Here is a 57,671-nt window from a genome sequence, read left to right on the forward strand (position 1 = left end):
CAAGGGCTATAAGCCCATAATACCAGCCAGCGCCTAAAGACGCTGGCTTTCACTTTGTTCAAGCCTTATTGCTTTTGACTCGTCACAAGCCTCTCAAAGAGGCATTCGCATTACTTACCGTTATCCCTAAAGGGATTTTCATATTCTTTCACGCTTAATTTATCCAAAGCGATATCATGCTTCTCTTGTTCCTGAATATATTTCTTAATTGTGGCTTCATTAAGTCCTACCGTACTTACATAATAACCTTCTGCCCAAAAATGTCTGTTCCCAAATTTATATTTTAAATTGGCGTGTTTATCAAACATCATTAATGCACTTTTACCTTTTAAATATCCCATAAAACTAGCTACACTCATTCGTGGTGGAATACTTACTAACATATGGACATGATCTGGCATTAAGTGGCCTTCTATTATTTCAACGCCTTTATATTGGCATAGTCTATGAAAAATCTCTCCCAGACTACTCCTATATTGATTATAGATTATTTTTCGTCTATACTTAGGTGTAAATACAATGTGGTACTTACACATCCATTTTGTATGTGATAAACTGTGAGCTTTTTGCGCCATAGTCTTAACTCCTTTCGTTTTACAATTGGCTTGAACACCTATATTGTAACTCGTTTGGAGTTTTTTTGTTATGACGGTATAACCTTCGATGCGCACCCGCATAGCGGGTGGTTTATCTGTTTCGCATCTTCGGAGCGAAACGGACTTAAAGTCACATAACAAAAATCCGAGAAGCTGATTCTCGGATTTCTTTTTTATTTAACAGCGGTGAGGAGATAATCACCAGTGTTAACACGAGCTTCTTTAGTTGTTAAGACATCATCAAAGTCAGCTGTATTGGTTACAATGACTGGTGTGATAACTGGTAATTTAGCCTCTCGGATAGTTGCTAGGTCAAATTCTATAAGTTTTTGTCCTGCTTCTACAACTTGACCTGCTTCCACATAGGTCTTGAAGCCTTTACCAGCAAGAGAAACAGTATCCATACCAATATGAATGAGAAGCTCTGCACCATTTTCAGTTGTCAAACCAATCGCATGACCAGTAGGGAAGACTAAATTAACAGTTGCCTTAGCTGGTGCGACCACTACCCCATCAGTAGGGTCAATAGCGATACCTTTACCCATAGCTCCTGAGGCAAAGACTTGGTCAGGAACTTGGTCAAGTGGGACAACATTCCCGATAAGTGGGCTCGCAATAATTTCTTGTTGAATTTCTTTAGGAGCAGGTGCAGCTTCTTCAGCTTTTTCCTCAACCTTAGCTGCTCCACCACCGTATAGATTTGGTACTCGCACAAAGAGTTGGATGAGGAAGGCAAGAACACCACCCACAATGGCAATAATAATGGCAAAGATAACTTTAGAAAGGTTACCATCCGGTCCAATAAGGCTTGGGAAGACAAAAACACCCAGACCACCTATTGAATACGTCTTAATATCTAGGGCCATCATGGCAGCCCCCATAAGTCCTGAAACACCACATGAAATGTAGAATGGTGTTTTCATTGGAAGAGTCACCCCATAGATAGCAGGTTCTGTTACACCAAAAATAGATGAAACAAAGGCTGGCATAGAAATGATACGGACTTTTTCTTCTTTTGTCTTAAGCATGATAGCCCCCAATACACCTGTTTGCGTGAAACATGGAAGGATAGCTGCTGAAAGAATCGTAGAACTTCCGTTTGTTGCCACATCTAAGATAGCAAGGGGAACAAGCGCCCAGTGCATTCCGAACATAACCAAGACTTGCCATAGGATACCAAGTACAAGACCAAAGACAATCGGACTAAAGTTCATAATCGCTTGGAAAAGACTTGTCAATCCATCAGAGAAAGTGTTGGCAATTGGTCCCACCACCAAGAATGTTAATGGTACTGTAATGAGCAATGTAAAGAAAGGTACTACGAAGACTTTAATGACATCTGGAGTAATCTTAGTAAAGAATTTTTGAATGTATGAAGCCACCCAGATTGCCAAGATAGAAGGCATTACAGTTGAGAGGTAGCCCCCTGCAGGAAGCGCAAATGGAATAACTCCTAGAACATGACCTTGACCAGCTTTCTGAAGAGCAGTCACCAGCGTAGCAATATCAGGATAAACAAGTGCTCCTGCAATCGCAATAGCTGTAAACTCATTAACCTTGAAACGACGAGCAGAAGTCAAGGCAATCAAGATTGGCAAGAACTGGAAGAAACCATCCCCCGCCGCATTAAGGATGACATACATAGGGCTTGTTGCAGCTGACAGGCCACATGCTGCCATGACAGCGACTATTCCTTTGATAATCCCGGCTGCAGCCAAAGGCCCAAGGAAAGGTTGGAAAATACTTGATACCAAAGATACAAAGCGGTCAAAGAGATTTCCCTTTGGTGCATCCCCCTCATCAAGATCAAGACTTCCACCTGCTGGAAGACCACCAACTTGGAGAACCTCCGCATAAACATCAGGCACATGGTTACCGATAACCACCTGATATTGTCCACCTGCCTTAACAACAGTAACAACTCCGTCACGGTTCTTAAGGTAGTCATCATCTGCTTTAGATTCATCTTTCAAATCAAAGCGCAAACGTGTCACACAGTGTTTCAAGCTATTGACATTTTCCTTGCCACCAACGTGTTTGAGAATGTCCTCAGCTAATTCAGTATATTTAGCCATAAGGGCTCCTTTCTTGTCTAGGATTCTAGTTTTCTTTGAGGCTTTTTCAACGAAAAAAACCTAAATAAATACCAAGAACCAATTGGGATAAGCATACACTACTCCCATTAGTTTTTCGTATTTATCTAGGTTTTGCCTGCTGACCAGTAACAATCCTTTTGCTATGGTTCTATCTTATCAGAGTCCAAACATTTTTGCAAGCCCTTACATAATTGTTTTTTGTTTTTGAAGGTAAAATCTTGACCAAGAGTATAAGTCATGATAAACTATTGTTAGTTTATAAACTAACAGAAAGAGAGTTACACGATGAAAACAAGAGCAATTATTGAATTTAAAGATACATACGCTAGCATGGAATGCCACAAGCTTGGTTACCAAACCAAGGAAACTGCCTTGGCTATTATTTCCCCTACTGGACATATTCTATCGAGTACACCGCTTTTCAGAAAGGCATATGGTTCGAACACTGCTCACATCGACCAGCTTCCTTTCAATATAGATAATCTCAGTATCACAGCAAGAGGTCTCAGTAAAAAAGCCAAAGCCAACTTGGAAGATTGGATTGCCCATACTATCATTCTTCCAATGGACTATGATAAGTACTTTACTAAGCATCAAGAACTTTTGCACCTCTTAGCAGAGTCATCAATCGTCGAGTCTGTCCAAGCTTTAACTTATAAGACAGTTAAGATTCATTTTTCTCAAGCCCTCAATGATGAGCATATTCGCCAACTTCAAGGTTTCATTCTTGCTCAGGCAGGAATCTATAGCTATATTGGGACATCTACAATTTCAGACCGAAATGCCTACCAGGCTCTTGAATGGGCCAAACTTGATGTTAATGGTCGCTCACACAACGATCATAAGCCTGCTATTTTCCATCGTAGCAAGGGCCTCTTAGGTGGTTTCTTTCACCACGGAAACCAAGAAAGTATTGCATAACTAATAACTGGGACACCTTGTGTCCTTTTTTGCAATAAAAAACTCACCATAAAGGTGAGCTAAATTGATTTATTTGCTGTGTTTCCAGTTACTATAGATACTAAATACGACAATCCAGATAGCTGCTCCAATAGCTCCGACAACTGTTGACTTTTGCAAGAAGAGACAAACAAAGACGAAGATAAAGAAAAGGATAGTCAATGGATTAAGAATCTTGTAGGTTGGCATAAGGAATCCATCTGCCATAAACTCTTGAGATTTACGGTACTTGAGATGAGCAAGCATAGTCAAGATATAGATGGCAATGTAGACACCTGATGATGATGCAGTAATCAAAGCAAAGGCATCAGATACACCAGGCAAGACATTGATGAAGGCTGAAACACATACCACAATGGCTGAAACAATGATGGCACGTGAAGGAATACCATTACGTGACAAAGTATCTAGCTTCAAAGCTTTCATGACTTTACTATTTGGTGTTTCCTTAGCAATTTGGAAGAGGTGACGACCTGTTGAGTAAAGTGTTGAATTCAATGATGACGCCGCTGCTGTCAAGACAACAAAGTTAATGAAGGCTGCTGCCCACTTGATACCAGCCATTTGGAAGACCGTTACGAACGGTGATTCATTAACTGGAAGTTTTTGCCATGGGAAGATAGCCATGAGGGCAATGAGGGCACCCACATAGAAGATGACAATACGAATCGGAATCTCCTTAATTGCCTTTGGTAAGACCTTACGTGGATTTGCTGTCTCCGATGTTGTAATCCCTACAAATTCGATTGCTTGGTAAGCAAAGAAGACCATTTGGAAGGTCATAACAAAGCTTACCCAACCTTTAGGAAACATCTGGAAGCCGTGTGTAATATTGGCAAGGCTAGCATGTCCAGCAGGCGTTTTAAAGTTGGTTGCTACCATGAAGATACCTGTTGCGATAAGAGCAAGAATGGTGATAATCTTGATCATCCCAAACCAAAACTCAACTTCTCCGAAAATCTTAACCGCAATCAGGTTAACCGAGCTCAGGATAATCAAGAAGACAATCTGAATCTGCCAGGCAGGCCAACTTGGGAACCAATATTGGACATAAGTTGATACGGCCGTAATTTCTGCCATCCCGAGGAATATCAGTGATACCCAGTAAGACCAACCCGAGAAGAATCCCCAGCCCTTACCAAGGTATTTGGTAATAAAGTTGATAAAGGTGTGTTGGTCAGGATCCATATAGAGCATCTCACCGATCGCTCGCATCATAAGATACATGAAGATACCAGTTAGTATATATACTAAGATGATTGAAGGTCCTGTTAGGGAAAGGGAACGCCCCGCCCCAAGGAAGAGACCTGTACCGATTGTACCAGCGATGGCAATCAGCTGGACATGACGGTTTTGAAGACCACGCACCATCCCATTCTCAGTCTGGTTGTCGTCGTCTTTATGATGTTGCTTTTGCGACATTTTTTTCACTCCAATTCTATTAATCAAGACTCATTGAGTCCTGCAATTTTTAACATAACTTATATTGTACCATTTTTGAAACAATTTGTCAATATTATACAGAATATTCAGAATTTTATACTTCAAAACAAGGGCTTGGAAAACTTCCAAACCCTTGTTACTAGTTATTATGATTCAGGATCATCAAGGCTACGACCATGCAAGCCTTTTTCACGTTGTATTTGACGTAGTTTCTCAGGTGTCACATCGTTACCTTCTTCGTCAACCACTTTAATTCCTTCGATGTGGTGACGAACTGAGCGACGATAACCCTCAATGTATTCCTCACGAAGTTTTGCTTGTTCTACCGCTTCTTCTGGCGTCAAACCTTCTGTTTTTTTCTTTTTAGCAAGCTCATTGATACGAGCAATTTTTTTAGGATCCATTCCCTTTTACCTCTATTTTGTATTCAATTGATTAAAGGCTGCAACAGCTTTGGCTTTAGCCACAAGACCCGAAAGAAGGGCCAAACGGTTATTTTTAACAGCCTCATCTTCTGCCATAACCATGGTATTGTCAAAGAAGGCATCGATGACTGGGCTAAGAGCAAAGAGCTGAGCCAATTTGTCACTAGCTGAACCAGTCAATTCAAGCTCTTCAATCGCTTTAGAAAGGGCTTTTTCTTGGTCATTTTCAAAGAGACTGGCATCGACTGCTACTGAAGCATCTGCTTTTTCTGCCAAGTTGAAGGCACGTGAGAGTGATTCAACAGCCGCCTTGTAACCATCAGCCTTAGCAGCTTCTGAGAGGGCGTCAGCTGCTTCAAGCATATCTGCCACGACAAAGTTTGAACCAGCAAGAACGGCTTCCTTGATATCTTTAGATGTGCGTCCCATCATCTTATCCACACGCGCTTTGATGAAGTTGATGACTTCTGCTTGATTGTCATAAGAAAGACTATCAAATGAAAGGGCGTAAAGGCTGTCGATCAACTCATCCATAGGGATGTGCCAACCAAAAGCATCCAAGATACGAACAATCCCTTGTGTTGCACGACGAAGCGCATAAGGGTCATTTGAACCTGATGGAATCAAGCCAACTGAGAAGAATGAAAGGAGGGTATCCAATTTATCTGCAAGCGCAAGGATAGCACCAACCTTAGTCTCTGGAAGGGCACCATCTGCTGAATCAGGAAGGTAGTGCTCACGGATAGCTGTCGCAACCGCAGCATCCTCACCAGCAAGGAGGGCGTATTTTTCACCCATGATTCCTTGCAATTCATCGAACTCTCCGACTATACCAGTCAAGAGGTCAAATTTATAGATTTCAGCTGCACGCGCTACGGCTGCCGTTTCTTCGGCAGTCAAACCAGCTTGCTCAGCCAAGGAAGCGGCAATGACACCAGCACGGGCCATGTGTTCTGAGAGAGAACCGATTTTTTCATGGAAAGTCACGTTAGCCAATTTAGCAACGAGGTCTTCAATCTTAAGTTTTTGGTCTTCACGCCAGAAGAATTCACCATCTTCAAGACGGGCCACCAATACTTTTTCATTTCCTCGGATAACATTTTCCAAGTGCTCAGCGTTACCATTACGGACTGAGATGAAGTTTGGTTTAAGCTTACCGTCAAGGTCACGTACAACAAAGTAACGTTGGTGCGTTTCCATTGATGTCACCAAGACTTCTTCTGGAACGTCCAAATACTTGGTATCGAAACTTCCCATAAATGCAGTTGGGTATTCGACCAAGTTCAAGACTTCATTCAAAAGTCCTTCCTCGATTTGGACTTGAACACCTTGTTCTGCTTCGATAGCTTTGATTTGCTCACGAATCATGTTTTCACGTTCTTTGCTATCCGCAATCACGTAAACAGTACGAAGGTCTTCCTCATAAGAATCCGCATTGGTAATTTCCACTTCATGTCCAAGGAAACGATGTCCACGACTCACACGACCTGACTTGATATCCAAGAAGTCAAGGTCAAGCGCTTCGTCGCCCAAAAGAACTGTCAAGGTGTGAACTGGGCGAATGTATTCAAATGTGTTGTTAGCCCAGTGCATGCTGACAGGGAAAGTCAATGAAGCAAGCACTTCTGGAACGCCAACCAAAACTTCTTTAGCAGGTTTTCCAGCTTCGTGTTTAGTAACATAAACGTACTCTTCACCTTTGACTTCACGGAATTCGATATCGTCAACAGTCAAGCCTTTCCCACGGACAAATCCTTGCGCAGCTTTTGAGAAGTTACCTTCTGCATCCAAAGCGATTTTCTTAGAAGGGCCTTTAAAATCTTCGGTCAAATCGGATTGTTGATCAGCCAAACCAATCACACGGACTGCCAAACGGCGTGGTGTTGAGAAGGTTTGAATGCTTTCGTATGAGAGACGGTTATCATCCAAGAAGGCTGCCATTTTCTCCCCGAGTTGTTTTTCACTTGGTGTGACAACGTAGGCTGGCAACTCTTCAAGTCCAAGTTCTACTAATAAGTTTTTTGTCATGTTTCTTCCTTTACAAAATTCTTTTTTGATAGGCGCCTTAGGTACTGGGGACGTTGCTAACTAACTTTGTGAGGCTGTATGGAAATCTGGTGTCTCCTTGACATAGATTTCCAACAGTCTCATCAAAGTGGATTTAGCTAACTGATTTTTGAACCTAACGTTTCAAAAATCCCCATATACCAGTACAGCGGCGCCTATCCCTTTAGCAAGTCTTCGACTTGCCTCTGGGTAGCCATGTGGGCTCACTTTGTTTGCCCATTTTCCATTCTTGTAACGCTTATTATTCTTCCTCTTCTGCTAGAAGTTTTACGCGTGTGGCTTCGTCGAGAAGTGGGTAACCAAGTTTTTTACGTTCTGCGACGAAGGTTTTGGCTACAACACGGGCCAAGTTACGGATGCGGGCAATGTAGCCAGCGCGTTCTGTAACGGATACCGCTCCACGAGCATCAAGCAAGTTGAAGGTATGTGAACATTTCAAAACATAGTCATAAGCTGGGTGAACCAGACCCAATTCCAAGGCACGTCCTGCTTCTTTTTCAAATTTTTCGAAGTTTTCAAGAAGCATATCTTGATCAGAAACTTCAAAGCTGTATTTTGAGTGTTCGTATTCTGGTTGAAGGAAAATTTCTCCGTATTTAACCCCTGGAGCCCACTCAATATCATAAACAGAATCTACTTCTTGGATATAAGAAGCCAAACGCTCTAACCCATAAGTGACCTCAGCGGTAACAGGACCAGTTGCCAAACCACCAACTTGTTGGAAATAAGTGAACTGTGTGATTTCCATACCGTCAAGCCAAACTTCCCAACCAAGACCAGCTGAACCAGTTGATGGGTTTTCCCAGTTATCTTCAACGAAACGAATATCGTGTTCCAAAGGATTGATGCCCAATTTTTCCAATGACTCAAGGTAGAGCTCTTGGATGTTTGATGGAGAAGGTTTCATAACCACTTGGAATTGGTGGTGTTGGTAAAGGCGGTTTGGGTTTTCCCCGTAACGACCATCTGCTGGACGACGAGATGGCTCTACATAAGCCGCATTCCATGGCTCAGGACCAATGGCACGAAGGAAGGTGTAAGGACTCATGGTTCCCGCACCTTTTTCGTTATCATAAGCCTGCATGAGCATACAACCCTGGTCATTCCAGTATTGTTGCAAAGTCAAAATAATTTCTTGAAATGTTAATTTCTTAGACATTGAATACTCCTTGATTAAAAATGATTTCTTGCGACACGAGTCTGCCTCGTCGATTATACGAGGCAGGACGAGTTAGTACTGCGTCTAGCTCAGGCACCCTAGTGCTGAGCGTGGGGCAGTCCGACTGTAAGGAGGTCTCTGCCACTGACGCAGTGGAAGGTTAGTTTTTTAGACATTATTTACTCCTTTAATTTATATTATCTTTTTAGGTTTATTTATCAAGCAACCAAGAAAAAGCTGGATCCTGAAAAATATGACGTTTGGGAATAGTTTGTAAATTCTGATCGCATTCATCTATTGTACCTAATTTCAAAGCACAGACTTCTGGTATATTTTCTTGAACAGTGAAAATTTGACTATGACAGTTCTGGCAGTAATAACGCTGTTTTCCTGGAGAAGAACTATACGTAACAAGCTTTTCTTTTCCATGCAATACTAGATTTTTACTGCTAACTTTAGCATTAACTGTATAGGCAGACGCAGTTGCTTTCCGACAGAATGAACAGTGGCAGAAAACTAATTCAGATAATTCCTCATCTAGAGTGTAAGTCACTGCTTTACATAAACAAGATCCTTTAAGCATTGTACTCCTTTCTACTTAGGCATTAGATAAATTCAAAAAGAACCGAATTTCAACACCCAAGCCTTGCGACTAGGGGCGTCAGAAACGCGGTTCCACCCTAATTTATTACTTCATTTTATCTGTTTGTCTTCAGCCATTTGCTGAGAGAAAGCGCCACTTGCCTACTTTGCTCTACTTGGCTTCCACTGTCCCAAGCTCGCTAGAAAAACGCCATAAGCCCTTCTTTCTTGTCAGTATTATAGCAGAAATAGAGAAACTTGTAAAATAAAATTCTAATCCTTCTTACTAATCCCCATTTCCTGACGAACATGCGCATGGGAGTCTTCATGGAGAATATCATTATCAAGAATTGAGGCTTCTCGAAGTTCTTCGGCCTTTTTCTTGTCCCGATGGGTCAAGTCTTGATTGGGATCATAAGCTTTCTCAACGATAGACAAAAGATGATTTCGAATTTCCTTTTCCTTACGAATCTTAGCTTTTTTGCGGTAGCTAGCAACAACTAGCACTACCAACATCAGCATTCCCAGATAACCGATAATAGGATACATAACCGCTACCAGTTGACGGAAGCCCATGAAGGAAATAGCAAAACCAGCAAGGGCAAATGCGGCCACAAAGAACTTGAAGCGTTTCTCACTACCTGCTGAGAAGCGTTTCCCAAGGGCATAGTAGAGACTAAAGACGGTATTAAAAATCAAACCAAAGATCACCAAGGCGTAAAGTGTCGCAAAGATAGGATTCACTTCCTTAGCAATAGCCAACATAGGAACATCCGAGCTAGCAATTTTATCACTGTTAGCAAAGAGGATCAATGTTGTGACAAAGAAAATCACACCAACCATAAATCCTCCCCAGGCTCCACTCTTTTCGGCTTCATTGATTTTGAGAATAGAGCCACCCATGACAAAGGCCATGGCTATGGCTGACATGACACAAACGGCAAAATAATTAACCACAGACAGCCAAACACTTGGAAAGGGAGATTGAATGGTTTGCGACACCTTATCCATCTCGGCAAAATCCCAGTGACGCCCTAAAACATTGGTCACGAATATCATGGCAATCATAACCAAAATCATAGGGGTAAAAATTCCAATAACACCAATGATTTTTTTGAAATCTAGGAAACTCACAAAGATAGTCAGAACTGTACACAGGAAGGCACCTACCCAAATCGGAAAGCCGAACTGTTGGTTTAGGTTAGCCCCTGCCCCCGCTGTCATAACAAAGCCAAACAGGAAACAAGTGATAATCAAAGCGATATCCAAAATACGGTAGATAACAGGGTGACTGATTTCTGCCAGGACTACTGAGTGATCGTCTGAGCGGTAATAACTTCCCAGAGCAATCATGAGTCGCCCAAAGCCAACATGCAAAACTCCTAGAACTATGACACCTATCAGTCCCCAGGCTCCAAAACTAACAAAATACTGTAAGAGGTCCTGTCCTGAAGATACCCCTGCACCAATCATTACACCGACATAGGCCAGGGCAATGCTCCAAATACGTTTTGACATATTACCTCCTGTAAAATACAAAGTATTTTTATTTTACACTACTCTAACACCTTTGTAAAAATCAATAAAAAACAGCACTTTCATAAGAAAGTGCTACTCATACTCTTATTTTTCCCAACCTTTTCGTCCATCAACAAAGGTTGCTTGTAATTCCAAGGAGTCATCTAATACAATAAAATCAGCTGGTAAACCTGCTTTTAGGCTTCCGCAAGTATTTTCAAGCCCAACCGATTTAGCTGGAACACTAGTGGCCATTTGTAAGGCTTGAGCAACTGTCACAAGTCCCCAATCAACCACATGTTTGACTCCGTCTTTAAGTTGTAAGATAGATCCAGCTAGATTACCACCTTCTTTGAGGCGGGCGGTACCATTTTCAACAATAACAGGAAGTTCGCCTAACATATAGTCGCCGTCCGGACAGCCTCCCGCTGACATACAGTCTGTAATTAGGGCAACTCCTTGAGGTGTCTTTTGCTTGATAAGAACTTTACAAGCTGCAGGGACCACGTGATGACCATCTGCAATCAGCTCACCAATAGTTTCTGGACTATCGAAGGCTGCCCCAACCATACCTGGCTCACGGTGGGTAAAGCCACGCATCCCGTTGTAGACGTGAACCCAAACGGACGCCCCAGCTTCCACTGCTGCCATGGCTTCTTCATATGTGGCATTGGAATGACCTAGAGCGATGGTCACACCTTGCTTGGTTGCTTCTTGGATAAATTCAGCCACTCCCTCACGTTCAGGAGCAAGGGCCAATTTAATCAGTTTTCCTTGAGCCGCCTCCTGCCATTCCTTCAATTGTTCCACACTTGGATTGCCCATATACTTAGGATTTTGAGCTCCCTTGTAGGTTTCAGTGAAATAAGGTCCTTCAAAGAAGAGCCCTTGAATTTTGGCGCCAGTCTCCTTTCCAACCGTATTAGCTGTTGTTTGGCAAATAGCCTTCAACTCTTCAAATGGCGCTGTTAAAGCTGTCGGTAAGAAGGAGGTTACACCTGCTGAAAGCAAGGCTTGACTCATGCCTAGAAGACTTTCCTCAGAATTATCCATGACATCATAACCCGAAAATCCATGAATGTGAGTATCTACAAGACCTGGAGAAATCTGATAATCACTGTAATCTAGCACCTCTGCACCTTCTGGTACATTTTCCGTCCAGTCACCAAAACGGCTATCCTCAACCGCTAGGTAGCCACCTTCCTTGATTTTATGTTCAAAATAAAAACGCTTGGCTGAAATATAATAGGTCATAGGACCACCTCTCATCATTTTTCTATGTTTTTAATACGCTTTCATTATAACAAAAAAGCCGAGAAATTTTCTCGACTTTCTCTATTAAATCACACCTTCTGTAACCTTTTCAACAAGGTTAATCGCATGGTCTGCGATACGTGTGTAATGTGAGAGGTAATCAACATAGTTGATACCTGCTTGCGCAGTACACTCACCATTGTTAAGACGTTTGGTATGTATTTTACGCAATTGTTTTTCAAGTTTTTCCAACTCTTCATGGCGAAGGATGACTTGACCTGCAAGTACCTTATCGTCATCTACAACAACACGAATACTATCAAGGGCGATACGGTGAGTACGGTTGTAAACATCCGCAAGCTCAGCCTTGGCAGTATCAGAAAATTCAATTCCCTTATTATGAATGTGTTGTGAAAGGTTTGCACTTGCAACTGCAAGGTCACCAATACGCTCCAAGTCACGAACAGAGTCAAGCACACTTGCCAACACTTCATTTTCAGAAACGCTTAGAGATTCGTTAGAGATGTCAATCAAATAAGTTGTCAACTCTTCATCAATACTATTAACTGCTGTTTCATACTTCTCAACCTTATCGAAGTATTTTTCATCTCCCTTAGCAAAGAAAGCATAGGAAGCTTCCAAAGACTGGATGGCGTACGATGCCAAGTGCACCAATTCTTTCTTAGCATTACCAAGGGCGATAGCTGGTGCTTGTGTGATAAGCAAACGGTCCAAGTAGAGTGCTTCGTACTTGTTAATCTCATCTTCACCAGGAATAATCTTAGTCACAAGGTAAGCCAAGAGTCCGATGAATGGGAATTGAACAATAGTATTTGCGATGTTAAAAGTACCGTGAGCAAAGGCGATAGTCATCTCAGGTGTCAAACCAAGCACAGACTTAAACCATTGAATCAAGGCTGTGAATGGTACCAAGAGAATCAAACACAAGACCGTCCCAATGACGTTGAACAGGACGTGAGCCCCTGCCACACGTTTGGCTGCAATGTTTGAACCAAGAGCAGCTAGAACCGCTGTGATAGTCGTCCCGATATTATCCCCAAAAAGGATTGGAAGGGCACCTTGCAGATCAAGCAAACCACCCGAGTAGAGACTCTGAAGAATACCGATGGTCGCTGCTGACGACTGAATCAACATGGTCAAGCCAGCACCGATGATAACCCCCATGACTGGGCGATCACCCAAGGTTGCCAGGTAATCCTTAAAGGCTGTAACTGACTTCAAAGGCTCAACCGCATCTCCCATAAGGTTAAGGGCAAAGAAAATCCCCCCTACACCAAACAAGATACGACCTAGGTTATTGAGCTTCTTATTGCTTGTAAAGAAGAGAAGCGCAGCTCCCAGGAAAATCACTGGAAGGGCATAGTCACCAAGCTTGAAACCAATCATGAAGGAAGTTACGGTTGTCCCGATGTTTGCCCCCATGACAATACCAATAGCCTGACGAAGACTTAAAAGCCCTGCCGAAACCAGACCGACGACAATAACGGTAACCCCTGAACTCGACTGAATCAAGGCCGTCATGACAATACCAATCAAAACCCCTAAAAACGGGTTACTGGTATACTTATCGATGTAAAAACGCAACTTATCTCCGGCTGCTTGTTGAAGACCATCTCCCATGTACTTGATACTAAAAAGGAAAAGCCCCAAACCACCGAGGAAAGAAAACGCAATATCTTGCCAATTTACTGACACATTTTTGTCCTCATTATTTAAAATTTTTCGGTAAAACCGACCTTTCTATTGTATCGATTTATTAGGGAATAAACAAGGCTTTTCCACAAAATAATAGAAAGATCAGAAGAAAATCTGACCTTTCTAGATATCTCAATTAATCCACTTGAACATAACGGCGAACACCACTATAGCTGATGTAAGAAATCCAACTATGACCATCTTGATTAACCTTCATATCAAAGTTAATCTGATTACCTGCTTCTAAGTAAAATTCAACTGGAGCCGTATCACTAGGAGTATTCTTGACAGCCGTACGTTTGGTAAGCTTGTAGCTGCCAGATTCTGCAATACCACTATCAATTGGAAGTTGATTGTCAGTAACTGTCACGTCTTTAGGTAGCGTCATATTATCTGATTCTTTTAAGTAGACCTTTGTTCCTCCAGTACTGGTTACTTGAATGGTATCTTGTTCGTAGCTTGGACCAGAAATAGCTGCTTTTTTAGAGACAAAGCTAATATCTCCAACGATACCAGAGGTGTCCCCCCTATCTCTTGAGAGGGTGGCATCATACTTACCTGAGCCCTCTTGATAATTATCTTTCGGGTGCACATAATTGTGAACTGTCGCTTGGCCTTGTGCAGTTATATCTCCTACTAGGCTAGTATTGTTAAAGACCAGACGACTGCCATCACTAGACTTCCAAGTTCCGGCAATACTATCAAACCGACCACGCGCTACCGCACTCACATCCATATCCACAGTGGTCACTTGCGTATCCGTTTTAGCTTGAGCTTGACTGCTTGAAGTTTGACTATCACTTGAGCTCTTCGGAGCTTGAGATTGACTCGCTGAAGACTTAGGAGCCTGGGACTGGCTGCTTGAGGAAGCTGATGAACTCTTTGAAGATGATGATTGAGACTGACTGCTACTCGAACTTGGGGCAGAAGCCTTTTGACTACTTTGCGCGCTTGAAGATTCCGTCTTTGAACCCGAAGATTCCTTGACCTTAGCACTAGACTTGCTAGTCTTACCGCTATCTTTACTAGATGATTTAGCCTTACTTGATGAGGTCACCTGGCTGCTATTAGGCGTCTTATCTGCTGAACTGGATTCCTTATGGCTGGAACAGGCCGTCAGCAAAGCCATTGAGGAAAGGGTAACCATTGAAAGCACGATTGCTTGGGAAAATTTGTTTTTCATAATCATTTCCTCATTTCTAGTCTATCACATAAAGTAAAGATAGGACCTATGTCACAAGGAAACACAGGGTTCTCTCTACTTTTAAGGGAACAATCTTATCTACACTTTTATTATATCATTTTCTAATGTAAACGCTAACATATTAGCCTTGTAAATCCTAAAATAGAGATGAAAATATCTTGAATCCTTGTGATATAATAGAGACAAAAAATTGAAAGTTATACCATGACATTCTATCTTCTAGCACAAGTATTCTCAGCCATAGGTGCCCTATGTGTCGCTATATCCTCTTTTGCAAAATCAAAAAATAACATGCTCGTCTGGCAAATTACCGACTATATTTTTACTGCTATTGCCAACCTGCTTCTCGGAGGCTATACCGGTGCTTTAACCATTAGTATTTCCATCATACGTAATAGCCTGATGGTCAAAAAGAAGATGACCAAGACTATCTTGACCATCCTCATCATTATTCAAATCATCGTCGGAACCTATCTCAATCAACTTGGGATTGTTGGTTATTTACCTATCATCTCTTCAGTTTCCTATAGCCTAGCTATTGCTACCACACCAAACCTTCAATGGCTTCGCTGGGTCATTATTGAAAATATGTTACTTTGGCTAATTTACGATTTGACCATTCAGGCTTACCCAGCTGCCATCACTGATGTCACTATCACACTTACTACTCTCATTGCCATTATCAGAAATCGAAAAACCTTTAGCAAACAATAAAGCTAAAGGTCTTTTTCTTATAGAGCCCAAGTACGAATGGCGTGTGCCACACCTGCCTCGTCATTTGTCAAAGTCACATACTTACACAAAGCCTTAATGTCGTCACTCGCATTACCCATGGCAACGCTTTGACCGACGAATTGAAGCATTTCAAGGTCATTGGCAGCATCGCCTAGAGCCATGATTTGATCTGGGTTAATGTCAAGCTTTTCTGCTAAATGTTTAAGCCCGCTAGCCTTTGTTGCCCCTTGTGGCATGATTTCAAAGATATAGTCTTGACTACGAACTGTACTATAGCTCTGACTAAGTCCATCTTGCACGGCGTTTTGGAAGGCGTCCAAAGGTTCAGAATCAGCCATATACATGGCTTGGAAAATCACTTGACCTTCCGCAAAGATTTCTTCCAAACTCCTAGCTTTCGCTTCTGTGAAGACAGTGCCAGCATCATAAGCTACTAACTCAGGCACCTCATCGCCCACAACATAATAAGTCTTTTCTCCAGTCAAGGTTAGAGCCACCTCTGGAAAGTCTTCGCAAGCCTGCAAGAGTTCTTCCATTTCAGGGCGAGATAAACTTTCAGATTGCAGCAAGGTCCAATTTTTTGTCTCATAAGTTGAACAACCATTGTTCATGATAATATACTCTTCTTCACTCAATCCTAATTTCTCAAAATGTGGAAGAATGCCTGAACGTGGGCGTCCTGTACAAAGTACGATTTTAATGCCTGCCGCAGCTGCTTCTTGAATAGCCTTAATATTCTCTTCAGGAATCTCTTTTTGGCTATTTAAGAGCGTCCCGTCCATATCTATTGCAATGAGTTTCACTTGGTTCTGATTCATTTTACTCTCCTTCGACCCTAATAAGTATCATAAATAGTTAACTGATATTGTTCAATGATGCTGTTCAATTTATCCCCATAGGTTGTGTCCGTAGCGTAAACCCCTGTTAGGGCAGCTGTCGCATCCTTATAATTCTTAGTCTTGGAACGGTGTACCCCTACATAGTAGCTCCCCTCAAGGAAGTCTACGTAGTCCTGTAAAGAATTTTCCACAGAGCCATAAGAACGAAAAGCTGCATCAATATAGTAAGGATTGCCCTTACCATCATCCTCCCAGGTTGGTAGGGTCACACTTTGACCATTGTAGTCCCCCTTAATTCCAAAGAAGTTATAGGACGGCTTCTGACTCAAAGTAGATTGTCCAGAGTCAGATTCCAAGATGGCCTGAGCAATCATGACAGATGCATAAAGATCGTTTCTAGCCGCCAAATAGCGGGACGTCTCGCCAATCTCGGCAATAAAAGCAACCGTCGTCTCATCCGTAGATGTCATGTTTTTTTCCATGGTCAACCTTGGAAAATTTAAACTAGCTAGGAGTCCCAATAAGGCAAATAGCCCAATAAAAATCAGACTCCACTTCTGGAAAAATTTAGGAAAGAGCAAGAAAGACTTCTTTTTCTTTTTAGTTTTCTTAGGTCTAGCTTTCGACTTGCTTTTCTTTTTTCCTTTTGCCAATTGGTCACCCCCTCAATCATACTAACTCCTCTAAGTATATCAAAATTCACTAAAAAAGACCCAAACCAACCGGTTTAAGTCTTCATTATATTAAATGGCGTCTCCACCACGTTCACCAGTACGAATACGGATAGCACTCCAAATTGAAACAAAACCAGCTCCAGGTGTGATTGCAACTAGACCTGCTACCAAACCGGTTGAACCACCAACCAAGGATGGATGTCCTGTGACATGTTTTTCAATTGCCAACCATGAAAACATGCCTGCAGCAGCTGACACATGAGCGGTTACTAGCGTGTGAACTGCCAACCATTAGCAGCCAAGGCTGATCCTGCATAAAAGCCAAACCAACCAAACCATATGTGCAAAATATTTTATGTCAGATAATATAACACAAAACCACGAGACAAACAAGTGTATTTACGGAATTTTTTGATAATTCTTTCTTTTCTAACATCTTGTGTTGCCACAAAAAAGAGCCTTTAAACCCCATGAAAAAGGTTATAAAGCTCTTGCCTATTCATTTTTCGCTCTTTAGCAACGGTTTTTATAGCCTGATTAGGTTTCATTCCAGAGGCAATTAAAGCTTCTACAGCCTCTACCGGGGTAATATTTGATGTTAGATTTTCTTCCTTATCATTTTCAGAAGCTCCAGCCACAATCAGTAAACATTCACCCTTGAGAGGATTACTAGCAATATAATCTAAAACTTCTGAAATAGATCCTCGTTGGTACTCTTCATAAAGCTTGGTCAATTCTCGAACTAAAGTTACTTGACGGTTGCCATAGACCTCATGCATATTTTCAAGAGTATCCGCCACACGGTAAGGTGACTCGTAAAAAATCTGTGTCTCAGGATAAGACAGTTTTTCCTTGAAGAAATCAATCTGCTGTCCTTTTTTACGGGGTAGGAAGCCATAAAAAATATGAGGTTGGGGTGCTAAACCACTGGCAATCAAGGCTGTAATACCAGCCGATGCTCCCGGTAAGGCCACCACAGGAATATCCTCAGCAATGGCAGCTTTGACCAAATCATGCCCAGGATCCGAAATAGAAGGCATCCCCGCATCAGAAACCTGAGCCAAAGAAAGACCTGACTTCAAGCGCTCCAGTAAATCTGGAATTTTCTCATAAGCATTGTGCTCATGAAAAGAATACTGCTTGGTTTCAATCTCAAAATGCTTGAGCAAGAGACCCGTATTGCGCGTGTCCTCCGCACAAATAAGATCCACCTCTTTCAGGATTTGCACACTACGAAAAGTCATATCCTGCAAATTCCCAATAGGAGTGGGAACCAGATAGAGGGTACCGTAGCTAGATTGCCCCTTAAAACTCTTTTGAACCTGCATGTTTAGTCTCCGTACAACAATTCTGCACAGAAGCCACAAGCTTCATTATTATCACGACGTTGGCCATAAAAATCTGGACAAATATGGAATCCATCATCGTAAATAGCCTCGAGATTTACCTTACCATGAGACATTTTAGTCCCTGTCTCCTCTTGAACCACTTGACTTAAGTGCTCACGCAACTTGTCGTTTTCCAACTTGAGGGCCGTATTTTCATCAAGAATCCCTGAGAAGTTCGCCTTAATCGCTTCCACTTCTGCCAACATCGACATCAAATTTTGTGATAATTCCTCGAATTTATCATACAATTCACGCTTTTCCATTTAGCTGAACTTCCTCCACTCCATAAGTTAGGGGCGCACGCCCTTTTTCAAATACAACCTTAATGGTCCCTGCAATTACATCAATGGCAACGACCTGACCTGTACCATCCTTGGTTTCAATGTCATCACCCAAGTCAGGATAACTAGCCTTGCTATCTCGGTAAAAGTCATCACCCAAGTCAGGATAACTAGCCTTGCTATCTCGGTAAAAGTCATCTTCATAACTGAGACAACACATAAGTCGACCACAGACCCCATTCATCTTACCAGAATTCAAAGATAAACTCTGATTTTTAGCCATCTTAATCGATACTGGTGGGAATTCACCCAAAAAACTAGAACAACAAAGTGCCCGACCACAAGGTCCTAGGCCACCATAAATCTTTGATTCCTCACGACTTGAAATTTGGCGCAACTCAATACGTGTCTTAAAGTAAGAAGCCAAATCTTTGAGCAATTGACGAAAATCTACCCGTTTTTCAGCAACAAAACTGATTAGTACATAAGAGCAATTTAGCGGAAAGACAATATCAACGACCTTCATTTCTAGCTGATTTTGAGCAATTAAATCAGCTACTACTCCCATACTCTTTTCAGCCTTCAAAAGATTTTCATCATATCTAGCGAAATCTTTCTCCCCTGCCAATCCTTCAACCCGATTCAAATCCGCAGGCAAACTAACCTCAGGAAAATCAGCGTTTTCCATGACAACCTGAGCTAGGCGCTTATCTTTTTTCTCCAAAACGACTACAAAGTCATCTTTGGCATAATTTTTATCAGGAACAACATATTCTACTGCTCCAGTTTCCTCAAATTTTATTCCAATGACTTCTGTCATGATAATACCATATACTCCATCGCATTTTGAAAGCTGACATTAGCTAGCCACATTTTTCGTGCCTCATAAACTAAGCCTAACCATCGTCTTGCTTGTGGATTTTGTATATCCTTCCCCAATTGATAAGTTAAAAAAGCCCAGACCATCTCTTGTTCCGACTTTTCACTACACTGGACAGCCAGTTTTGCAACATCCAAATAAAGCAGGTCCTGATTAGATAGCAGGGACTGTGTGAAACGCTCTACTGTATTAATCAGATCAAGAATCCTATTATCCTTAGCTAAGTCTAAAGCCTGAACATCATCTTTAGCAAAATCCGCCAACACTTTGGCTTGTGTCAGCAACAAGCCTTCCTTCTGCAGCAATTCTTCCAGATAAGCCCGATTCTTAGGAAAATAAAAGAGTTGAGCTCGACTTTTAATCGTCGGTAACATCCGACTATCATCAGCTGTCAAAAGAAAAATATAAATCTGACTTTGAGGTTCTTCAATAAACTTTAATAGACTATTGGCAGCATTGACATGCATCTTATCTGCATCACGAATGATAAAAACCTGAGCCTGCCCTTCAAAACTCGATTGACTAAACTCTCTAGTCAACTGACGAATCGTGTCCGTCTTAATAATCTGTCCTTGTGGCTCTACTAATTTAACATCAGAAAAGTCCCCCTGAGCAATCAAACGACAAGGACGACAGTGACCACAAGGTAGACTATTCTCAGGAGTCACACAAAAACGACTCTGTGCTAGCCAAATAGCCATGTCGAGACTTCCAAAATCACCCGAAAACAAATAAGCATGACTCAAACGATTTTCCCTGATAATTTGTGAAAACTCTTCAAATAGTTTGCTTTGACTTTCAGCTAACTTCATCTTGCTCCTTATAAATAGCCTTTAATTACTTTCCAAGCGTCCTCTACAACATCTTCAAAAGCCTGTGAGGCATCGATTAGCTTGATACGTTCTGGTTCAGCCTGTGCTAAATCTAAATAACCTTGACGTACACGCTGATGCAAGTCAAGCTTCTCTAAATCCAACCGATTGACTTCACGTTCACCGCTGGCTGCAATGCGGGCCAAACCAGTCTCAGAATCCACATCAAACAATAAGGTCACATTAGGTTTATAACCATCAGTCGCATAGGCATTTAACCAGGCAATCTCATCCTGATTCAAGCCACGGCCAGTACCTTGATAAGCAACTGATGAATCAATAAAACGATCCATGATGACCATATTGCCTTTTTCAAGCTCTGGCAAAACCTTCTCAACCAGATGTTGACGACGAGCCGCAATATAGAGCAAGAGCTCTGTCTTAGCATCCATAGCCGTATTATTGACATCCAAAATAACCTCTCGGATTTGCTCTGCAATAGCTACTCCGCCTGGTTCACGTGTCGTCACAACCTGAGCTGGATAAACCTCTCTTAAACGTGGCAAAAGTGCCTCCAAAACTGTAGTCTTTCCAGCACCGTCTGGCCCTTCGATTGAGATTAATAACCCTTTTGACATGATACTTCCTTTTGATTTTTTTCATCTTCTATTTTATCAAATTTTAGCTTAGATGGAAGAAAAAAAGAGGTTTCCACCCCTCCTTTTTTCTATCTAAATACTTCTGACCATGCCGATTGCAGGTTTCGAACCTGTGACCTACGCGTTACGAGTGCGTTGCTCTACCAACTGAGCTAAATCGGCTGACACAGTCATTCTAACACTATGCCCTAAAAAGTCAAGTTCTGTACGAAATTTACAAAAAAGAACTTGGACTAGCCAAGCTCTTTCTTTTCTTACAATGATTTGTAAAGTTGACTTGCATTTTCAACAGTGAATCCGTATTCTTTAAAGATACGGTCACCAGGTGCTGAAGCACCCCAAGTATCAATAGTAAGTGTTTTACCTGCAAGACCAACATATTTACCCCAACCAAAGCTAGTTCCAGCTTCGATAGCCAAACGTTTTGTCACAGCTGCTGGAAGGACTTCTTCTTTATATGCAGCATCTTGTTCATCAAAGAGATTTTGTGATGGCATTGAAACAACACGAACATGCACACCTTCAGCTTCAAGAGCAGCCTGCGTATCAAGTGCCAATTTCACTTCAGAACCAGTTGCAATGATGATACCATCAAGATCACCGTTTGCTTCTGAGATGATGTAAGCTCCTTTATTGACACCAGTTTCAGCATTTTCAGCAGTACCATCAAGGACTGGCAAGTTTTGACGTGTCAAGACTAGCATTGTTGGACGTTCAGTCTCAGCCAAGGCACGTTTCCATGCAGCATTAGTTTCATTACCATCTGCAGGACGGATAACGTTAAGGTTAGGCATTGAACGCACACTTGCCAATTGTTCGATTGGTTCGTGAGTAGGTCCATCTTCACCAACTGCTACTGAGTCATGTGTCATAACATAAGTTACTGGCAAGTTTTGAAGAGCTGCCATACGTACTGCTGGAAGCAAATAGTTTGAGAAGACGAAGAAGGTACCACCATAAACACGAGTACCACCATGAAGAGCAATACCATTCATCGCTGCAGCCATAGCAAACTCACGCACACCAAACCAAATATTACGTCCAGCATAGTTGTCTGCTTGGAAATCAGACTCAGCCTTAACCATAGTATTGTTAGAAGCTGAAAGGTCTGCTGAACCACCCCAGAATGAAGGAACTTGTTCAGAAATCTGTTGGATAGCTTGTTGGCTTGATACACGGCTAGCAACTGCTGAACCCAATTCATGAGCATTCAAGTCAACGTGTACAGGTTCATTTGCAAAGGCAGCCTTGTATTCAGCAGCCAATTCTGGGTAAGCAGTTTCATATTCTGCAAATTTAGTTTGCCAAGCATTTTCAGCAGCTTCACCACGGAATTTAATACCAACTTCAAAACGACGAGCAACTTCATCTGGAACTGTAAATGCCGGTGCATCATAACCGTAAACACCTTTTGCGTGATCAATGCCATCTTGACCGATTGGAGCACCGTGGACAGCTGATGTTCCTTGTCCTTCAGCTCCATAACCAATGATTGTCTTAACTTCAATGATAGATGGTTTATCTGTCTCAGCCTTAGCTTCTTCGATGGCTTTAGCAATAGCTTCCAAATCATTACCATCTTTGACAAGAATGTGTTGCCAACCATAAGCTTCAAACTTAGCCTTAACATCTTCTGTGAAAGCCATTGAAGTTGGTCCATCAAGTGAGATATCATTTGAATCGTAAAGAAGCACCAACTTACCAAGTTTAAGGTGACCAGCAAGACTGGCAGCTTCTTGAGAAACACCTTCCATCAAACAACCATCGCCATGGAGGGCATAAGTATAATGGTCAACAATATCAAAACCAGGTTTGTTAAATTTAGCTGCCAAGTGTGCTTCAGCCATTGCCATACCTACAGCATTAGCAATCCCTTGACCAAGAGGACCTGATGTTGCTTCAACACCATCAGTATGGTTAACTTCAGGATGACCTGGAGTCTTAGAGCCCCATTGACGGAAATTCTTCAAGTCATCCATTGTTACATCATAGCCAGAAAGGTGCAATAGACTATAAAGCAAGGCAGAACCATGACCAGCAGAAAGAACAAAACGGTCACGGTTTGTCCAGTTACGGCTAGTCTTTGGATTAACATTCATCACATGGTTCCAAAGCACATAAGCCATTGGCGCTGCACCCATAGGAAGACCTGGGTGCCCAGAATTCGCGGCTTGAATTGCCTCGATCGAAAGCGAACGAATAGTGCTGACCGCCATTTGGTCAATTGCATCAAAAGTCATGATTCTAACTCTCCTTTTTTGGAAAAAAATGCGGAGCATACAGACTATTAGCGTCTGAGCTCTAGTTATACTATTTTAATTATAGCATATTATCTATCTCTTTGGGCAATCCAATTCTATTTGTGAAACCCTAAACCTATAAAATACAGGACCTAAAGCGTTCGTTTTTACAAACCAATAGCATTTGTCTTATCCCAAGCAATTATTAAATCTATTCATCAAAAAACAAAAAAGCCGAGGGAAACCCCGACTTTATGTAAAATTATTTAACGAAGTCAAGCAATGCCAAGAAGCTTTCAGCTTCAAGTGATGCACCACCTACAAGAGCTCCGTCAACGTCTGGACAAGCCATGTATTCAGCAACGTTTTCAGGTTTAACTGATCCACCGTATTGAACACGTACTTTGTCAGCAACTTCTTGACCAAAGTCAGCAGCTACAACGTCACGAACAACTTTACACATTTTTTGTGCGTCGTCTTGTGAAGCTGATTTACCAGTACCGATAGCCCAGATTGGTTCGTATGCGATTACTGTTGAAGCTACTTGTTCTGCAGTCAATCCAGCAAGAGCAGCTGAAACTTGAGCACCTACGAATTCTGCTGCTTTACCAGCTTCGTAAGTTTCAAGTGATTCACCACAACAGATGATTGGAAGCATACCGTTAGCAAAGATTGCTTTTGCTTTTTTGTTAATGTCTTCATCAGTTTCGTGGAAGTAGTCACGACGTTCTGAGTGACCGATAACAACGTAGTCAGTACCGATTTCTTTCAAAACTTGTGGGCTAGTTTCACCAGTGAAGGCACCAGCATTTTCAAAGTAAGTGTTTTGTGCAGCAACTTTAAGGTTTGAACCTTTAGCAGCGGCAAGTACAGCTGTCAAGTCAACTGCAGGAGCTGCGATACCAGCTTCAACAAGATCTGATGAAGGAAGTTTTGATGCTACAGCTTCAACGAATGCTTTTGCTTCTTCTGGATTTTTGTTCATTTTCCAGTTACCAGCGATAAATGGTTTACGTGACATTTCACATACCTCTTCTTTTATTTATTTACTCGTTTATTTTATCACAAATCCCTTACTATTACTAGGATTTTAGGAAAATTCCGAAAACTCGATCTGCTTTATGTCTATTTATCACTATCAAAACTTAGCTTAAGGACCTTAAACAGTTTAAAAGTATAGAATACAAACATTTTCAAACACCAAAAAGAGCCGAGTAAACTCGACTCTCTCAATTATTGTCTGACGAATAATTGTATTGGGAACTTAATATTAATTAAGCTTCGATTTCAGATACGATACCTGAACCAACAGTACGTCCACCTTCACGGATAGAGAATGTTGTACCTTGTTCAACGGCGATTGGGTGGATCAACTCAACGTCGATAGTCACGTTATCACCAGGCATAACCATTTCAGTACCTGCAGGAAGTTCGATTGAACCTGTTACGTCAGTTGTACGGAAGTAGAACTGTGGACGGTAGTTGTTGAAGAATGGAGTGTGACGTCCACCTTCTTCTTTAGAAAGGATGTAAACTTCACCTTTGAATTTAGTGTGTGGGTTGATTGAACCAGGTGCAGCCAATACTTGACCACGTTCGATTTCATCACGTTGGATACCACGAAGAAGGACACCGACGTTATCTCCGGCAATACCTTCGTCAAGTTGTTTACGGAACATTTCAACACCAGTAACAACTGCTTTTTGGATTTCTTCTTTAAGACCAACGATTTCAACTTCGTCATTGACACGAACAACACCACGGTCGATACGTCCTGAAGCAACAGTACCACGACCAGTGATTGAGAATACGTCTTCGACTGGAAGCAACAATGGTTTGTCAGTGTCACGTTCTGGTTCTGGAATGTATTCGTCAACAGTGTTCATCAAGTCCATGATGATGTCTTCGTATTTAGAATCACCTTCAAGAGCTTTAAGAGCTGAACCTTGGATAACTGGAATGTCATCACCTGGGAAATCGTATTCTGAAAGAAGGTCACGGATTTCCATTTCAACCAATTCAAGCAATTCTTCATCGTCAACCAAGTCAACTTTGTTCATGAAGACGATAAGGTGTTTAACACCAACCTGACGTGAAAGAAGGATGTGCTCACGAGTTTGTGGCATTGGTCCGTCAGTAGATGCTACTACAAGGATCGCACCGTCCATTTGAGCGGCACCAGTGATCATGTTTTTAACGTAGTCCGCGTGTCCTGGCGCGTCGATGTGAGCGTAGTGACGTTTTTCAGTTTCATACTCAACGTGTGCAGTGTTGATTGTGATACCGCGTTCACGTTCTTCTGGAGCAGCGTCGATTGAAGCGTAGTCTTTTGGTGTGTTAACTGCGCTAGGAAGACGACGAGCCAATACAGTTGTGATAGCAGCTGTCAAAGTAGTTTTACCGTGGTCAACGTGTCCGATTGTACCAATGTTAACGTGTGGTTTACTACGATCGTATTTTTCTTTTGCCATTTAGGAAAAGCCTCCAATAAAATATATTTTATAGATAGACAGTAGGCAATACAGTCTAACTTTACTCTACTATTCTATCAAAATGTCATAGAATTGCAAGTATTTTATATAGTTTTCAGTTTTTCTTTAGAGTAATTACAAATATTCCTTTCAATAATTCTATTTCTACTGCTCCTATTAGCTTTCACTATCTTCATACTACTGCCTAACACCATCTAACGAAAAAAGAAGCCGTATTACCGACTTCTTCTTAAAGGTACAATTTTTTCATCTTGATTTTCCAATTCTTGAGTCTGAGATAACTCATCCTCAATCGCTTGAACAATATTATCACGCTTTTCATTAGCAGCGATGTTCAAGACAAAGGCTATCCCAACTGAAGTCACTAAAAGAGAGTTACCTCCTTGCGAAAGGAAGGGGAAGGTAACCCCTGTTGATGGAATCAGCCCTGAGATTCCTCCGATGTTAACGAAGACCTGCATTAGCATTAAGGCACCTACACCCAATGCCATCATAGAGTTAAAAGGATTTCGTGCCTTGACTCCCACAATCATAATACGAAGAATGAGGAAAAAGAGGAGGGCCAGGATCAAGCCAGCTCCGATAAGACCTAACTCTTCAATTGCAATTGAAAACACAAAGTCTGTTGTAGCTTCTGGGAGATAACCAGTTTTTTCAATCGAATTTCCAAGTCCAAGACCGAACCAGCCCCCATTACTCATAGCATAGTAAGAATGAGATAGCTGGAGACCAGATCCAGTCAAATCCTTGAACGGATTAAAATATGCTGCGAAACGCTTGGCAACATAACCGAAGATAGGTACCTTAGCCATGGTTTGAACCCCAACCAAGGCAATTAAACCAAGGAAGGCTGATGAAATCCCTACAATGCCGGCAAATAAGGCCGTGAACCAACGGTAGCCAACACCAGAAATTGAAAACATAACTACCGTAGTCAATACAATGATAGCCGCATTACCCAAGTCAGGTTGGATAGCAACCAAACCAATCATTACAAGCAAATAAACACGCCAGTCATTAAGTTCCTTACCATTCCTAGGAATCCATCTATTCTTCGTCAAGGCTTGGTAGTCATAACGTTCTATAGCAGACTGTTTTTTTGAAAAAGTGTGTGCCAAAAACCAGACAACAATGATCTTAAGGTACTCAGCTGGTTGGAAAGACAAGGGACCAAGCACAATCCAACCATTGGCACCATTAATTTCCCTAGTAAAAAATTTGGCAATGACCAAAAGTAAAATCTCAAAGGCAATAACAACACCCAAAAGCTTATCTTTCCTGAGAAAGTTCAATTTCAGTCGGTAGATGAAAAAAATAGAGAACAAGGATACCAACCAAAAGGCTCCTTGGTTTATAACAGATGCGAAGGGATTGGCTCCCAAGGCTACTAAACGAGCACTTGTTGTTGAATACACTACTATTAAACCAACTATGGATAAGATTAAATAAGGTATTAAGATGGTGTAATCTAAAAGATGCTTCTTTTCAATTTTCATATCTTTAAAAAACTCATACTTTCTATTACGTTACTCTACATTTTCTCTTAAAATATAAAGCTAACAGCTTATATTATAACACTTTGATACCTTAAACTAAAGTAAAAGCTAAATTAACCGTTTTCAGGACTGGAAATTTGATTTTTTATCTTACCTTCAGATAGGTTTTACAATGAGCTTTCTTTGATAACTTTGCTACTTCTCATGTTTTCTTTTACGACAAATAAAAAACGGGACCAAAGTCTCGTTTTTTTTGTCTTATTTTGTACCGACACTGATACGATTAAGTGCTCGACGGAGAGCAACCTGAGCACGTTGAACTTCATCAATACGGTCAGATTTAGTTGCTTCTTCCAAGTCACGTTCGGCACGTTGCTTGGCACGTTCGGCACGAGAAACGTCAATGTCGCGTTCACGTTCTGCTGAATCGGCAACGATAGTAATAAAATCATCTTTAACTTCGATGATACCACCGTTTACGGCAATCCAATCGACGTGACTCTCGTCATCCACACGACGAACCTTGAGTTCATCCACTTCAAGTGGCGCAATCAAGTTAATATGGCCTGGCAAGATACCAATTTGACCATCTTTAGTAACCGCGTGGATAAAGCTGGCATGGTGGTCATATTTCAGACCATCCGGAGTTACCACTTGTACGGTCATTTGTGCCATATCTTCACCTCATTAGTAGCCCATAGCTTTAGCTTTAGCTACTACATCCTCAATTGGACCTACGCTACGGAAGGCATCTTCTGGAAGATTGTCATATTTACCTTCAAGGATTTCTTTAAAGCTACGAACGGTCTCAGCAACTGGAACATAAGAACCTGGTTGACCTGTAAACTGTTCAGCAACGTTAAAGTTTTGTGACAAGAAGAATTGGATACGACGAGCACGTCCAACCAATGTTTTTTCTTCGTCTGACAATTCATCCATACCAAGGATAGCGATAATATCTTGCAATTCACGGTAACGTTGAAGCACACGTTGAACTTCAGTCGCAACAGCATAGTGTTCTTCACCAACAATTTCAGGTGAAAGGGCACGTGAGCTTGATGCCAATGGGTCAACGGCTGGGTAAATACCCATTTGTGTCAACTTACGTTCAAGGTTGGTTGTTGAATCCAAGTGAGCAAATGCTGTAGCTGGCGCTGGGTCAGTATAGTCATCGGCTGGAACGTAGATGGCTTGGATTGATGTAACAGAACCTTTTTTAGTTGATGTGATACGTTCTTGCAATTGACCCATTTCAGTAGCAAGTGTAGGTTGGTAACCAACGGCTGATGGCATACGACCAAGAAGGGCAGAAACCTCAGAACCTGCTTGAGTGAAACGGAAGATGTTATCGATGAAGAGAAGCACGTCTTGACCTTCGACATCACGGAAGTATTCCGCAATTGTCAAACCAGTAAGAGCAACACGCATACGTGCTCCAGGTGGTTCGTTCATTTGACCGAAGACCATGGCTGTTTTCTCAATAACGCCAGATTCTTTCATTTCCCAGTAAAGGTCATTACCTTCACGTGTACGTTCACCAACACCTGTAAACACGGAAATACCACCGTGCTCTTGGGCAATGTTGTGAATCAACTCTTGAATAAGAACGGTTTTACCAACACCGGCACCACCGAAGAGTCCGACTTTACCACCTTTAAGGTAAGGGGCTAGCAAGTCGATAACTTTAATCCCTGTTTCAAGGATTTCAGTAGATGTTGACAATTCATCGAAAGTTGGTGCTTTTTTGTGAATTGGTTCACGCTCTGCATCGTCTGCAAAAGGTGCTTCCAAGTCAATGGTATCACCAAGAACGTTAAAGACACGTCCAAGGGTATCTTTACCAACAGGAACGCTGATTGGACGACCAGTGTCCAGAACTTCTAGTCCACGAGTCAATCCATCAGTAGATTCCATGGCAATGGTACGAACCACACCTTCTCCAAGTTCAAGAGCTACTTCGAGCACGATACGTTTAGACTTTTGTTCATCAGTATAAACGACCAATGCATTGTTAATCTCAGGAAGTTTATCACCAGCTGCAAACGCTACGTCTACAACAGGACCAACAACCTGAGCAATTTTGCCTGAGCTCATTGTTTTCTCCTTATGATAGTTTTCTGGATGACAATCATCCTTTTTTTCATGTGTGTCTAATTAAGACAAATCTCTAGCTATTCAAGTGCACTTGCACCACCAACGATTTCAGTAATTTCCTGAGTGATGGCAGCTTGACGCGCACGGTTATATTGGATTGTCAAATCGTTAATCACATTCTTAGCATTATCAGTGGCTGTCTGCATTGCAGTCATACCAGCTGCGTGTTCAGCTGTTTTGGCATCTACGATAGCACCGTAGATAAGACTCTCCGCATATTGTGGCAAGAGTTGATCCAAAATAGTGTCACGATCTGGTTCCAATTCAAACTTGGTCAACACATGACCTTCTGATTCATTGGGATCCAAATCAGCGATAGGAAGCATTTGTTCCACACGAACTTCACTAGACAAACTGTTGACATGGTGGTTGTAGCACACATAGAGTTCATCAAAGAGTTCATTTTGATACATTCCTACTGCTTTAGAAATGATTTTTCCGACTTGTTCAAAACTAGGTTGATCTTCAAGGCCACGAAGTTCAAAAGCAACATTCATGTTACGAGCCTTGAAGAAATCTGAACCTGTTCCACCAATAGAAATGATAGCATATTCATCTTCAGAATCATGGTCACGTTTAATCATGTCCAACACAGCTTTAAGAATTGTTGAGTTATAACCTCCAACAAGTCCTTTATCTGAAGTAATGACAATGTAACCCGTCTTACGAACTGGGCGTGCGTCCAACATTGGATTTGACGAACCATTAATCAATTCTGAATGTAGAAGATCTGTTGTGATCTGTCTAATTTTTGAGGCATAGATTTGGAAATCTTTAGCAGCTTGCTCAGAACGTGTCAATTTTGAGGCAGAAACCATTTGCATGGCTCCTGTAATTTGACTCGTTTTCTTTGTTGAAGCAATTTTTGCTTGGATTTCTCTTAGAGAGCCTGCCATATGCTGTCCTCCCTATTTCTATTTATATTCTGACTGATCTTTGAAAGCTTGGATAGCTTCATTAAGTACAGATTCCTCAGGAAGATCCTTAGTTGTACGAATAGTTTCAAAGATATCCTCATGGTGACTATCAAAGTAGTCATAGAGTGCATCTTCAAAATCCAAGATTTGATCAACCGGAACACTATCCAAGAAACCGTGTGTCAAAGCGTAAAGGATAACAACTTGTTTCTCAACCGGAAGTGGTTTATGAAGTGGTTGTTTCAAAACTTCGATTGTACGACGACCACGGTTCAATTTCGCTTGAGTCGCAGCATCCAAATCTGAACCAAATTGCGTAAAGGCTTCAAGTTCACGATATGAAGCCAAGTCAAGACGAAGTGTACCAGCAACCTTCTTCATCGCTTTAATTTGCGCTGATCCACCTACACGTGATACAGAAGAACCCGCATCAATGGCTGGACGAATACCTGAGTTAAACAAGTTTTCTTGCAAGAAGATTTGTCCATCTGTGATTGAAATAACGTTTGTTGCGATGTATGCTGAGATATCTCCGGCTTGCGTTTGGATGATTGGCAAGGCGGTAATAGAACCACCACCAAGATCATCTGAAACTTTAGCTGAACGTTCCAAAAGACGTGAGTGGAGATAGAAGACATCCCCTGGGTAGGCTTCACGACCTGGTGGACGACGGAGAAGCAATGAAAGTTCACGGTAGGCCACGGCTTGTTTAGACAAATCATCATAAACAATCAAAACGTGTTTTCCGTTATACATGAACTCTTCAGCCATTGCAACACCCGCATAAGGCGCAATGTAAAGCAATGGTGATGGTTGTGATGCAGAGGCAGTCACAACAATTGTGTAATCAAGAGCACCGTGTTTACGGAGAGTTTCTACTTGTGTACGAACTGTTGATTCTTTTTGACCAATAGCCACATAGATACAGATCATATCTTGACCTTTTTGGTTCAAGATAGCATCAATGGCTACTGAAGTTTTACCAGTTTGGCGGTCTCCGATGATCAATTCACGTTGACCACGTCCAATTGGAACCAAGGCATCAATAGCCTTAAGACCAGTTTGCAATGGCTCAGAAACTGATTTACGTTGCATAACACCTGGAGCAGGTGTTTCAACTGGACGGAAACCTGTTGTTTCGATGTCACCAAGACCATCAACTGGTTGCCCAAGTGGGTTTACTACACGACCAATAAGGGCTTCACCAACTGGAACTTCCATGATTTTTCCAGTACGTTTAACAATATCGCCTTCACGAATTGCTACGAAATCCCCCAAGATAATGATACCGACATCATTAGTTTCAAGGTTTTGGGCCATACCATAGGCACCATTTTCAAATTCGAGCAACTCACCACTCATAGCATTATCAAGACCACGAGCACGTGCGATACCGTCACCGATATAGGTAACGACACCAGTTTCAGTGACGTCAAAGTTTGGCTGGAAGTTTTCAATTTGCTTTTTAATTAAAGCGCTAATTTCTTGTGCGTTAATTGCCAAAAGTCACACCACTTTCTATTTCAAATTCGTTTTAAAGGTTTGCAATTGACTGCGAATTGACGTGTCAACAACCTTATTCTTTGCTTTGATGACGAATCCTCCAATGAGGTCCTCATCAATTTTTTCTACTAAACGACGTGTCTTAATCTCAAATTTTTGTGAAACTATCGCCAAAAGTCTAGTTTTTTGTTCTTCAGACAAGGGACTTGCTGATGTCACAGTGACATCGTAAGTGTTGTCTTCTTGATCAAAGAGCTCAAGGACCAATTTCAAGACATCATAAAGAATGTTAGCGCGGTCATTGAGTGAAATCACCTCAAGAAAATTGTTCATGTATACTGAACAAGACTCTTGAATCAAGCTCAGACTTTCTTTTTTAGCCTCACTTGTCACATTTTCTTGAGACAAGAAGGTTTTTAGATTTGTTTCAGCAAAAACTGTTAGGATTTGCCTTACTTCTTCTTGGATTGTTGACACGGCGTCTTGTTCAAAAGCGACTTCTACCAGACTTCTGGCATACTGCTCAACAAGAGCTTGTGTTTTCTTATCCATTAAGCATCTCCTAATTGATCAAGATAGCTATCAATCAAGTCAGATTGCGCTTTGGCATCAAGGTTTTGTTTCATGACTTTTTCTGCCAAAAGGACAGTCAAGTCAGCAACCTCACCTTTAACGCCAGCAAGTGCTTCCACACGGCTTTGAGCGATATCTTGATTTGCTTTCTCTTTCAAGCGTTTAGCTTCATCATGTGCTTCTGCAATGATTTTTGATTCTTGAGTTTTACCAGTTTCCTTGGCCCCATCAATAATTTGAGCTGCTTCTGTGCGAGCACCAGCTAACTCATCTTGACGTTTTTGTGCCAAGCTTTCTGCTTCTTGACGAGCATTTTCAGCACTATCAATATCTGTGGCAATTTTCTTTTCACGAGCAGCAAAGATTCCTGTAATTTGATCCCATGCGAATTTACGAATGAGGTAATACAAGAGAAAAACAGAGCCGAGCGTAATAATGATATTACCAAGTGTCGTACTATTAATCAGTAATGACATTTTATTTCTCCCTTTCTTAATTATTCTTCGTTGACTTTATCACCAATGTAGTTAGAACTTAGGATAATAAAGACATAGGCTTGAATGAACCCAATAAAAGCTGAAAAGGCAACCCAGACAAGGTTCAGAGCAAAGGATACAGGTGCTGCAAAAGCAGACCATGTCACCAATTGAAGAATCAAGCCAGTTAGTACCTCACCAGAATAAATGTTACCAAACAAACGTAAGGCCAATGAAGCAGGGTTAGTGAGTTGTTCCAAGATGTTCATTGGGAGCATAGCTGGGTATGGTGAAAGGTAGCCTTTGAGATAGCCTTTAAACCCTTTTTTACGAATCCCCTCAATATGACTAATGAGGGTAATAATCAAAGAAAGAGTGATAGTAACACCGAAATTCGATGTTGGAGAAGACCAAAAATTGTAATGCTCACTTTTTACAGATACAAGCAGACCTAAGTTGTTTGCTGTAAACACAAAGGTGAAAATTACAAACAAGAGCAAACTATAATTTTTTGTGAATTTTCCAAGATTTTGAGAAATGGTGTTATTCACAAATTCATAGATGAACTCGAGTACATTTTGTTTTCCCTTTGGTTTAATGGTCATCTTACGACTTGACCAAAAAACCACTCCAAAAACGATAATTACTGTCAAGAGAGACATGGCAAGGATCGTCAAGTCAAAATCAATCCCAAATAATGAGACGGTTGGATTACTTGTAGCTTCCACTGCTCATCCCTCCTTCATCTTTTTATTTGTCTATTAGACAATGTAGCTAAGGGCAAACAATACGAAGAAGGTACCTTCGATGAAGGCAACACCAGTAAACATCAATGTTTGAAGTTTGCTAAACATCTCAGGTTGGCGAGCTGCAGATTTAGCGATATTAGCAACGAGGATACCCTCACCAATAGATACACCCATAACGGCCAAACCGAGGGCTAAGATAGTTAAATTCATAGTAGAATTCTCCTTTTAATTATTTTTACCCTGCTATTTTAGTCCTATTTTCCACGAAAGTCAATGAATTGACGGTTTTTTGGACGTTTTCACTGACTTTGCCTAACGTTTTCATTTTATTTGCGTAAGCGTTTACTTTTAATGAAAAACTTTCTTCTTATTTCATAAAAACAAGCCTAACCTATTATGGTTAGACTTGTTTGGGAGATTTATGAAAAAAGAAAGATACACTGTCTGACTTAAAACCAGAACATGTGAGCGCTACCGAACGACGTTCAGTAATACTTATTAGGATAACTATAGTATAACTTGAGTTCCTTAAAGAAAGCTGAAGGGGAGCGTTTTTGCTCCACTTTCTCTTTAGAAAGTCCTACTGACTCCAAAAGTAGAAAATACTACTCCGACACTTTTTAATATTAGTATCTCTCCATATCAAATGTTTACTTTATCAATAATTACCATCGACGTGGCTACTCTCCTTGGATAAAACAAACACTAACATTATCAGATGTTAAACGACTTACCCAACCTTTATTTCATAGTCCAGGAATAATAATATCACCTCATAGAGACTTTGTATTTTTCATAAAATGACGTGTACAAAACGGTAACTCGTCCAATTTAACAACTTCTTTTGTCCTAAATCTTCTTCTATCATACAAAACACATGACCCGATGCTATCTTCCTTTCGTTATCAACGATAGAATCTAGAACCTCACTGTACCTAGTTTTATATTAATGTAAGATTACTAGACTTTAGCATTCTCTGACTATAGTCACTTTGAAATATAGATAGTTTGAAGCATCTGGATTTATTTTTGTTATAATAACTTATATAACTATTTTACTTGTAATCGAAAGGAAATAAAATGAGTCTTACAATTTTGAAAGAGGATGAGTTTACATCTTTCATAGAAAAATGTAAAGAACATTCGTTCATGCAAACAGTATCAATGTCTAATCTCCTAAGAAAAAGAGGATTCGAGACTAAATTTTTAGGTTGGAAAAGTAATAATGAAACTACTGTTGCTGCTATTGCTTTCATGAAGCATTTGACTGGAGGAGTCAGAATAGAAATTAATAGTGGTCCATTGTATACAAATGAATCCGATTTAAAGAGTTTTTATCATGAATTACAACTTTTTGCTAAGAAACAGGGAGCTCTAGAATTGGTTGTAAAGCCAGACGACATTTATCAGACATTTGAAATTGATGGAAAGCCTATTGAACCTGAGAAAACAGAATTAATTTCTACACTAACAGATCTTGGCTACAAATTTGATGGTTTACAGGTAGGCTATCCTGAAGGAGAACCAACTTGGCATTATTTGAAAAATCTTGAGGGCTTTGATGAAACATCTTTATTAAAATCATTTAACAAAAATAGCGTCAGAAACATCAAAACTGCTCTCGACTATAATGTTATTGTTCGCAAAATAAATAAAGAAGAAATTCCAGAATTCAAAAAGATTATAGAAGAAACCGGAAGAAGGCAAGGATTTGAAGATAAAAGTTTAGATTATTATACAGAACTATATGATGCATTTGGTGATAACGCTGATTTCTTGGTAGCAGAGTTAGATTTTGAAAAAAGCTTAGATCACATAAATAGTAAACTTACCTCACTGAACCCTAAGAGCAAACAGTATGATCAACAAGCTCAAAAATTGAATAAACAAAAACAGATCATTTCAGAGCTCAAACAACAAATTAATACAGAGAAGATACTTCTTGCCTGTGCTTTAATACTATATACGAAAGATCAGGCCACATATCTCTTTGGAGGTTCCTACACAGAATTTCAAAAATTCTCTGCTGCTTTCTTAATTCAGTATCATGCCATGAATTGCACTTTAAGAAGAAATATTATGAGTTATAATTTCCTTGGAATCACAGGTGTGTTTGACGGCTCTGATGGAGTTCTACGATTTAAACAAAACTTTAACGGTTATATTGTTCGTAAGATGGGAACCTTCCGCTATTACCCACAACCTTTAAAATACAAACTTATTCAAGGACTTAAAAAGCTTCTTAGACGTTCTTAGTTTAAAAAATACTGTTTACTATTCATTGCTTGAAATAAACGCAGGCTTTTGTTAGAGCCACTGAAAAAGTCATCATATGATGACTTTTTTGTTATATTTAAATCACGACACATCACCAGAATTTTTTTTGTGAAGCACCACAGTTGACAAAGAGCTTAAAAAACACGGCATTCCGCCGTGCTTCTTTGTTTATTTCACCAATTTCTTCATTTCTTCAATACGCACTACTGTCGCATCGTATTTAGCTTGGTAATCTTCTTGTTTGTCGCGTTCTTTTTGAACGACTTCTGGTTTGGCATTGGCTACGAAGCGTTCGTTGCTAAGTTTCTTACCAACCATGTCGAGTTCTTTTTGCCATTTGGCTAATTCTTTTTCAAGGCGAGCCAATTCTTCTTCGACATTAAGAAGATCAGCGAGTGGTAAGTAGATTTCTGCGCCTGTGATGATACTTGACATAACCAAGTCAGGAACTTCTACATCTGCTGCAATTTCCAAGTGTTCTGGGTTTGTGAAGCGTTTGATGTAGTTGACATTATCATTAAAGAAAGCATCGAGCTTGCTGTCGCTTGTCTTGATTAAGATAGTGATTGGTTTACTTGGCGCTACGTTCACTTCTGCACGTGAGTTACGGACTGAACGAATCACATCTTTAAGAGCTTCAACACCAGCTGCAGCTTCTTCATTTTCAAACTCTGGACGAACCACTGGGTATTCAGCAGTCACGATCGTTCCTTCAGAGATTTGGCCGTAGATTTCTTCAGTTACGAATGGCATGATTGGGTGAAGGAGACGCAAGATTTGATCCAAGGTGTAAAGAAGAACCGAACGAGTGATAACTTTTTCGTCTTCGTTATCGCTGTAAAGCACTTCCTTAGTCAACTCAACATACCAGTCCGCAAACTCATCCCAGATGAAGTTGTAGAGGATGTGACCAGCCACACCAAATTCGAACTTGTCAAAGTTCTCAGTAACTTTTCCAATGGTTTCATTGAGGTTGTGGAGAATCCAACGGTCTGTGACATTACCTGCTTGACCAGCAGCCACTTTAGCTACATTTTCACGTGCTACATCCAAGGTCAAACCTTCATTGTTCATGAGAATGTAACGAGAGATGTTCCAGATCTTGTTAATGAAGTTCCAAGAAGCATCCATTTTTTCGTAAGAGAAACGCACGTCTTGACCTGGTGCAGAACCGTTTGAAAGGAACCAACGGAGAGCATCAGCACCATATTTCTCGATAACATCCATTGGGTCAATCCCGTTACCGAGTGACTTAGACATCTTACGTCCTTGCTCGTCACGAATCAAACCGTGGATCAAGACGTTCTTAAATGGTTGGCGTCCTGTGAATTCCAATGATTGGAAGATCATACGAGACACCCAGAAGAAGATGATGTCGTAACCTGTAACCAAGGTTGAAGTTGGGAAGTAACGTTTGAAGTCTTCTGCTTCCACATCAGGCCAGCCCATAGTTGAGAATGGCCAGAGGGCAGAACTGAACCAAGTGTCCAAGACGTCTTCATCCTGTTTCCATCCGTCGCCTTCTGGTGCTTCTTCACCGACGTACATTTCACCCTCAGCATTGTACCAAGCAGGGATTTGGTGACCCCACCAGAGCTGACGAGAAATCACCCAGTCGTGGACATTTTCCATCCATTGAAGGAAGGTGTCGTTGAAACGAGGTGGGTAGAATTCTACCTTGTCGTCTGTGTCTTGGTTTGCGATAGCATTTTTCGCCAATTGGTCCATCTTAACAAACCATTGTGTAGACAAACGTGGCTCAACAGGCACACCTGTACGTTCTGAGTGACCAACTGAGTGAGTCATTTTTTCAATTTCGACAAGGGCACCGATTTCTTCCAATTTCTTAACAACAGCCTTACGTGCTTCAAAGCGGTCCATACCGTTGAATTCACCAGCCAATTCATTCATGGTACCATCATCGTTCATAACGTTGACTTGTGGTAAGTTATGACGTTGACCAACCAAGAAGTCATTAGGGTCGTGAGCAGGAGTGATTTTAACCACACCAGTACCGAATTCAGGGTCTGCGTGTTCGTCCCCAACGATTGGGATTGGCTTGTTCAAGATAGGCAAGATAACATTTTGACCAATCAAGTCTTTATAACGGTCATCGTTTGGGTTAACCGCTACGGCAGTATCCCCAAACATAGTTTCAGGACGTGTTGTTGCCACTTCAAGGGCACGTGAACCGTCTTCCAACATGTAGTTCATGTGGTAGAAGGCACCTTCCACATCCTTGTGAATAACCTCGATATCAGAAAGGGCTGTACGAGCTTTTGGATCCCAGTTGATGATAAATTCACCACGGTAGATCCAGCCTTTTCTGTAAAGCTCTACGAAAACCTTACGAACGGCTTTTGAAAGACCTTCATCAAGGGTGAAACGCTCACGAGAATAGTCTACAGAGAGCCCCATCTTACCCCATTGTTGCTTGATAGTTGAAGCATACTCATCTTTCCATTCCCAGACTTTATCAAGGAATTTTTCACGACCCAGGTCATAACGAGAGATGCCATCTTCAGCCAAACGCGCCTCTACTTTAGCTTGAGTCGCAATCCCTGCGTGGTCCATACCAGGAAGCCAAAGCGTATCAAAACCTTGCATACGTTTTTGACGGATGATAATATCTTGCAAAGTAGTATCCCAAGCGTGACCAAGGTGAAGTTTACCAGTTACGTTTGGTGGTGGAATAACGATTGAATAAGGCTTAGCCTTTTTATCGCCAGAAGGCTTGAAAACATCCTCATCAAGCCATTTTTGGTAACGACCAGCCTCAACCTCGGCTGGATTGTATTTAGGTGAAAGTTGTTTCATTTTTGTTTCTCCTTCGAATTAATATACTGTTCTATCACAGATTCAAAAAAATTTTCACTCCCAATTATCGAATAGTCTATAATTTCAAACGGTACTGTAAAATGTTTAACATGATCTGTATAGAAAGAACATGGCAATAAATTTTCAAAAGTGATTACCATAGAATTAAATTTCTTTTTATAATAATCATCATAGGACTTGTGATGCTCCTCAGGAACATACCAATTTTTGAATTTTTCGTTAAATTCAGGTTTAAAATAATTAATTAATTTTGCTTCAACTAGATTTATGTGACTAGATTCATCAGGAAAATCTAATATTTCTTCCGCAGATATTGTAGCAAACTTACCGGAATCCATAGTAGTAGCAACTTTAACTTCACTTGTTGATAACAGAAGTACTTTAATATCATATATGATTCTAGAGTCAATTATCTGCGATAAGATATTTTGAAGAGTAGAATGACTTTTCAATCTATCTTGAGCAAATCTATTAAAATCATTACCTTTTGCTTGCCCTATATATAGTATCTTAAAAGCTGGTATAAAATTTTTATTATTTAACATAATATTTGTTGCAGAATATTTTTCTGTTCCATTTATAGTTAAAAAAAGCGAATCTCTTGAAATTTCAAGTTTATTAATTTTAAGCAAGTTGCCCTTTTTATCCGTAAGTCGGAAAGTATTAGAATACTCAGTTCCATCTTCACTTATAACTGTATATTTTACTTTTGTCCTATCAAAAAAACAACTCCTAACTTTTTTAAAATACCATCTAGGTATACCTAAAATAAAATATAAGTGTGGATTGAAATTTGCAGAATAATTTTTAATATCAGAAACCTGAATTAAATCATAATTATTAATAGTAACGATTGAATGACCACTAAACATTACTTAAACTCTCCCACTCACTCTTCAGCAAGCCATATCTCAAATCATCACAGCGGTTGCCTTGGGTATCCTTGCGGTCTCTTATGCGAGCTTCAAGGGTAAATCCTAATTTTTTCGCAACTCGTTGACTTTGGATATTGTAGCCAAAGCAAGACAATTCTATCTTATGAAGCACCAGTTCTTTAAAAGCTAAATCAATCAAAGCATGCGCTGCTTCTGGTACATAACCTCGGCCCCAATAATCTGGATGCAAGGTATAGCCAATCTCAAGCACATCGTCTTCGTGGCGATGGTTGAAATCAACAGAGCCGATAATCTTATCAGTCCCTTTGACCACAATCCCATAGCCTGCTGGAAGATTTTCTTTTTGATTGCGCTCGGGAAGGATATGTTCTAGGTAATAGATTTCATCTTCCAAGGTCTTGACGGGTGGAAAACCAGCTGGGTAGGAGACTTCTGGACGACTGGCAAAGTCAAAAATTGCCTCTGCATCCGCCAATGTACGATTTCGTAAGACGAGTCGCTCCGTTTCGATTCGTTCTGGCAACTCAGCTCTTTTCATCCCTCTTCCTCGCTTTCTTGATGAAGCTTCCCATGGGGTCGACTCGGTCATCTAGATAGCGATAGACACGTTTATAACCATCTCCCATAAAGTAAGTCGGTGCAAAGCGGTCATTTTTAAAATGTCCCCTGTCATCCAACAAATCAGATTCAGCCAGACGGTCTAGAATCTTAGCAAAGATATGACAGATACCATCTTCCTCAATAATTCTGTCTACCTGGCAATCCAATACGACTGGGCAAGCATCCAGTATAGGTGCTTGTGTCAGTTTAGAAGGTTGGAAATCTAAGCCGAATTTAGCAATCTTTTCACGATGACTAATAAAACCAGCCTGCTCCATCTCAAGCATTAAACTCTCATCAGGAATATTCACTGTGAACTTCTGATAATGCTTAATCTGGTCTGCCGCATTTTCCTCACTACCAACCCCGATGACGAGCCAATCTCCTAGACTATAGGAAGAACTACAAGTCGTCACATTATAGCCATGTGTCTGGTCCTGGTAACCCAAGATAAAAATGGGAAAACCATAGTACAATTTACTGGTCTCAAAAGATTGCTTCATGTCACCCTCCTCTGATAGGAACGTAGACCTCGCTTGCGCTCCGTCTGCATCGATATCTCTAAATCCACCTGTGACCTTCGGTCTTAGTTCTTTAAAAGCTATAGAAAATCCCTGCCATAACTATGACAGGGACGAATGTGTATCCGCGGTACCACCCAATTTTGAGTGACAACCACTCACAGCTTTCTTGATTCAATTTGACCATCAGCAACCAGCTTTGACATTTGTGCGGATTTCTCAGTACCACCGCTTCCTGTGACAAATGGGCTTCAAAGCACCTCTGAATGGTCTTATTTTATCACAATTTTAAGACCAAGACAAATGAAATTGTGATGGAAATCTTATTGATTTTTGAATTTGAAAGTAGGTCCTCTGTCCTACTTTTCCTCACAATTTTCAATGGCTACTATTACCTTTCATGACAAGTTCTAACTTTGCTTGGCTTTCCAAATATCTCTTACGGTAAGTTATTGCCATCGTTTTATACTCTTCGGAGGACATTTTATAAAAATCTGCTTCTTCTTTGTAAGATTCTACAAACTTTTTATAATAATTGATATCTTTTATCGGATTCTTAATAATCTTATCTATCAACACATAAATCCCTAAAAACACACCACCAAGAATCATCCCAAGAAAATAGGGCGCCACAAGAAATGATTTAATTAACTCCATGAAGTTCACCATCACTTTCCTTCAAAATCCTTCTGAAAATGTTCTTTATGAACTTTTAATTCAAGCCCACAAACATCTTTGAGCCTTTTCCCAGCTGCAACTCGTCTTTGATGTGCTCTTATTAAAACATGTTCGGACTGTGTATGACTAATAAAATAACACAATAGCAGGTAAGTAACTATACCCCCAAACATCATAGTAATTATCCTAACCACCAAGAAAATCATCTTTCTACTCCTCTCTTAAGGAACTTGCTGAAACCATTGTAACAAAACATCGGCTAAAATCGTGACCTTTTCCACAAGAAATGGCTCATTTATCATAAGTAAAAGCATTTATTTTATTTTGAGTACATGAATGATGGCATTATAGATATTTCAAGACAGATCATCTACATTCTAGATAACTTTATTTTCCATTAGAAAAATCCCTGTCTTTCGACAAGGATTTCATCTTATTTATCTCCCTTAGCTCTTTCTTCTTTTAGCCATTTTTCATAGCTTTCGAGTAGATTGATAGCCATTTGGGTCGCCAAAGCTAGTGAGAAGGCTTCTGTACCTTCAGTTGTTTCGTCTTGGACTTCCAATTTACTTTCTTCGTAAATGGCTTTGAGAGCCTTATTGCTAAGCGTGTCTTTAAATGCTTGGAATTCTTTCATGGTCAAAGCCTCCTTGATTCTACGGCAACTTTTACAGCTACTGTTACCGTTTTCACTTTAAGTTTACACCATTTCAGAGAAATTGCAAGGATTTTCCTTAATAATAAGGAGAGCTTTCACTCTATCTGCGACCTACTGAGCAGGAGTCGCAGCCCCTGTCAGATACTCAGTCGTATAGGCTACGATAGCTCCTGAATCAGCATTTACCGCGTATTTATAACGTAGACCGCTAGCAGCATAATCAAAGCTGATATTGTAGACTTTACCGTCTCCTTCAGTCTTCAAGTCCGTTTTCAAGTTGGTCACAGAACCTTCAGCTAGGCCAGCATGGTTAAGAGCTGTCGTTTGCGCAGCTTCTTTAGATACTGCTGTCTCTTCCTTGTTTTCGCTAGGTTGAGTCTCGTCTTTAGGCTCTTCACTTTTTTGAGTATCATCCTCATCCTTAGATGTTGGATGGTCACTCTTATGTTTCAAAATAGATCCCGACTGACCGTCAATCGTATACTCAAAATGGTTGTCTGACGTTGTGAAACTAATCTCATAACTTCCGTGAAGCCCAGAACGTGCTTTTGAAACTGTTGATTGAGAGATCTCAGAAGTTTTGACACCTGCATTTTTGTAAGCAATGTCTGCTGCATCTTTTTCTGACAAACGGTAACCTGAACCGTTAAAGATAAACAGACCTGCAGCGATGGCAACTGGGATAGCGAGCAGAAGCAGATAGCTCACTAGCTTTTTCATTTTTCGCATAAAATTCTCCGCTATTTTAATCTAATACTACTATTATATCTTAAAGTTCTAAAATTGTCAGATAAACTTGGCTCATTTTTAGGTCGACATTATAAAAAGTTCCCGATAGCTATCAGGAACTTCTACGAAATGTTACTATTTGGCCAGTTACAAAGACTAGGATGGCCATCCAGATAAAGAGGAAGCCTTTCAACTCTCCAAAGCTGACCGTCTCACCAAAAATGAGGATGGCTACGAGAAGTTGAATCGTAGGATTAAGATACTGGATAAAACCAATAAGGTTAAGCGGCGCCCTTTTGACTGCTTCTGAGAAGCAAAGCAATGGAACGGCCGTCACCACACCGGATATGGCTAGGAGAAACATTTCCATGCTCGAATAGGAAGAAAATGATTCTGGAGAAAAGAAAACAAGATAGATAGCTACAAAAGGTAGTAGCAAGCCGCTTTCTACTAGCATGGCTACGTCACTGGAGAGTCTAACCCCTTTTTTGATTAGACCATAGAAACCAAAGCTCAGAGCTAACCCCAATGAAACCATGGGAAGTTTTCCTGTATTGGCAACAAGAACCAGTACTCCTATAAAGGCCAATACTACTGCTGCCCACATGGTCCTACTCAATGATTCACGAAGAAAAATGAGGGCAAACAGGATAGAAACAATAGGCATAATGTAATAGCCCAGGCTAGCCTGCGTCGCTTGACCATGACCCACAGCATAGATATAAATCAACCAGTTAGCTGCTATGAGAAAACTAGCAAGTAGCATACGAAGCAAGGCTTTCTTATCTTGCCAAAGTTCTACAAGCTCCTTTTTGAAACGTGTATTTTGCTTAGCGACTAGGGCGTAAGTCAGCATAGTCACCACTGTAAAAACAATCCGCCACGAGAAGGTGTTATAAGCCGAAACACCTGCTAAAAGCTTCCAAAAAAGGGATAAAAATCCCCATTGAATATAGGTGGCTAGACCAAAGAGTAGCCCTTGATTTTTTCTAGTCAACGACAACACCTGCTTTATCCACAGATAGGATGAAGGTTTCACCATCTAAACCAAGACCATCGATAGCCGTTTTAAGAGCTTCAGCCTGATCATTTGGCGTCAAGGTCATAACTGTTGGGCCAGCGCCTGAAAGATAGGTCGCATAAGCACCATATTGACCTGACAATTCCTTAATAGTCGCAAATTCTTTAACCAATTTTTGACGGTAGCGTTCGTGGAACATATCCCCTTGAATAGCATGTCCTGCCTTAACCAAATCGCCTGCAAAGAGGGCAGCAATGGCAACGTTGGCAATAGATGATGCAGCTACAGCTTCTTTGTAAGACAGGTCACTTGGAAGTACCCCACGTGAATCAGATGTCTTAAGTTCATAGCTCGGAATGAAGGCTACAAAGGCACACTCTGGAAAGTCTGTCACGATGCTATTAACATGTTCATCCACATAAGAGGCTACAACGAGATTCCCAAAAATAGCTGGGGCAACATTGTCCGGATGACCTTCAATCTTGGTTGCAATATCAAGTTTATCATCGTCTGAGAGCTGCAAGTTTGCCAATTGATTGGCCAACTCGATTCCTGCGACAATAACAGAACTTGAAGAACCTAGCCCACGCGCTAAGGGAATATCTGATGTCATCACCAATTTATGGGGCTGCAAATCAGACTTAACTTGCAAGGCAGTTGAAATGAGGAGGTTATTTTCATCTGAAGGAATATCGCCCAAATCATGTTCGATATGCCATGCATCCACTGGTTCAAGCACCTCGACTGTCAAATATTTAGAAACGGCAACACCCACAGAGTCAAAACCTGGACCAATATTGGCAGATGTTGCTGGAACAGTAATTTTCATAATAATACACCAAAAGGAGGAAAGCCATCAGCGACTTTTCTCCTTGAATACCTTTCTTATACGCACCAGTATGGGCTTATCAATTAGTTAGACAAAACTTTCAATGTGTTGACAACTGTGAAATCTTCTGCTGCTTCAAGTTTTTCAGTAACAGCTTTAAGTTGTGTCTTAGACATAGCATGTGTAATCACAACGATACGAGCTGTTGTGCCATTTGCTTTTTGTTGCAAGACTTGTTCAAATGAAATATCTTCTGAGTTGAAGATTTCAGACAAGTGAAGGATTTTACCTTTTTCGTCTGGCGTATCAAGGGCAAAGTAGTAGTTACTCTTAACATCTGCTGGATTAGCCAATGGCAAGTCACGACGGAACTCATTAAATGGTTTACCAACATTGCCATCTGAAAGACGACGAGCAATACGGATAATATCTGCCAAAACAGATGTTGCTGTTGGTTTTTGACCAGCACCTGGACCGTAGTACATTGATTCGCCAATACCGATAGATTCAACAAAGACTGCATTCATGACATCGTTGACGCTAGCAAGTGGGTGATTTTTTGGCAAGAATGTTGGGGACACTTCTGCTGAGATACCTGATTCTACTTCACGCACATCACCAACCAATTTGATGACATAACCCAATTCTTGAGCAACAGCTACATCATCAGTAGAGATGTTTGTAATCCCCTTGTGAGTCACATCGTCGAAATCAATTGTGGCACCAAATCCAAATTGGCTAAGGATAACAGCTTTATAAGCAGCGTCAATACCTTCAACGTCGTTAGTTGGATCACTTTCAGCATAACCAAGTTCTTGGGCAGTCTTAAGAGCGTCCTCATATGACCAACCTTCGTCAACCATCTTAGTCATCATAAAGTTAGATGTTCCGTTAAGCACACCAAGGATACGTGTCACCTTATCAGACGTCAAAGAGTTAGCCAAAGTACGCAAAATTGGAATACCACCAGCAACAGCAGCTTCATAGTAGAAAGCCACTCCCTTATCTTGGGCAAGAGAAATCAACTCTTTTCCATGAGTAGCAATCAAGTCTTTGTTAGCAGAAACAACGTTTTTACCTGCTTCAAGTGCTTTTGTGATGAAGGTACGAGCTGGCTCTATACGACCCATCAATTCAACAACGATTTGAATCTCTTCATCATTAAGGATTTCGTCAACATTTGTGACAAAATTGTAGTCGTTTCCGGCAGCGATAAGACGATTTTTTTCCTCGTCATCTTTAACCAAAACTTTGGCAATTTCGAGTTGGTCACGTGAGGCTGCAAGAACCTTTTCACCATTTTCCTTCAAGAGGAAAGGAATACCGCTAGCTACTGTACCAAAGCCAAGCAATCCAATTTTAATAGACATTTACGATTTCTCCTTAAAAACATACATTTTTTTAATTGTACCACATTTCTATCGGAATTGACAGAATATTGTTGCCATTTAAGGAGGCAAGTATTCTTTTTACTGAAAATTCTGTGCATTTCCATCCCATTTTTGTTAGAATAATAACTAGACCTATTTGAAAGGGGATACAATGACTTCTCAAAAGAAAAAAACAACTCAAGCTAACAGAAAGAAACTGAACCTTCTTCTGCTTTTCCTAAATATTGTCCTTCTTGGCTTACTAGCAGTCTTTATGCTTAACCGACCAAATCAGTCGAAAAGCAAGCAACAACAGGCTCAGACCAGTCAGTCTAAGACGACAGCTAAATGGAAAACCTATGACGATCCTGTCCAAATCCCTATCCTCATGTATCATGCGGTACACGTCATGGATCCATCCGAAGCTTCTAACGCTAACCTTATCGTTGACCCAGACCTCTTCGAAGCACAAATCAAGGCTTTGTCAAAGGCAGGTTACTATTTCCTAACGCCTGAAGAAGCCTATAAGGCCTTCACTGAAAACGCTCTACCTACTAAGAAGGTTGTCTGGCTGACCTTTGACGATGGTAACGAAGATTTCTACACCATTGCCTATCCTATTCTCAAAAAATACAAGGCTAAAGCAACCAATAATGTGATCACTGGCTTTGTTAAGAAAGGAAATGCTGGAAATCTTACCGTCAAACAGATGAAAGAAATGATGGCTCACGGTATGAGCTTCCAGTCTCATACGGTTAATCACCCCGATTTGTCAACCACTGATAAGGCGACACAAAAGGTTGAATTAACGGATTCTATTGACTTCCTTGAAAATAAACTCAATACCAAGGTCAATACCATTGCCTACCCATCAGGTCGCTACAATCAAACGACACTTGACCTAGCTAAGAAAACTTACAAGTTAGGACTAACAACCAACGAAGGGCTAGCCAGTGCCAAGGATGGTCTTCTCTCACTTAATCGTGTCCGTATTCTGCCAACAACAACAGCTAAAGGACTTCTCAGCGAGATTGATACTGACAATGAGTAAAAGAAATCACTTGATTCAAGAATCAAGTGATTTTTATGTTCTAGTCAAATATTTCTGATAGGAGAGCCACACCCTTTTCAATTTCAGCATCACTTAGGGTGATTGGTGGCAAAAGACGAATCACGTTTGTCCCTGCAGTTAAGACAATTAACCCCTTATCTCGAGCCGACTGGACCAATTCTCCTAAATTGCCAGTAGTCTCAATCCCAATCATATAACCCAAGCCACGTACAGTGGTAACCGTCTCTTTATCAGATAAAGCTGCCTGCAATTTTGCTTGTAACTGGTTTCCATTTTCAAGGGCAGTATCTAGAAAACCTGGGACCAACATAACTTCAAGCGTAGCTTTGGCCGCCGCCATAGCCAGTTTATTTCCTCCAAAGGTAGAGCCGTGACTTCCGTAAGAGAAGGCTTCTCCAAGAGATGACTTAGCAAGCATGGCACCAACTGGCACCCCATTTGCCAAACCTTTTGCCAGAGTAAAGATATCTGGTTCAATATCATAGTGCTCATAAGCATAAAGCTTACCAGTACGACCAAGTCCTGTCTGAACCTCATCTACAATAAGATAAATACCCGTCTCCTTACAAAAGTCAGCCAAAGCCTTAACAAAGTCCTTATCAGCAGGTTGAACACCTGATTCCCCTTGAACCAACTCCAACATAATAGCCGCTGTTTCGTCACTAGCTAGGGCCTTGACACTATCTATGTCATTGAAAATAGCATAGCTAAAGTGGGGCACACCTTCACCAAAGCCTTGTTTGATTTTATCCTGACCAGTGGCAGACATGGATCCAAACGTTCGACCATGGAAGGAATTTTGAAAGGTAATGATTTCTTGTTTGCCTGATGCCTTTCGGGCGATTTTTATGGCTGCTTCATTGGCCTCTGCACCACTATTACAGAAAAAGGCTAGATAGTCCTTGTCACCAATTAAAAGTCCAGCAACATCTTCTTGCAACTGATTGTGATAAAGATTAGGCTGGTGCAAAATCTTACCCACCTGCTCTGTCAAAGCCTGATTGACAGAGGGATGATAGCCCAGGTTAGTTACCCCGATACCAGATGAAAAATCCAAGTAGGTCTTGCCAGTTGTATCAGTCAAATAATTGCCCTGTGCCGAAGCAAAATCAATCGCTGCCCGTTTATAATTTGAAAATAATTTTGTCATCGTTTACTCCTTGATTATGGTACCATCTGTCAGGTTATCACCAATAATGACCTGCTCAACACCAGATTCAACCGTCTGAACAGCACTTTGAATTTTAGGAATCATGCCCCCAGTTATCACACCTGAATCTATTTTCTTATGAACGTCCACAAGATTCAGATGATCTAAAACCTGATCATTCTCTAAAACTCCTTTGACATCTGTCATGAGGATAAGTTTTTTGGCACCTAGACTAATTGCCACAGCTCTAGCAAGGTAATCCGCATTGATATTGAGCAAATCTCCCTGCTCACTATAGCCTAAGCTAGGAATCAAGGGAATCTTGCCTTGAGAAAGGAGTGCTACTAAGGTCTGATTGGTGATGTTTTTGACCTCACCCACAAAGTCATAAGTCTCTTGATCTAAGAAATCAGCATGAACAAGGTCCGGAAGCTCATCTATGACCTGATAGGCTGGCAAACCTGCAGTTGTCAGCTCACCTGCTAAGTTTTTCCCAACTATGTCAACCAAAGCTTCTCTAATCAAGGCCATATCTGACTGACCAGTCACACGAAGACCATTGACCTTGTGAATTGGAATATGATTCTCCTCCATCAGCTGATTAATAGCAAAACCACCCCCATGGATGATGATTATTTTTTGACCAGCCTGCTGCCATTCTGACAGTCTGGTCAGTATCTCAGGAGTTAGCTGTTTACTGGCTACTCCACCAATCTTAATTACAATATATTCAGTAGTCATCAGTTAACTCCTTTTCCTTAGATAGTCTAAGTGTGATAGAGGGCATTAATCTTAACGTAATCGTAAGAAAGATCACAACCCCAAGCGGTTCCTTTTTCATGTCCAGCATGAAGATCTACCGTAATGGTCACTTCATCCTCATGCATGATGTCTTTCATTTCCTCATCATCAAAGGTCACAGGACTAGAGGCTAGCATGACTGCCAGACCGCCAAGCATAATATCAACATTGTCCACAGGAACGTCCACACCGGCATAGCCAACAGCAGCTAGAATACGTCCCCAGTTAGGATCTTCACCAAAAATGGCTGTTTTGACCAGGCTTGAACCGACAACAGATTTTGCCATCATACGAGCATCAAGGGCATTAGGGGCATTGATCACATCAACTTGGATGAGCTTATTGGCACCTTCACCGTCCTTGGCAATTTTCTTAGCCAATTCTTGCATCACGAAATTAAGCATTTTTGAAAACTTATCAAATTCTGGTGTACCTGGCAGAATCTCTTCATTGAGCGTGCAACCATTTGACATGACAAGAACCATATCATTAGTTGATGTATCCCCATCAACTGTAATCTGATTAAAGGTCTTTTCCACATTTTGGCTCAAGGCTAATTGAAGGGTGTCACTAGAAATATTGGCATCACAAGTAATAAACCCAAGCATGGTTGCCATATTCGGGTGAATCATGCCTGAACCCTTAGCAACACCAGCCATAGTCACAACATCACGTCCAAAAGTCTCCGTCACAGCAATGGTCTTAGTCGCTGTATCTGTCGTCAAAATTGCCTTGGCGAAATCATCAGCATTACCATTAACCACTATCTTGGAAAGACCATTTTTCAGCGTATCCATTGGTAGCAACTCACCGATAATCCCTGTAGAAGCCACACCAATCATATCAGGTTCAACACCTAGCTTTTCAGCGGTCCACTCCTGCATGGTGTAAGCATCCTCCAATCCTTGAGTCCCTGTACAAGAATTGGCTACACCTGAGTTAACAACGATGGCCTTCATTTTCCCAGCCTTTTTAACTGAGGTCTTGGTCACAATAAGAGGAGCTGCAATAACCTTATTAGTCGTATAAACTCCTGCGACACTGGCTGGTTTTTCAGAGACAATCCAACCAAAATCCATTTTTCTCTTTTTAAATCCTGCATGTAGCCCGTCTGCTGAGAATCCCAGCGGGCTGGCAATTGTTCCATCTATGACTTTCATATTTTTTCTCCTAACTCTATGCTTACATCTACAAGTATGACGGTGTCAGAAGCAAACCTTCCGTCTCATCCCACCCCTGCATGAGGTTGAGATTTTGAACCGCTTGGCCAGCAGCACCCTTGATCAAATTATCAATGACCGAAATAACTGTCAGAACATTGGTTTTCTCATTATAGGCAAAGCCAATATCTGTAAAATTCGATCCAATAACGTTGTGTAGTTCTGGCAAATTATCTTGCACACGTACAAAAGGTTTATCATCATAAGCCTTTGTGAATGCTGAAGCTACATCAGCTACAGTCACGTCCTTCTTCAACTTACAATAAACCGTAGCCATGATTCCACGATTAACGGGTAAAAGCGACGTTGAAAACTGAATCTCAGGCATTTCCGGATTAAAGCCCTGCAAGGTTTGAACAATCTCAGGAATATGCTGATGATGATTGAGTTTATAAGTCACGTAATTATCATGAACATTGACAAAATGACTAGACTCACTTAAAGCCTTACCCGCACCAGTTAAACCAGACTTGGCATCCACAATGACACTATCCGTCTCAATCAGACCGGTAACAACCAAAGGAATCAAGGCTAACTCTGTCGCTGTCGCATAGCATCCAGGATTGGCAATAAATTTCTTACCCTTCACATCTGCATATTCTGATAATGCGTATGTAAATTTATTCAAAACACTCTGCTTAGCAGGTGATTTTTTATACCATTCTTGATAAACATCTGTTGGCAAGCGATGATCGCCAGACAAATCAATAATAGGAAAATCAGCCAGAACAAATTCCTCTGCTAGCGAACTAGCGACTCCTGAAGGTGTGGCAAAGAAAGTCAAATCCGCCTTTTGCATAATCTTTTCCGCATCGTAAGCTTCAATTTCTAAGTCACAAACACCTGTCAGATAGGGATACACATCAGACAATCGTCGGCCCACTTCCTTGGTTGCGTGAATAGAAACAAGTTCCACTTTTTTATGATTATTCAAAATTTTAACTAACTCTAAACCACTATAACCAGTGATACCAACGATTGAAATTTTCATTTATGCACTCCTTTTGAATAAATATGTAACTAGTTTATTGTATTTTTATTCATTTGTCAAGGAAGAATTGAAATTAACATGAAAAAAAACAAGCAGTCTTTTTCAACTACTTGTTTCATGATTGTTATCTAGTTATTAAATAATTGCAAGTTGGCAATACGATCGACTGCTTCGACCAGACGTTCTGGCTCTACCAAAAGCCCGATACGAACATAAGCATCTCCTGCAGGACCGAATCCTTTACCTGGTGCCACAGCAACATGGGCTTTCTCAAGCAAAAGATCCGCAAAACTCTCACTAGTGTAACCCTCTGGTACAGGCATCCAAGCATAGAAAGAACCTTTGGATGGAAAGGCCTTCCAGCCAATCTTAGCAGCTGCCTGGACAAAAGCATCTCGACGGCTATCATAAGTCGCATTCAGTTGAGCAACAGCCTCCTCAGATTTAGGATCTAAGAGGGCTGCAATCCCAGCCTCCTGCAAGGCAGGAAAGATTCCCACAAAAAGATGGTCTTGAATCAGATTTAAGGCTTCAATCATTTGATCATTCCCAGCAGCAAAGGCCAAACGCCAACCAGCCATATTGAAGGTTTTCGAGAAAGTATAGAACTCAATGCCCACATCTTTAGCACCAGGCGTTGACAAGAAGCTAGGATTCTCATAGCCCTGATAACCCAAAGCTCCATAGGCTAAATCACTCACCACACCTACTTCGTAGGTCTTAGCCCAGGCAACTAACTTTTCATAAAAAGCCTTAGTCGCCACAGCCCCCGTCGGATTATTCGGATAATTGATATAGATAAACTTAGCACGGCGAGCTGTCTCCTCTGGAATGGCATCCAGATCTGGCAAGAAATCATTTTCAGCCGTCAAAGGAAAGGTTTCATAGGTCACACGGCCTAAACTCACTCCTGATAAATAATCAGGATATCCTGGGTCAGGTAGGAGCAGGAGGTCACCTGGATTCATCAAAGCTATGGGTAATTCCACAAGCCCAATTTTAGCACCTCCCATGACACAAATCTCACGCTCCGCATCCAAATCAACCCCATAATGTTTCTTGTAAAAACTAGCAGCAGCTTCCTTAAAAGGATGATTGCCTCGAAACTGTGAATACTTATGGCTAGCAGGATTTTTCGCTGAGGTACAAAGCGCCTCAACAATATGGTCATAGGTTGGTTGGTCAGGATTGCCCTGACCAAGATTGATAACATCTGCTCCTTCCGCCACCTTGGCATTAACTTTAGCAACCAAACCTGCAAAAAACTGCTCTGGCAATGCCTTCAATAAGTCAGATTCTTCAAATAACATAAACACTCCTTAATGATACAAGTCCGTGCGACGATCCTCAAAAACAGGAATCTGACCTCGAACCTTATCTACCTCTTCAAGATTAATATCAGCCGTAAAAATTCCCTCCTCATGCTCCTTGGTTTGTAAGACCACATTTCCAAGTGGATCTATAACCATAGAATGTCCTGAAAAGATATCGTCCGGTCCTGCTCCAACACGATTGACAGCAACTACAAAAGCTTGATTTTCAACTGCACGCGCCTTTAACAAAATCTCCCATTGCTGCACTCGAGGTTCCGGCCACTGCGCTACCACAAAAAGTACCTTGGCCCCTTGTGCCATCTGTGTTCGCACCCATTCAGGAAAACGGATATCATAACAAATGACACTGGCAGCTATCACACCATCAAGCTCAAAAACAGACTCATTCGACCCAGCAGACATGTACTGGTCCTCTGCCATAAGGCCAAAGAGATGGACCTTGCTATAGGTATTGATTAAGTCCCCAGACTTATTATAGACATAGGTTGTATTGTAGAATTTGCCGTATTGCTCAATAGCAACAGACCCTCCGATAATAGCCACAGCATGTTTCCTAGCAAAATGAGACAAGAGTTCTTGAGAGTCCAATCCATGCTTATCCGCAAGCCCATCAAGTTCATTTAAAGCATAGCCTGTATTCCACATTTCAGGAAGCACAATAACATCAGGATTATCATCAAGCGCCCTTTCCAGCATCTCTATGACGTGTTTTTTATTTTCCACAGGCTGTCCGTGAACGACATCCATCTGTACCAACGCGATTTTCATAATAACCTCGATTCTATATTAACCATTATAGCACTCCAAAAGACGTCACAAAAATTGAAAAATTCAATCTCATGATAAAGAGAGGCTATCAGAAAAGGCTGGACATATTGTCCAACCTGATTCTTTATCTCATTAAGCAATATCGACGTAACGGCGAGCACCACTCACTGTCATGTATGAGAGCCATGTGTGACCGTCCGCTGTCAAAACCTTATCGTAGTTAACACTCATACCCTTGTCATAGTAGGCCAACTCTGGGCTTGAAACCTTGGCTTCTGCCTTGATTGACGCACGACCCGTGAAGGTATAACGGCCTGATTCTGGCAGACTTGGTTTATCGGCTGGCTTAACAACGGATTTTGTTTCTGGTTTAGCTTCTGCCTTGGCTGCTGCAATATCAACATAACGACGAGCACCACTTGCTGTCATGTATGAAAGCCATTGACGACCATCAGCTGTGAGAACCTTATCGTAGTTAACACTCATACCTTTATCATAGTAAGCCAACTCTGGGCTTGAAACTTTAGCTTCTGCCTTGATTGACGCACGACCTGTGAAGGTATAACGACCTGACTCTGGGAGACTTGGTTTATCGGCTGGCTTAGCAACGGGTTTTGTTTCTGGTTTAGCTTCTGCCTTGGCTGCTGCAATGTCAACGTAACGACGAGCACCACTTGTTGTCATGTATGAAAGCCATTGACGGCCATCAGCTGTCAAAACTTTATCATAGTTAACGCTCATACCCTTATCATAGTAGGCTAATTCTGGGCTTGAAACTTTAGCTTCTGCCTTAATTGACGCACGACCTGTGAAGGTATAAGTGCCTGATTCTGGAAGACTTGGTTGGTCCGCTGGTTTAGCAACCGGTTTAACTTCTGGTTTAGTTTCTGTAGCTTTAACTGTTGCAATATCAACATAACGACGGGCACCGCTTGCTGTCATGTATGAAAGCCATTGATGACCATCAGCTGTCAAAACTTTATCATAGTTAACGCTCATACCCTTATCATAGTAGGCCAATTCTGGGCTTGAAACTTTAGCTTCTGCCTTAATTGACGCACGGCCTGTAAAGGTATAAGTGCCTGTCGCTGGAAGACTTGGTTGGTCCGCTGGTTTAGCAACCGGTTTAACTTCTGGTTTAGTTTCTGTAGCTTTAACTGTTGCAATATCAACGTAACGACGGGCACCGCTTGCTGTCATGTATGAAAGCCATTGATGACCATCGGCTGTCAAAACTTTGTCATAGTTAACACTCATGCCCTTGTCATAGTAGGCCAATTCTGGGCTTGAAAGCTTAGCTTCTGCCTTGATTGACGCACGACCTGTGAAGGTATAAGTGCCTGTCGCTGGAAGGTTGATGGCACCTGTAGTGGCTGGTTTGCTTTCAGCAGGTTTGCTGCTAGTAGCATAATCGCCACCTTCGATACCAAAGTACTCTTCCAAGCTCAATCCTGAATCGTGGATGTCTTTAGCTTCTTTACCCACATAGCGGATATGCCACGCTTCTGGCATGTAGCCGGTTGAAGCTTCTTTACCTGCTTGGAAACGCACGATAAAGCCATAGTTATGTGCATTGTCTTTAAGCCATTGACTAGCTCGTGCATCCTCAAGCAAGTTACCTGATTTATCAGTCAAATCAAAGACCAAACCAGTTTGGTGTTCGCTGAACCCAGGACGAGCTGAGTAACGGTCCGCAGCTGCTTGACCATCACGGCTTACGTAGTTGTCGTAAAGAGTCTTTTGATAATCGTAAGAACGGAAACCACTGTATGAACGTCCGACATTCAAACCTTGGTTAATCATATCATCACGAAGGCGAACAAAGGCTGCCTTAGCTGTAGGATTTTCACCTGGATTATAGTCCTTAGAAAGACCATGCTTCTTATTGACAATGATAATATCATCGTATTTACCACGAACACTGTAGTAAGAACCGTTATTGGTCAATTTCCCTGTTACATGGGATTCATTAGATTGAGGCACTGTGGCTGTAGTTTCGGTAATATAAGTTCGTTTACCATCCAACATGTAGTAAAGATGCACAGAATAAGTACCCGCATCACCCTTATGGCTAGCTGTGTCTACATGAACCTTGTAGCTACCGTCTGATTGTTTGTCGGCATGATACCAAGTAAGGTCGTCTTGGCCATTCTTATCTGACCAGATTGGAACACGGACTTCTTTAACTTCTTTGCCACCGCCTGAAACATTAGTTACGACAACATCAAAGCCATTAGACGTTTGGTTGCTGATGGTCAATTTCCCTGTCACTTGAGATTCAGGAACTATGGCTGTAGTTTCGGTAATATAAGTTCGTTTACCATCTAACATATAGTAAAGATGCACAGAATATGTACCAGCATCACTCTTATGGCTAGCTGTGTCTACATGAACCTTATAGCTACCGTCTGATTGTTTGTCGGCATGATACCAAGTAAGGTCGTCTTGGTCATTCTTATCTGACCAGATTGGAACACGGACTTCTTGGACTGCCTTGCCACCACCTGAAACATTAGTTACGACAACATCAAAGCCGTTAGAAGTTTGGTTGGTAATCGTCAATTTTCCTGTTACTTGAGATTCAGGAACTGTGGCTGTAGTTTCGGTAATATAAGTTCGTTTACCATCCAACATATAGTAAAGATGGACAGAATAGGTACCAGCATCGCCCTTGTGACTGGCTTTATCTACATGAACCTTGTAGCTACCGTCTGATTGTTTATCAGCATGATACCAAGTGAGGTCATCTTGACCATCTTTATCTGACCAAATTGGAACACGAACTTCTTGGACTGCCTTGCCACCACCTGAAACATTAGTTACGACAACATCAAAGCCATTAGAGGTTTGATTGGTAATCGTCAATTTTCCTGTTACTTGAGATTCAGGGACTGTAGCTGTAGTTTCGGTAATATAAGTTCGCTTACCATCCAACATATAGTAAAGATGCACAGAATAGGTACCAGCATCGCCCTTGTGGCTGGCTTTATCTACATGAACCTTATAGCTACCGTCTGATTGTTTATCGGCATGATACCAAGTAAGGTCGTCTTGACCATCTTTATTTGACCAGATTGGGACACGGACTTCCTGAACTGTCTTGCCACCACCTGAAACATTGGTTACGACAACATCAAATCCATTAGAGGTTTGGTTGTTGATGGTAAGGTTACCAGAAACACGGTTTTCTTGTGGTTTAGACTCAGTAGCTTTCAAGGTAGCAATATCCACATAACGACGTGTACCACTGTAACTAACGTAAGAAATCCATTGGTGGTTATCCGCAGTCAAGACCTTGTCATAGTTCACTTTGTAGCCTTTTTCCAAGGTATAAAGCGTTTCTGCAGAGGCCTTAGGTTCGTTTTTAACATTCAAGCTACGTGTCACATTATAAGTACCACTTGCTGGAAGTTTTTCAGCACCAGTAGTTTCTGGTTTTGCTTGATTAGTCTCTGTTGGTTTAACAGTTGGTGTTTCAGCTTTAGCAGGTGTCAAAGTCGCAATATCGGCATAATAGCGAACATAGTCATACCCAAGGTAAGAAATCCATTGGTGATTATCCGCAGTCAAAACTTTGTCATAGATAACATGGTCACCCTTACTGAAAACAAAAGTAGGTTTGAGGTCTGCTTTTGGTTCTTTCTTAATATCTGTGTCACGTGTAAAGTAGAAAGTTCCTGTCGCTGGGATGTTCAAAGCACCTGTTGTGGCTTGAGTGCCATTAGAAGGCTTACCATCCCCATTACCACTATTACCGTTACCACTACCAGCTGCCACTGGTTTCACTGGCGCATAACGACGCACGCCAGAGTATGATTTGTAGCTAATCCATTGGTAGCCGTCAGCCGTCACGACTTGATCGTAAAGGACGCTGTCTCCTGGATTTACATAAAATTCAGCCTTGGCAGACACCTTAGGTTGATTCTTAATCTCTGTACGTTCCTTGTAGACATAAGTTCCTTGACTTGGAAGGTCGCTGTCTGTAGTTGTAGCTGGTTGGCTCACCAAACTAGTGTTGACAGCCGCTCTC

The 57,671-nt window shown here is 41.2% G+C and carries 51 protein-coding genes, 1 tRNA gene and 1 pseudogene (1 of these 53 running past the window's edge); 4 read left to right on the forward strand and 49 right to left on the reverse strand.

What is annotated here, in order from left to right:
- Window positions 1–110: 110 nt before the first annotated feature.
- Both tnpA and O3670_RS02150 read right to left on the reverse strand, forming a co-directional pair.
- Entirely contained in the window at window positions 111–575 is a 465-nt protein-coding gene (gene tnpA / locus O3670_RS02145; protein ID WP_002883780.1) for an IS200/IS605 family transposase, read from the reverse strand.
- A 194-nt stretch (window positions 576–769) separates the two neighbouring features.
- Window positions 770–2,671 carry a beta-glucoside-specific PTS transporter subunit IIABC gene (locus O3670_RS02150; protein WP_014634028.1) on the reverse strand — a complete coding sequence of 634 codons (1,902 nt, stop codon included), beginning with the start codon at window positions 2,669–2,671 and terminating at the stop codon, window positions 770–772.
- A gap of 306 nt (window positions 2,672–2,977) precedes the next feature.
- Between O3670_RS02150 and O3670_RS02155 the strand changes: the two genes are divergently transcribed.
- Window positions 2,978–3,613 carry a hypothetical protein gene (locus O3670_RS02155; protein WP_014634027.1) on the forward strand — a complete coding sequence of 212 codons (636 nt, stop codon included), beginning with the start codon at window positions 2,978–2,980 and terminating at the stop codon, window positions 3,611–3,613.
- 69 nt (window positions 3,614–3,682) lie between these two features.
- Here the strand turns inward: O3670_RS02155 and O3670_RS02160 are convergent, their stop codons facing one another.
- The 9 genes from O3670_RS02160 to O3670_RS02200 all read right to left on the reverse strand — a co-directional run bounded on the left by O3670_RS02160 (window position 3,683) and on the right by O3670_RS02200 (window position 14,999).
- Window positions 3,683–5,074, reverse strand: a complete 1,392-nt coding sequence (locus O3670_RS02160) for an amino acid permease (protein WP_014634026.1) — start codon at window positions 5,072–5,074, stop codon at window positions 3,683–3,685.
- A 167-nt stretch (window positions 5,075–5,241) separates the two neighbouring features.
- Complete coding sequence (locus tag O3670_RS02165) at window positions 5,242–5,499, reverse strand: DUF896 family protein (RefSeq protein ID WP_045769030.1); 258 nt, start codon at window positions 5,497–5,499, stop codon at window positions 5,242–5,244.
- A 12-nt stretch (window positions 5,500–5,511) separates the two neighbouring features.
- The gene (gene glyS / locus O3670_RS02170) at window positions 5,512–7,548 is read right to left on the reverse strand and encodes a glycine--tRNA ligase subunit beta (RefSeq protein ID WP_347109865.1); all 2,037 of its coding nucleotides are present in this window, start codon (window positions 7,546–7,548) and stop codon (window positions 5,512–5,514) included.
- Between the two features lie 280 nt (window positions 7,549–7,828).
- Window positions 7,829–8,746 carry a glycine--tRNA ligase subunit alpha gene (gene glyQ, locus O3670_RS02175; protein ID WP_195950839.1) on the reverse strand — a complete coding sequence of 306 codons (918 nt, stop codon included), beginning with the start codon at window positions 8,744–8,746 and terminating at the stop codon, window positions 7,829–7,831.
- Window positions 8,747–8,957: 211 nt separating this feature from the next.
- Window positions 8,958–9,329 (reverse strand): GFA family protein, encoded by a 372-nt coding sequence (locus O3670_RS02180; RefSeq protein WP_002890241.1) that lies wholly within the window; start codon window positions 9,327–9,329, stop codon window positions 8,958–8,960.
- Window positions 9,330–9,601: 272 nt separating this feature from the next.
- The gene (locus O3670_RS02185; RefSeq protein WP_195950843.1) at window positions 9,602–10,846 is read right to left on the reverse strand and encodes a YkvI family membrane protein; all 1,245 of its coding nucleotides are present in this window, start codon (window positions 10,844–10,846) and stop codon (window positions 9,602–9,604) included.
- Window positions 10,847–10,951: 105 nt separating this feature from the next.
- Window positions 10,952–12,100 (reverse strand): N-acetylglucosamine-6-phosphate deacetylase, encoded by a 1,149-nt coding sequence (nagA, locus tag O3670_RS02190; protein WP_371595746.1) that lies wholly within the window; start codon window positions 12,098–12,100, stop codon window positions 10,952–10,954.
- Between the two features lie 84 nt (window positions 12,101–12,184).
- Window positions 12,185–13,816, reverse strand: coding sequence for a Na/Pi cotransporter family protein (locus tag O3670_RS02195; RefSeq protein ID WP_002890237.1), 1,632 nt, complete (start codon window positions 13,814–13,816; stop codon window positions 12,185–12,187).
- 136 nt (window positions 13,817–13,952) lie between these two features.
- On the reverse strand, window positions 13,953–14,999 hold the full coding sequence (locus tag O3670_RS02200; RefSeq protein WP_037601978.1) for an SH3 domain-containing protein: 1,047 nt from the start codon (window positions 14,997–14,999) through the stop codon (window positions 13,953–13,955).
- A 225-nt stretch (window positions 15,000–15,224) separates the two neighbouring features.
- On the opposite strand from O3670_RS02200, the gene O3670_RS02205 reads away from it, so the two are divergent.
- Entirely contained in the window at window positions 15,225–15,734 is a 510-nt protein-coding gene (locus O3670_RS02205) for a YgjV family protein (protein WP_175057441.1), read from the forward strand.
- Window positions 15,735–15,751: 17 nt separating this feature from the next.
- Here O3670_RS02205 and O3670_RS02210 read toward each other — a convergent pair whose 3' ends face one another.
- From O3670_RS02210 to O3670_RS02310, 21 genes and pseudogenes are all read right to left on the reverse strand, one after another.
- Window positions 15,752–16,573 (reverse strand): Cof-type HAD-IIB family hydrolase, encoded by an 822-nt coding sequence (locus tag O3670_RS02210; protein WP_060972511.1) that lies wholly within the window; start codon window positions 16,571–16,573, stop codon window positions 15,752–15,754.
- 17 nt (window positions 16,574–16,590) lie between these two features.
- Window positions 16,591–17,247 carry a glucosaminidase domain-containing protein gene (locus O3670_RS02215; protein WP_002890229.1) on the reverse strand — a complete coding sequence of 219 codons (657 nt, stop codon included), beginning with the start codon at window positions 17,245–17,247 and terminating at the stop codon, window positions 16,591–16,593.
- Between the two features lie 123 nt (window positions 17,248–17,370).
- Window positions 17,371–17,609, reverse strand: a pseudogene (locus tag O3670_RS02220) (ammonium transporter); the annotation flags it as partial.
- Window positions 17,610–17,729: 120 nt separating this feature from the next.
- Window positions 17,730–18,596 carry a 16S rRNA (cytidine(1402)-2'-O)-methyltransferase gene (rsmI, locus tag O3670_RS02225; protein WP_155123812.1) on the reverse strand — a complete coding sequence of 289 codons (867 nt, stop codon included), beginning with the start codon at window positions 18,594–18,596 and terminating at the stop codon, window positions 17,730–17,732.
- Between the two features lie 2 nt (window positions 18,597–18,598).
- Entirely contained in the window at window positions 18,599–18,919 is a 321-nt protein-coding gene (gene yabA, locus O3670_RS02230) for a DNA replication initiation control protein YabA (RefSeq protein ID WP_002887582.1), read from the reverse strand.
- Window positions 18,906–19,757, reverse strand: a complete 852-nt coding sequence (gene ricT / locus O3670_RS02235; RefSeq protein ID WP_371595747.1) for a regulatory iron-sulfur-containing complex subunit RicT — start codon at window positions 19,755–19,757, stop codon at window positions 18,906–18,908. The genes yabA and ricT overlap by 14 nt, the downstream gene beginning before the upstream one ends.
- Window positions 19,754–20,629: a DNA polymerase III subunit delta' gene (locus O3670_RS02240; protein ID WP_073685601.1), complete on the reverse strand. Its 876-nt coding sequence runs from the start codon at window positions 20,627–20,629 to the stop codon at window positions 19,754–19,756. The genes ricT and O3670_RS02240 overlap by 4 nt, the downstream gene beginning before the upstream one ends.
- Before the next feature lie 8 nt (window positions 20,630–20,637).
- Entirely contained in the window at window positions 20,638–21,267 is a 630-nt protein-coding gene (tmk, locus tag O3670_RS02245) for a dTMP kinase (RefSeq protein WP_155123811.1), read from the reverse strand.
- Between the two features lie 110 nt (window positions 21,268–21,377).
- Window positions 21,378–21,450 (reverse strand) — tRNA-Thr (locus tag O3670_RS02250).
- Window positions 21,451–21,542: 92 nt separating this feature from the next.
- Complete coding sequence (tkt, locus tag O3670_RS02255) at window positions 21,543–23,528, reverse strand: transketolase (protein ID WP_155123810.1); 1,986 nt, start codon at window positions 23,526–23,528, stop codon at window positions 21,543–21,545.
- A 262-nt stretch (window positions 23,529–23,790) separates the two neighbouring features.
- The gene (gene tpiA / locus O3670_RS02260; protein ID WP_002890214.1) at window positions 23,791–24,549 is read right to left on the reverse strand and encodes a triose-phosphate isomerase; all 759 of its coding nucleotides are present in this window, start codon (window positions 24,547–24,549) and stop codon (window positions 23,791–23,793) included.
- Between the two features lie 253 nt (window positions 24,550–24,802).
- Window positions 24,803–25,999, reverse strand: coding sequence for an elongation factor Tu (gene tuf / locus O3670_RS02265; protein ID WP_002890213.1), 1,197 nt, complete (start codon window positions 25,997–25,999; stop codon window positions 24,803–24,805).
- Between the two features lie 236 nt (window positions 26,000–26,235).
- Window positions 26,236–27,516, reverse strand: coding sequence for a cell division peptidoglycan polymerase FtsW (gene ftsW / locus O3670_RS02270; protein ID WP_037599630.1), 1,281 nt, complete (start codon window positions 27,514–27,516; stop codon window positions 26,236–26,238).
- A 258-nt stretch (window positions 27,517–27,774) separates the two neighbouring features.
- Entirely contained in the window at window positions 27,775–28,191 is a 417-nt protein-coding gene (locus O3670_RS02275; RefSeq protein WP_002890211.1) for a F0F1 ATP synthase subunit epsilon, read from the reverse strand.
- 12 nt (window positions 28,192–28,203) lie between these two features.
- Complete coding sequence (gene atpD, locus O3670_RS02280) at window positions 28,204–29,610, reverse strand: F0F1 ATP synthase subunit beta (protein WP_002885994.1); 1,407 nt, start codon at window positions 29,608–29,610, stop codon at window positions 28,204–28,206.
- Between the two features lie 77 nt (window positions 29,611–29,687).
- A complete protein-coding gene (locus tag O3670_RS02285; RefSeq protein WP_002886026.1) occupies window positions 29,688–30,566 on the reverse strand; it encodes a F0F1 ATP synthase subunit gamma in 879 nt (292 codons plus the stop codon).
- Window positions 30,567–30,584: 18 nt separating this feature from the next.
- Entirely contained in the window at window positions 30,585–32,090 is a 1,506-nt protein-coding gene (atpA, locus tag O3670_RS02290; RefSeq protein WP_195968922.1) for a F0F1 ATP synthase subunit alpha, read from the reverse strand.
- 15 nt (window positions 32,091–32,105) lie between these two features.
- Window positions 32,106–32,642 carry a F0F1 ATP synthase subunit delta gene (locus tag O3670_RS02295; protein ID WP_049545803.1) on the reverse strand — a complete coding sequence of 179 codons (537 nt, stop codon included), beginning with the start codon at window positions 32,640–32,642 and terminating at the stop codon, window positions 32,106–32,108.
- Window positions 32,642–33,139, reverse strand: a complete 498-nt coding sequence (atpF, locus tag O3670_RS02300) for a F0F1 ATP synthase subunit B (RefSeq protein WP_002886161.1) — start codon at window positions 33,137–33,139, stop codon at window positions 32,642–32,644. Before atpF ends, O3670_RS02295 begins: the two co-directional genes overlap by 1 nt.
- 20 nt (window positions 33,140–33,159) lie before the next feature.
- The gene (gene atpB, locus O3670_RS02305; protein ID WP_049545804.1) at window positions 33,160–33,867 is read right to left on the reverse strand and encodes a F0F1 ATP synthase subunit A; all 708 of its coding nucleotides are present in this window, start codon (window positions 33,865–33,867) and stop codon (window positions 33,160–33,162) included.
- 33 nt (window positions 33,868–33,900) lie between these two features.
- Complete coding sequence (locus O3670_RS02310; protein WP_022496075.1) at window positions 33,901–34,098, reverse strand: F0F1 ATP synthase subunit C; 198 nt, start codon at window positions 34,096–34,098, stop codon at window positions 33,901–33,903.
- Between the two features lie 870 nt (window positions 34,099–34,968).
- Here O3670_RS02310 and O3670_RS02315 point away from each other — a divergent pair.
- Window positions 34,969–36,144 (forward strand): peptidoglycan bridge formation glycyltransferase FemA/FemB family protein, encoded by a 1,176-nt coding sequence (locus O3670_RS02315; RefSeq protein WP_037601949.1) that lies wholly within the window; start codon window positions 34,969–34,971, stop codon window positions 36,142–36,144.
- A 189-nt stretch (window positions 36,145–36,333) separates the two neighbouring features.
- On the opposite strand, the gene O3670_RS02320 is transcribed toward O3670_RS02315, so the two are convergent.
- From O3670_RS02320 to O3670_RS02365, 10 genes are all read right to left on the reverse strand, one after another.
- Window positions 36,334–38,982 carry a valine--tRNA ligase gene (locus O3670_RS02320; protein WP_371595748.1) on the reverse strand — a complete coding sequence of 883 codons (2,649 nt, stop codon included), beginning with the start codon at window positions 38,980–38,982 and terminating at the stop codon, window positions 36,334–36,336.
- Window positions 38,979–39,875, reverse strand: coding sequence for a hypothetical protein (locus O3670_RS02325; RefSeq protein WP_037604159.1), 897 nt, complete (start codon window positions 39,873–39,875; stop codon window positions 38,979–38,981). The genes O3670_RS02320 and O3670_RS02325 overlap by 4 nt, the downstream gene beginning before the upstream one ends.
- Window positions 39,868–40,437, reverse strand: a complete 570-nt coding sequence (locus tag O3670_RS02330) for a GNAT family N-acetyltransferase (RefSeq protein WP_037604158.1) — start codon at window positions 40,435–40,437, stop codon at window positions 39,868–39,870. The genes O3670_RS02325 and O3670_RS02330 overlap by 8 nt, the downstream gene beginning before the upstream one ends.
- The gene (locus O3670_RS02335; protein ID WP_037604157.1) at window positions 40,424–41,002 is read right to left on the reverse strand and encodes a flavin reductase family protein; all 579 of its coding nucleotides are present in this window, start codon (window positions 41,000–41,002) and stop codon (window positions 40,424–40,426) included. The genes O3670_RS02330 and O3670_RS02335 overlap by 14 nt, the downstream gene beginning before the upstream one ends.
- Before the next feature lie 396 nt (window positions 41,003–41,398).
- Complete coding sequence (locus O3670_RS02340) at window positions 41,399–41,677, reverse strand: hypothetical protein (protein WP_142246463.1); 279 nt, start codon at window positions 41,675–41,677, stop codon at window positions 41,399–41,401.
- A 454-nt stretch (window positions 41,678–42,131) separates the two neighbouring features.
- Complete coding sequence (locus tag O3670_RS02345) at window positions 42,132–42,335, reverse strand: hypothetical protein (protein ID WP_037604154.1); 204 nt, start codon at window positions 42,333–42,335, stop codon at window positions 42,132–42,134.
- 132 nt (window positions 42,336–42,467) lie between these two features.
- Entirely contained in the window at window positions 42,468–43,085 is a 618-nt protein-coding gene (locus tag O3670_RS02350) for a PepSY domain-containing protein (protein WP_037604153.1), read from the reverse strand.
- Window positions 43,086–43,197: 112 nt separating this feature from the next.
- A complete protein-coding gene (gene rarD / locus O3670_RS02355; protein WP_037604151.1) occupies window positions 43,198–44,082 on the reverse strand; it encodes an EamA family transporter RarD in 885 nt (294 codons plus the stop codon).
- A complete protein-coding gene (gene thrB / locus O3670_RS02360) occupies window positions 44,075–44,935 on the reverse strand; it encodes a homoserine kinase (RefSeq protein ID WP_037604149.1) in 861 nt (286 codons plus the stop codon). Before thrB ends, rarD begins: the two co-directional genes overlap by 8 nt.
- Before the next feature lie 83 nt (window positions 44,936–45,018).
- Window positions 45,019–46,305 carry a homoserine dehydrogenase gene (locus O3670_RS02365; protein ID WP_002890168.1) on the reverse strand — a complete coding sequence of 429 codons (1,287 nt, stop codon included), beginning with the start codon at window positions 46,303–46,305 and terminating at the stop codon, window positions 45,019–45,021.
- Between the two features lie 172 nt (window positions 46,306–46,477).
- On the opposite strand from O3670_RS02365, the gene O3670_RS02370 reads away from it, so the two are divergent.
- A complete protein-coding gene (locus O3670_RS02370) occupies window positions 46,478–47,356 on the forward strand; it encodes a polysaccharide deacetylase family protein (protein ID WP_048676240.1) in 879 nt (292 codons plus the stop codon).
- Between the two features lie 40 nt (window positions 47,357–47,396).
- On the opposite strand, the gene O3670_RS02375 is transcribed toward O3670_RS02370, so the two are convergent.
- The 7 genes from O3670_RS02375 to ldcB all read right to left on the reverse strand — a co-directional run.
- A complete protein-coding gene (locus tag O3670_RS02375; protein ID WP_073685618.1) occupies window positions 47,397–48,527 on the reverse strand; it encodes an acetylornithine transaminase in 1,131 nt (376 codons plus the stop codon).
- A gap of 3 nt (window positions 48,528–48,530) precedes the next feature.
- Window positions 48,531–49,268 (reverse strand): acetylglutamate kinase, encoded by a 738-nt coding sequence (gene argB / locus O3670_RS02380; RefSeq protein WP_175057436.1) that lies wholly within the window; start codon window positions 49,266–49,268, stop codon window positions 48,531–48,533.
- A 26-nt stretch (window positions 49,269–49,294) separates the two neighbouring features.
- A complete protein-coding gene (gene argJ / locus O3670_RS02385; RefSeq protein WP_371595749.1) occupies window positions 49,295–50,488 on the reverse strand; it encodes a bifunctional glutamate N-acetyltransferase/amino-acid acetyltransferase ArgJ in 1,194 nt (397 codons plus the stop codon).
- 28 nt (window positions 50,489–50,516) lie between these two features.
- Window positions 50,517–51,539: an N-acetyl-gamma-glutamyl-phosphate reductase gene (gene argC / locus O3670_RS02390; RefSeq protein ID WP_073685621.1), complete on the reverse strand. Its 1,023-nt coding sequence runs from the start codon at window positions 51,537–51,539 to the stop codon at window positions 50,517–50,519.
- A gap of 128 nt (window positions 51,540–51,667) precedes the next feature.
- Window positions 51,668–52,849: a pyridoxal phosphate-dependent aminotransferase gene (locus O3670_RS02395; protein ID WP_155123805.1), complete on the reverse strand. Its 1,182-nt coding sequence runs from the start codon at window positions 52,847–52,849 to the stop codon at window positions 51,668–51,670.
- Between the two features lie 9 nt (window positions 52,850–52,858).
- A complete protein-coding gene (locus O3670_RS02400) occupies window positions 52,859–53,641 on the reverse strand; it encodes a carbon-nitrogen family hydrolase (protein WP_048676257.1) in 783 nt (260 codons plus the stop codon).
- Between the two features lie 132 nt (window positions 53,642–53,773).
- On the reverse strand, window positions 53,774–57,671 hold the 3' portion of the coding sequence (ldcB, locus tag O3670_RS02405; protein ID WP_371595750.1) for an LD-carboxypeptidase LdcB/DacB. It continues 434 nt past the right edge of the window; the window shows 3,898 of its 4,332 coding nt (coding positions 435–4,332); the start codon falls outside the window, past its right edge; it ends in the stop codon at window positions 53,774–53,776.

This window comes from Streptococcus sp. 27098_8_74 (genome assembly GCF_041431705.1).
GTDB lineage: Bacteria > Bacillota > Bacilli > Lactobacillales > Streptococcaceae > Streptococcus > Streptococcus salivarius_E.

Coding starts and splice junctions, on each gene's coding strand:
- nagA (WP_371595746.1), bottom strand. CDS start 12,100: ATGACCTATTATATTTCAGCCAAGCGTTTTTATTTTGAACATAAAATC.
- O3670_RS02320 (WP_371595748.1), bottom strand. CDS start 38,982: ATGAAACAACTTTCACCTAAATACAATCCAGCCGAGGTTGAGGCTGGT.
- O3670_RS02400 (WP_048676257.1), bottom strand. CDS start 53,641: ATGAAAATCGCGTTGGTACAGATGGATGTCGTTCACGGACAGCCTGTG.
- O3670_RS02395 (WP_155123805.1), bottom strand. CDS start 52,849: ATGTTATTTGAAGAATCTGACTTATTGAAGGCATTGCCAGAGCAGTTT.
- argB (WP_175057436.1), bottom strand. CDS start 49,268: ATGACTACTGAATATATTGTAATTAAGATTGGTGGAGTAGCCAGTAAA.
- tuf (WP_002890213.1), bottom strand. CDS start 25,999: ATGGCAAAAGAAAAATACGATCGTAGTAAACCACACGTTAACATTGGT.
- atpF (WP_002886161.1), bottom strand. CDS start 33,139: ATGTCATTACTGATTAATAGTACGACACTTGGTAATATCATTATTACG.
- O3670_RS02350 (WP_037604153.1), bottom strand. CDS start 43,085: ATGCGAAAAATGAAAAAGCTAGTGAGCTATCTGCTTCTGCTCGCTATC.
- O3670_RS02310 (WP_022496075.1), bottom strand. CDS start 34,098: ATGAATTTAACTATCTTAGCCCTCGGTTTGGCCGTTATGGGTGTATCT.
- ftsW (WP_037599630.1), bottom strand. CDS start 27,516: ATGAAAATTGAAAAGAAGCATCTTTTAGATTACACCATCTTAATACCT.
- O3670_RS02165 (WP_045769030.1), bottom strand. CDS start 5,499: ATGGATCCTAAAAAAATTGCTCGTATCAATGAGCTTGCTAAAAAGAAA.
- ricT (WP_371595747.1), bottom strand. CDS start 19,757: ATGACAGAAGTCATTGGAATAAAATTTGAGGAAACTGGAGCAGTAGAA.
- O3670_RS02240 (WP_073685601.1), bottom strand. CDS start 20,629: ATGAAGTTAGCTGAAAGTCAAAGCAAACTATTTGAAGAGTTTTCACAA.
- O3670_RS02150 (WP_014634028.1), bottom strand. CDS start 2,671: ATGGCTAAATATACTGAATTAGCTGAGGACATTCTCAAACACGTTGGT.
- yabA (WP_002887582.1), bottom strand. CDS start 18,919: ATGGAAAAGCGTGAATTGTATGATAAATTCGAGGAATTATCACAAAAT.
- glyQ (WP_195950839.1), bottom strand. CDS start 8,746: ATGTCTAAGAAATTAACATTTCAAGAAATTATTTTGACTTTGCAACAA.
- O3670_RS02325 (WP_037604159.1), bottom strand. CDS start 39,875: ATGTTTAGTGGTCATTCAATCGTTACTATTAATAATTATGATTTAATT.
- O3670_RS02210 (WP_060972511.1), bottom strand. CDS start 16,573: ATGAATCAGAACCAAGTGAAACTCATTGCAATAGATATGGACGGGACG.
- O3670_RS02205 (WP_175057441.1), top strand. CDS start 15,225: ATGACATTCTATCTTCTAGCACAAGTATTCTCAGCCATAGGTGCCCTA.
- rsmI (WP_155123812.1), bottom strand. CDS start 18,596: ATGCAGGTTCAAAAGAGTTTTAAGGGGCAATCTAGCTACGGTACCCTC.
- tkt (WP_155123810.1), bottom strand. CDS start 23,528: ATGACTTTTGATGCAATTGACCAAATGGCGGTCAGCACTATTCGTTCG.
- O3670_RS02330 (WP_037604158.1), bottom strand. CDS start 40,437: ATGAAAAGAGCTGAGTTGCCAGAACGAATCGAAACGGAGCGACTCGTC.
- O3670_RS02375 (WP_073685618.1), bottom strand. CDS start 48,527: ATGACAAAATTATTTTCAAATTATAAACGGGCAGCGATTGATTTTGCT.
- tmk (WP_155123811.1), bottom strand. CDS start 21,267: ATGTCAAAAGGGTTATTAATCTCAATCGAAGGGCCAGACGGTGCTGGA.
- argC (WP_073685621.1), bottom strand. CDS start 51,539: ATGAAAATTTCAATCGTTGGTATCACTGGTTATAGTGGTTTAGAGTTA.
- O3670_RS02315 (WP_037601949.1), top strand. CDS start 34,969: ATGAGTCTTACAATTTTGAAAGAGGATGAGTTTACATCTTTCATAGAA.
- O3670_RS02365 (WP_002890168.1), bottom strand. CDS start 46,305: ATGTCTATTAAAATTGGATTGCTTGGCTTTGGTACAGTAGCTAGCGGT.
- O3670_RS02340 (WP_142246463.1), bottom strand. CDS start 41,677: ATGGAGTTAATTAAATCATTTCTTGTGGCGCCCTATTTTCTTGGGATG.
- O3670_RS02285 (WP_002886026.1), bottom strand. CDS start 30,566: ATGGCAGGCTCTCTAAGAGAAATCCAAGCAAAAATTGCTTCAACAAAG.
- O3670_RS02295 (WP_049545803.1), bottom strand. CDS start 32,642: ATGGATAAGAAAACACAAGCTCTTGTTGAGCAGTATGCCAGAAGTCTG.
- O3670_RS02155 (WP_014634027.1), top strand. CDS start 2,978: ATGAAAACAAGAGCAATTATTGAATTTAAAGATACATACGCTAGCATG.
- O3670_RS02185 (WP_195950843.1), bottom strand. CDS start 10,846: ATGTCAAAACGTATTTGGAGCATTGCCCTGGCCTATGTCGGTGTAATG.
- glyS (WP_347109865.1), bottom strand. CDS start 7,548: ATGACAAAAAACTTATTAGTAGAACTTGGACTTGAAGAGTTGCCAGCC.
- argJ (WP_371595749.1), bottom strand. CDS start 50,488: ATGAAAGTCATAGATGGAACAATTGCCAGCCCGCTGGGATTCTCAGCA.
- atpD (WP_002885994.1), bottom strand. CDS start 29,610: ATGAGCTCAGGCAAAATTGCTCAGGTTGTTGGTCCTGTTGTAGACGTA.
- O3670_RS02345 (WP_037604154.1), bottom strand. CDS start 42,335: ATGAAAGAATTCCAAGCATTTAAAGACACGCTTAGCAATAAGGCTCTC.
- O3670_RS02200 (WP_037601978.1), bottom strand. CDS start 14,999: ATGAAAAACAAATTTTCCCAAGCAATCGTGCTTTCAATGGTTACCCTT.
- tnpA (WP_002883780.1), bottom strand. CDS start 575: ATGGCGCAAAAAGCTCACAGTTTATCACATACAAAATGGATGTGTAAG.
- O3670_RS02335 (WP_037604157.1), bottom strand. CDS start 41,002: ATGAAGCAATCTTTTGAGACCAGTAAATTGTACTATGGTTTTCCCATT.
- O3670_RS02160 (WP_014634026.1), bottom strand. CDS start 5,074: ATGTCGCAAAAGCAACATCATAAAGACGACGACAACCAGACTGAGAAT.
- thrB (WP_037604149.1), bottom strand. CDS start 44,935: ATGAAAATTACTGTTCCAGCAACATCTGCCAATATTGGTCCAGGTTTT.
- O3670_RS02180 (WP_002890241.1), bottom strand. CDS start 9,329: ATGCTTAAAGGATCTTGTTTATGTAAAGCAGTGACTTACACTCTAGAT.
- O3670_RS02370 (WP_048676240.1), top strand. CDS start 46,478: ATGACTTCTCAAAAGAAAAAAACAACTCAAGCTAACAGAAAGAAACTG.
- O3670_RS02275 (WP_002890211.1), bottom strand. CDS start 28,191: ATGGCACAAATGACCGTACAAGTGGTAACTCCGGATGGTCTGAAATAT.
- tpiA (WP_002890214.1), bottom strand. CDS start 24,549: ATGTCACGTAAACCATTTATCGCTGGTAACTGGAAAATGAACAAAAAT.